The sequence below is a fragment of the Nocardia sp. NPDC055050 genome, from assembly GCF_053608345.1.
Genome location: NZ_JBSGVG010000002.1, coordinates 172,440 through 227,766, shown reverse-complemented (window position 1 = coordinate 227,766; position 55,327 = coordinate 172,440). Strand labels below are relative to the sequence as shown.

General features: G+C 66.7%; 59 protein-coding genes (2 of these 59 only partly in view). 39 read left to right on the top strand and 20 right to left on the bottom strand.

Annotated elements, in window-relative coordinates; all coding sequences use genetic code 11:
- The 4 genes in view from ACWGCN_RS03615 to ACWGCN_RS03600 are tightly spaced (each overlapping or abutting the next) and all read left to right on the top strand, a layout consistent with a single transcriptional unit that may run on beyond the window.
- Positions 1-165 carry the 3' portion of an ABC transporter permease gene (locus tag ACWGCN_RS03615; RefSeq protein ID WP_387446601.1) on the top strand. It extends 789 nt beyond the left edge of the window, so only the last 165 of its 954 coding nucleotides appear in the window; its start codon lies beyond the left edge, outside the window; its stop codon occupies positions 163-165.
- Entirely contained in the window at positions 162-1,148 is a 987-nt protein-coding gene (locus tag ACWGCN_RS03610; RefSeq protein ID WP_452457398.1) for an ABC transporter permease, read from the top strand. Before ACWGCN_RS03615 ends, ACWGCN_RS03610 begins: the two co-directional genes overlap by 4 nt.
- Positions 1,145-1,774 carry an OsmC family protein gene (locus ACWGCN_RS03605; protein WP_452457397.1) on the top strand — a complete coding sequence of 210 codons (630 nt, stop codon included), beginning with the start codon at positions 1,145-1,147 and terminating at the stop codon, positions 1,772-1,774. The genes ACWGCN_RS03610 and ACWGCN_RS03605 overlap by 4 nt, the downstream gene beginning before the upstream one ends.
- Complete coding sequence (locus tag ACWGCN_RS03600; protein ID WP_379311987.1) at positions 1,771-2,316, top strand: nuclear transport factor 2 family protein; 546 nt, start codon at positions 1,771-1,773, stop codon at positions 2,314-2,316. The genes ACWGCN_RS03605 and ACWGCN_RS03600 overlap by 4 nt, the downstream gene beginning before the upstream one ends.
- Here the strand turns inward: ACWGCN_RS03600 and ACWGCN_RS03595 are convergent.
- The gene (locus ACWGCN_RS03595) at positions 2,277-2,930 is read right to left on the bottom strand and encodes a TetR/AcrR family transcriptional regulator (protein ID WP_378992779.1); all 654 of its coding nucleotides are present in this window, start codon (positions 2,928-2,930) and stop codon (positions 2,277-2,279) included. The two genes, ACWGCN_RS03600 and ACWGCN_RS03595, sit on opposite strands and share 40 nt — an antisense overlap.
- Before the next feature lie 204 nt (positions 2,931-3,134).
- Here ACWGCN_RS03595 and ACWGCN_RS03590 point away from each other — a divergent pair, with 204 nt between their 5' ends.
- The 4 genes from ACWGCN_RS03590 (at position 3,135) to ACWGCN_RS03575 (ending at position 5,449) form a co-directional block, all read left to right on the top strand.
- Positions 3,135-3,599, top strand: a complete 465-nt coding sequence (locus ACWGCN_RS03590) for a hypothetical protein (protein WP_452457396.1) — start codon at positions 3,135-3,137, stop codon at positions 3,597-3,599.
- Entirely contained in the window at positions 3,596-3,904 is a 309-nt protein-coding gene (locus ACWGCN_RS03585; RefSeq protein ID WP_378992783.1) for a transcriptional regulator, read from the top strand. The genes ACWGCN_RS03590 and ACWGCN_RS03585 overlap by 4 nt, the downstream gene beginning before the upstream one ends.
- Before the next feature lie 273 nt (positions 3,905-4,177).
- On the top strand, positions 4,178-4,813 hold the full coding sequence (locus ACWGCN_RS03580) for a TetR/AcrR family transcriptional regulator (protein WP_378992787.1): 636 nt from the start codon (positions 4,178-4,180) through the stop codon (positions 4,811-4,813).
- Positions 4,814-5,005: 192 nt separating this feature from the next.
- Complete coding sequence (locus tag ACWGCN_RS03575; protein WP_452457395.1) at positions 5,006-5,449, top strand: hypothetical protein; 444 nt, start codon at positions 5,006-5,008, stop codon at positions 5,447-5,449.
- 110 nt (positions 5,450-5,559) lie between these two features.
- On the opposite strand, the gene ACWGCN_RS03570 is transcribed toward ACWGCN_RS03575, so the two are convergent.
- Positions 5,560-6,351, bottom strand: a complete 792-nt coding sequence (locus tag ACWGCN_RS03570; protein WP_379311989.1) for a hypothetical protein — start codon at positions 6,349-6,351, stop codon at positions 5,560-5,562.
- Between the two features lie 173 nt (positions 6,352-6,524).
- On the opposite strand from ACWGCN_RS03570, the gene ACWGCN_RS03565 reads away from it, so the two are divergent.
- Positions 6,525-7,403: a hypothetical protein gene (locus ACWGCN_RS03565; RefSeq protein WP_452458065.1), complete on the top strand. Its 879-nt coding sequence runs from the start codon at positions 6,525-6,527 to the stop codon at positions 7,401-7,403.
- A gap of 76 nt (positions 7,404-7,479) precedes the next feature.
- A complete protein-coding gene (locus tag ACWGCN_RS03560) occupies positions 7,480-8,106 on the top strand; it encodes a TetR/AcrR family transcriptional regulator (RefSeq protein WP_378992807.1) in 627 nt (208 codons plus the stop codon).
- Positions 8,107-8,183: 77 nt separating this feature from the next.
- On the opposite strand, the gene ACWGCN_RS03555 is transcribed toward ACWGCN_RS03560, so the two are convergent.
- Both ACWGCN_RS03555 and ACWGCN_RS03550 read right to left on the bottom strand, forming a co-directional pair.
- Positions 8,184-8,837 (bottom strand): CoA transferase subunit B, encoded by a 654-nt coding sequence (locus ACWGCN_RS03555; RefSeq protein WP_452458064.1) that lies wholly within the window; start codon positions 8,835-8,837, stop codon positions 8,184-8,186.
- Entirely contained in the window at positions 8,834-9,580 is a 747-nt protein-coding gene (locus tag ACWGCN_RS03550; protein ID WP_378992811.1) for a CoA transferase subunit A, read from the bottom strand. Before ACWGCN_RS03550 ends, ACWGCN_RS03555 begins: the two co-directional genes overlap by 4 nt.
- Before the next feature lie 254 nt (positions 9,581-9,834).
- Between ACWGCN_RS03550 and ACWGCN_RS03545 the strand changes: the two genes are divergently transcribed.
- Both ACWGCN_RS03545 and ACWGCN_RS03540 read left to right on the top strand, forming a co-directional pair.
- Positions 9,835-10,614 carry an IclR family transcriptional regulator gene (locus ACWGCN_RS03545; protein WP_378992813.1) on the top strand — a complete coding sequence of 260 codons (780 nt, stop codon included), beginning with the start codon at positions 9,835-9,837 and terminating at the stop codon, positions 10,612-10,614.
- Positions 10,615-10,632: 18 nt separating this feature from the next.
- Positions 10,633-11,841, top strand: a complete 1,209-nt coding sequence (locus ACWGCN_RS03540) for an acetyl-CoA C-acetyltransferase (RefSeq protein WP_452458063.1) — start codon at positions 10,633-10,635, stop codon at positions 11,839-11,841.
- Between the two features lie 22 nt (positions 11,842-11,863).
- On the opposite strand, the gene ACWGCN_RS03535 is transcribed toward ACWGCN_RS03540, so the two are convergent.
- Positions 11,864-12,610, bottom strand: a complete 747-nt coding sequence (locus ACWGCN_RS03535; protein WP_452458062.1) for a helix-turn-helix domain-containing protein — start codon at positions 12,608-12,610, stop codon at positions 11,864-11,866.
- A gap of 403 nt (positions 12,611-13,013) precedes the next feature.
- Between ACWGCN_RS03535 and ACWGCN_RS03530 the strand changes: the two genes are divergently transcribed.
- From ACWGCN_RS03530 to ACWGCN_RS03480, 11 genes are all read left to right on the top strand, one after another.
- Positions 13,014-13,904, top strand: coding sequence for an NAD(P)-dependent oxidoreductase (locus ACWGCN_RS03530; RefSeq protein ID WP_378992819.1), 891 nt, complete (start codon positions 13,014-13,016; stop codon positions 13,902-13,904).
- Entirely contained in the window at positions 13,901-14,299 is a 399-nt protein-coding gene (locus ACWGCN_RS03525; protein WP_452458061.1) for a nuclear transport factor 2 family protein, read from the top strand. The genes ACWGCN_RS03530 and ACWGCN_RS03525 overlap by 4 nt, the downstream gene beginning before the upstream one ends.
- Positions 14,299-15,375, top strand: a complete 1,077-nt coding sequence (locus ACWGCN_RS03520; RefSeq protein ID WP_452458060.1) for a maleylacetate reductase — start codon at positions 14,299-14,301, stop codon at positions 15,373-15,375. The genes ACWGCN_RS03525 and ACWGCN_RS03520 overlap by 1 nt, the downstream gene beginning before the upstream one ends.
- Positions 15,372-16,256: an intradiol ring-cleavage dioxygenase gene (locus ACWGCN_RS03515; protein WP_452458066.1), complete on the top strand. Its 885-nt coding sequence runs from the start codon at positions 15,372-15,374 to the stop codon at positions 16,254-16,256. Before ACWGCN_RS03520 ends, ACWGCN_RS03515 begins: the two co-directional genes overlap by 4 nt.
- A gap of 194 nt (positions 16,257-16,450) precedes the next feature.
- A complete protein-coding gene (locus tag ACWGCN_RS03510) occupies positions 16,451-17,683 on the top strand; it encodes an MFS transporter (RefSeq protein ID WP_452458059.1) in 1,233 nt (410 codons plus the stop codon).
- A gap of 21 nt (positions 17,684-17,704) precedes the next feature.
- The gene (locus ACWGCN_RS03505) at positions 17,705-18,835 is read left to right on the top strand and encodes a zinc-dependent alcohol dehydrogenase (protein ID WP_452458058.1); all 1,131 of its coding nucleotides are present in this window, start codon (positions 17,705-17,707) and stop codon (positions 18,833-18,835) included.
- A 201-nt stretch (positions 18,836-19,036) separates the two neighbouring features.
- Positions 19,037-19,792, top strand: a complete 756-nt coding sequence (locus ACWGCN_RS03500) for a helix-turn-helix transcriptional regulator (RefSeq protein WP_452458057.1) — start codon at positions 19,037-19,039, stop codon at positions 19,790-19,792.
- 66 nt (positions 19,793-19,858) lie between these two features.
- Positions 19,859-20,773 carry an alpha/beta hydrolase gene (locus ACWGCN_RS03495; protein WP_452458056.1) on the top strand — a complete coding sequence of 305 codons (915 nt, stop codon included), beginning with the start codon at positions 19,859-19,861 and terminating at the stop codon, positions 20,771-20,773.
- Positions 20,770-21,639, top strand: coding sequence for a CPBP family intramembrane glutamic endopeptidase (locus ACWGCN_RS03490; protein ID WP_452458055.1), 870 nt, complete (start codon positions 20,770-20,772; stop codon positions 21,637-21,639). Before ACWGCN_RS03495 ends, ACWGCN_RS03490 begins: the two co-directional genes overlap by 4 nt.
- A 128-nt stretch (positions 21,640-21,767) precedes the next feature.
- Entirely contained in the window at positions 21,768-22,205 is a 438-nt protein-coding gene (locus tag ACWGCN_RS03485; protein WP_452448696.1) for a VOC family protein, read from the top strand.
- A gap of 170 nt (positions 22,206-22,375) precedes the next feature.
- On the top strand, positions 22,376-23,110 hold the full coding sequence (locus tag ACWGCN_RS03480) for a flavodoxin family protein (protein WP_449971299.1): 735 nt from the start codon (positions 22,376-22,378) through the stop codon (positions 23,108-23,110).
- Between the two features lie 45 nt (positions 23,111-23,155).
- Here ACWGCN_RS03480 and ACWGCN_RS03475 read toward each other — a convergent pair whose 3' ends face one another.
- The 5 genes from ACWGCN_RS03475 to mbp1 form a co-directional block, all read right to left on the bottom strand.
- On the bottom strand, positions 23,156-23,599 hold the full coding sequence (locus ACWGCN_RS03475) for an SRPBCC family protein (protein ID WP_452458054.1): 444 nt from the start codon (positions 23,597-23,599) through the stop codon (positions 23,156-23,158).
- 255 nt (positions 23,600-23,854) lie between these two features.
- Positions 23,855-24,556, bottom strand: coding sequence for a histidine phosphatase family protein (locus ACWGCN_RS03470; protein WP_452458053.1), 702 nt, complete (start codon positions 24,554-24,556; stop codon positions 23,855-23,857).
- Between the two features lie 241 nt (positions 24,557-24,797).
- Complete coding sequence (locus ACWGCN_RS03465) at positions 24,798-26,507, bottom strand: alkaline phosphatase D family protein (protein WP_452458052.1); 1,710 nt, start codon at positions 26,505-26,507, stop codon at positions 24,798-24,800.
- Positions 26,508-26,642: 135 nt separating this feature from the next.
- The gene (locus tag ACWGCN_RS03460) at positions 26,643-27,083 is read right to left on the bottom strand and encodes a hypothetical protein (RefSeq protein WP_452458051.1); all 441 of its coding nucleotides are present in this window, start codon (positions 27,081-27,083) and stop codon (positions 26,643-26,645) included.
- A 110-nt stretch (positions 27,084-27,193) separates the two neighbouring features.
- Positions 27,194-27,436, bottom strand: coding sequence for a microaggregate-binding protein 1 (gene mbp1 / locus ACWGCN_RS03455; protein WP_452458050.1), 243 nt, complete (start codon positions 27,434-27,436; stop codon positions 27,194-27,196).
- A 266-nt stretch (positions 27,437-27,702) separates the two neighbouring features.
- On the opposite strand from mbp1, the gene ACWGCN_RS03450 reads away from it, so the two are divergent.
- Entirely contained in the window at positions 27,703-28,419 is a 717-nt protein-coding gene (locus ACWGCN_RS03450) for a TetR/AcrR family transcriptional regulator (protein ID WP_387447011.1), read from the top strand.
- 43 nt (positions 28,420-28,462) lie between these two features.
- On the opposite strand, the gene ACWGCN_RS03445 is transcribed toward ACWGCN_RS03450, so the two are convergent.
- Positions 28,463-29,800, bottom strand: a complete 1,338-nt coding sequence (locus ACWGCN_RS03445; protein ID WP_452458049.1) for a M20/M25/M40 family metallo-hydrolase — start codon at positions 29,798-29,800, stop codon at positions 28,463-28,465.
- A 178-nt stretch (positions 29,801-29,978) separates the two neighbouring features.
- Here ACWGCN_RS03445 and ACWGCN_RS03440 point away from each other — a divergent pair, with 178 nt between their 5' ends.
- The 3 genes from ACWGCN_RS03440 (at position 29,979) to ACWGCN_RS03430 (ending at position 34,284) form a co-directional block, all read left to right on the top strand.
- The gene (locus tag ACWGCN_RS03440) at positions 29,979-31,634 is read left to right on the top strand and encodes an FAD-binding dehydrogenase (RefSeq protein WP_452458048.1); all 1,656 of its coding nucleotides are present in this window, start codon (positions 29,979-29,981) and stop codon (positions 31,632-31,634) included.
- Between the two features lie 586 nt (positions 31,635-32,220).
- Complete coding sequence (locus ACWGCN_RS03435) at positions 32,221-33,501, top strand: lipase family protein (RefSeq protein ID WP_379315285.1); 1,281 nt, start codon at positions 32,221-32,223, stop codon at positions 33,499-33,501.
- A 342-nt stretch (positions 33,502-33,843) separates the two neighbouring features.
- On the top strand, positions 33,844-34,284 hold the full coding sequence (locus tag ACWGCN_RS03430; protein WP_452458047.1) for a hypothetical protein: 441 nt from the start codon (positions 33,844-33,846) through the stop codon (positions 34,282-34,284).
- Positions 34,285-34,296: 12 nt separating this feature from the next.
- Here ACWGCN_RS03430 and ACWGCN_RS03425 read toward each other — a convergent pair whose 3' ends face one another.
- The 4 genes from ACWGCN_RS03425 to ACWGCN_RS03410 all read right to left on the bottom strand — a co-directional run bounded on the left by ACWGCN_RS03425 (position 34,297) and on the right by ACWGCN_RS03410 (position 37,367).
- Positions 34,297-35,184 carry a class I SAM-dependent methyltransferase gene (locus ACWGCN_RS03425; RefSeq protein ID WP_452458046.1) on the bottom strand — a complete coding sequence of 296 codons (888 nt, stop codon included), beginning with the start codon at positions 35,182-35,184 and terminating at the stop codon, positions 34,297-34,299.
- Positions 35,185-35,508: 324 nt separating this feature from the next.
- Entirely contained in the window at positions 35,509-36,507 is a 999-nt protein-coding gene (locus ACWGCN_RS03420; RefSeq protein ID WP_452458045.1) for an alpha/beta hydrolase, read from the bottom strand.
- Positions 36,508-36,546: 39 nt separating this feature from the next.
- The gene (locus tag ACWGCN_RS03415; protein ID WP_387446647.1) at positions 36,547-36,675 is read right to left on the bottom strand and encodes a hypothetical protein; all 129 of its coding nucleotides are present in this window, start codon (positions 36,673-36,675) and stop codon (positions 36,547-36,549) included.
- Positions 36,672-37,367: a TetR/AcrR family transcriptional regulator gene (locus ACWGCN_RS03410; protein ID WP_452458044.1), complete on the bottom strand. Its 696-nt coding sequence runs from the start codon at positions 37,365-37,367 to the stop codon at positions 36,672-36,674. Before ACWGCN_RS03410 ends, ACWGCN_RS03415 begins: the two co-directional genes overlap by 4 nt.
- 95 nt (positions 37,368-37,462) lie before the next feature.
- Between ACWGCN_RS03410 and ACWGCN_RS03405 the strand changes: the two genes are divergently transcribed.
- From ACWGCN_RS03405 to ACWGCN_RS03385, 5 genes are read left to right on the top strand one after another with little or no spacing between them, the layout of a single operon-like run.
- On the top strand, positions 37,463-38,563 hold the full coding sequence (locus tag ACWGCN_RS03405; RefSeq protein WP_452458043.1) for a hypothetical protein: 1,101 nt from the start codon (positions 37,463-37,465) through the stop codon (positions 38,561-38,563).
- Between the two features lie 49 nt (positions 38,564-38,612).
- On the top strand, positions 38,613-40,205 hold the full coding sequence (locus ACWGCN_RS03400) for a zinc-binding dehydrogenase (protein ID WP_378992858.1): 1,593 nt from the start codon (positions 38,613-38,615) through the stop codon (positions 40,203-40,205).
- Positions 40,202-40,996 carry an MBL fold metallo-hydrolase gene (locus ACWGCN_RS03395; RefSeq protein WP_452458042.1) on the top strand — a complete coding sequence of 265 codons (795 nt, stop codon included), beginning with the start codon at positions 40,202-40,204 and terminating at the stop codon, positions 40,994-40,996. The genes ACWGCN_RS03400 and ACWGCN_RS03395 overlap by 4 nt, the downstream gene beginning before the upstream one ends.
- A 57-nt stretch (positions 40,997-41,053) precedes the next feature.
- Positions 41,054-41,590 carry a VOC family protein gene (locus ACWGCN_RS03390; protein ID WP_452458041.1) on the top strand — a complete coding sequence of 179 codons (537 nt, stop codon included), beginning with the start codon at positions 41,054-41,056 and terminating at the stop codon, positions 41,588-41,590.
- A complete protein-coding gene (locus ACWGCN_RS03385) occupies positions 41,587-42,117 on the top strand; it encodes a carboxymuconolactone decarboxylase family protein (protein WP_452458040.1) in 531 nt (176 codons plus the stop codon). Before ACWGCN_RS03390 ends, ACWGCN_RS03385 begins: the two co-directional genes overlap by 4 nt.
- 46 nt (positions 42,118-42,163) lie before the next feature.
- Here the strand turns inward: ACWGCN_RS03385 and ACWGCN_RS03380 are convergent, their stop codons facing one another.
- The 4 genes from ACWGCN_RS03380 to xylA are packed head-to-tail and all read right to left on the bottom strand — an operon-like array spanning position 42,164 to position 48,232.
- Entirely contained in the window at positions 42,164-43,378 is a 1,215-nt protein-coding gene (locus ACWGCN_RS03380; RefSeq protein WP_452458039.1) for an ROK family protein, read from the bottom strand.
- Entirely contained in the window at positions 43,375-44,832 is a 1,458-nt protein-coding gene (xylB, locus tag ACWGCN_RS03375) for a xylulokinase (protein WP_452458038.1), read from the bottom strand. Before xylB ends, ACWGCN_RS03380 begins: the two co-directional genes overlap by 4 nt.
- An 8-nt stretch (positions 44,833-44,840) precedes the next feature.
- The gene (locus ACWGCN_RS03370) at positions 44,841-47,021 is read right to left on the bottom strand and encodes a glycoside hydrolase family 3 C-terminal domain-containing protein (RefSeq protein ID WP_452458037.1); all 2,181 of its coding nucleotides are present in this window, start codon (positions 47,019-47,021) and stop codon (positions 44,841-44,843) included.
- 17 nt (positions 47,022-47,038) lie between these two features.
- On the bottom strand, positions 47,039-48,232 hold the full coding sequence (xylA, locus tag ACWGCN_RS03365) for a xylose isomerase (RefSeq protein WP_452458036.1): 1,194 nt from the start codon (positions 48,230-48,232) through the stop codon (positions 47,039-47,041).
- Between the two features lie 443 nt (positions 48,233-48,675).
- Here xylA and ACWGCN_RS03360 point away from each other — a divergent pair, with 443 nt between their 5' ends.
- Positions 48,676-49,758, top strand: a complete 1,083-nt coding sequence (locus tag ACWGCN_RS03360; protein WP_378992862.1) for an oxygenase MpaB family protein — start codon at positions 48,676-48,678, stop codon at positions 49,756-49,758.
- A 13-nt stretch (positions 49,759-49,771) separates the two neighbouring features.
- Positions 49,772-49,987, top strand: a complete 216-nt coding sequence (locus ACWGCN_RS03355; protein ID WP_378992864.1) for a hypothetical protein — start codon at positions 49,772-49,774, stop codon at positions 49,985-49,987.
- Positions 49,988-49,993: 6 nt separating this feature from the next.
- Here the strand turns inward: ACWGCN_RS03355 and ACWGCN_RS03350 are convergent, their stop codons facing one another.
- Entirely contained in the window at positions 49,994-50,746 is a 753-nt protein-coding gene (locus ACWGCN_RS03350) for a TetR/AcrR family transcriptional regulator (protein ID WP_379312772.1), read from the bottom strand.
- Between the two features lie 200 nt (positions 50,747-50,946).
- Between ACWGCN_RS03350 and ACWGCN_RS03345 the strand changes: the two genes are divergently transcribed.
- The 5 genes in view from ACWGCN_RS03345 to ACWGCN_RS03325 are tightly spaced (at most 9 nt apart) and all read left to right on the top strand, a layout consistent with a single transcriptional unit that may run on beyond the window.
- Entirely contained in the window at positions 50,947-51,840 is an 894-nt protein-coding gene (locus tag ACWGCN_RS03345; protein ID WP_452458035.1) for an MlaE family ABC transporter permease, read from the top strand.
- Between the two features lies 1 nt (position 51,841).
- Positions 51,842-52,705: an ABC transporter permease gene (locus ACWGCN_RS03340; RefSeq protein WP_378992868.1), complete on the top strand. Its 864-nt coding sequence runs from the start codon at positions 51,842-51,844 to the stop codon at positions 52,703-52,705.
- A gap of 9 nt (positions 52,706-52,714) precedes the next feature.
- Positions 52,715-54,064, top strand: a complete 1,350-nt coding sequence (locus ACWGCN_RS03335) for an MlaD family protein (protein ID WP_452458034.1) — start codon at positions 52,715-52,717, stop codon at positions 54,062-54,064.
- Between the two features lies 1 nt (position 54,065).
- Positions 54,066-55,091, top strand: coding sequence for an MCE family protein (locus tag ACWGCN_RS03330; RefSeq protein WP_379312775.1), 1,026 nt, complete (start codon positions 54,066-54,068; stop codon positions 55,089-55,091).
- Positions 55,091-55,327, top strand: the beginning of a protein-coding gene (locus ACWGCN_RS03325; protein ID WP_387446656.1) for an MCE family protein. Its footprint extends 828 nt past the window's final position; only the first 237 of its 1,065 coding nucleotides appear in the window; its start codon is at positions 55,091-55,093; the stop codon falls past the right edge of the window. The genes ACWGCN_RS03330 and ACWGCN_RS03325 overlap by 1 nt, the downstream gene beginning before the upstream one ends.

The window sequence follows — 55,327 nt, the reverse complement described above, 5'->3', positions numbered from 1 at the left end:
GGCCGGATCGTCGTCGACGCGGTCACCTTGCAGGACGTTCCGGTGGTGCAGGGTGTCGTCGTCTTCAGCGCAGTGGTCTTCGTCTCGGTGAACCTGCTCGTCGACCTGATCTATCCGCTGCTCGATCCGCGGATCGTCCCGAGCAGAGAGAGGAGTGCGGCGTGACAGCCTCGACGATCATCGCAGTGGTCCCTGCCCCTTCGACTACCGGGCCGCCCACCGAAAAACCCTCCGCTCCGAGCCGATTCGACCTCGCCGGGACCGCGCGGTTCCTGCTCCGCCGGCCGGGCCTGATTCTGTCGATCCTGGTGGTGGGGTCCGTTGTGCTCGCAGCCTTCGTCCCGGAACTGTTCGCCTCTCGCGATCCGCTGCGCGCGACGCCCGCGCAGCGGTTCGCGCCACCGAGCACCCAACACTGGTTCGGCACCGACGAACTGGGCCGCGACCACTACACGCGCGTGATCCACGGCACCGCGCTGTCGTTGCAGGCGACGCTCATCGCGGTGGGGGTGGCCCTGGTCGTCGGCGCGGCGATCGGGTTGCTCGCCGGATTCGTGCGCGGGTGGGTGGAGAGCGTCTCGATGCGGCTCGTCGACGTGGTGCTGTCGATTCCGGCGCTGTTCCTGTCGCTGGCCCTGGTGACCGCGCTCGGGCGCGGGACCGTCGAGATCGCCGTCGCCGTCGGCGTCGCGGGGGTGGCCGGTTTCGCGAGGGTGATGCGGGCCGAGGTGCTGCGGGTCAGCGAGGCCGACTATGTCGATGCCGCGCGCGCGTCCGGAACACGCTGGTATGTGGTGATGGTGCGGCACGTGCTGCCGAACGCGCGCGGCCCGGTACTCGTGCTCGCGACGCTCGAACTGGGCACCGCGGTACTCGCGGTCGCGTCGCTGAGCTTTCTCGGTTTCGGCGCCGCGCCCCCGGCGCCGGAGTGGGGCACCTTGATCGCCGGCGGCCGTAACTACCTGGCCAACGCGTGGTGGCTGTCGACCCTGCCGGGTCTGGTCGTCGTCGCGACCGTGCTGTCGGTCAACCGGATCGCCCACGCGCTCGACGGCGAATGGAGCCGTCGCTCGACACCACACGTACCCGCCGGCGACCGCGCCCCCGCGGCTGTTTCCACCACCGAGACCGAGGAGAAGCACCAGTGACGACGACGAACAGCCAGCAGAATCCGGCAGTCGCGACCGGGAACGGGGATTCGCCCGGGTTCGCGGCGCTCACCGAACCTCTGCCGGGCCTGCGCGAGTTCCTCATCCACAAGCGTGCGGCGCTGCTGGCGCTGGAGGCGAAAGCCGAACAGACACCGCCGGTCGAGCCGATCGTGATCCGTGCCCACACCGTCGCGGAGGGGCGCAGTGGCGTGCGCCGCATCAGGATTCGCGATCACCAGATCATCAGCGACTCACCGCCCGAGTTCGCCGGGTACGACCTGGGTCCGGGATCGCCCGAGATCCAGCTGGGGGTGCTGTCGAGCTGCCTGACCCATATCTTCGAGATCACCGCCGCGCGCCACGAGATCGTGCTCGACGAACTGCGGGTCGAGGTGACGGCCGAGATCGAACCACGCCGAGGCACACCGGGTTTCGAGAACGCGCCGGTCGAGCCGCACAACATCGGCTACCAGGTGTTCGTCACCTCCCCTGAGCCCGCCGACCGGATCGACGAACTGTTCCGGATCGTGGAGTCGCAGTGCCCCATCCTGGCGTTGCTGACCAATCCGCAGACGATCACCGGTTCGCTGACACTCACCCCGACGCCATCGGATGCGCGATGACCTCGACTGCGCAGCGCCTCGAGCGGCTGGAAGCGGAGGGGGAGATCAACCGCACCTTTTTCCGGTTCTTCGAACTCGTCGACAGCCGCAGCTACGAACTCATCGCACCCGAATGCCTGGCGCCCGACGCGCAGATCGAATATCGGCTCCCGGCGCCACACAGCTTCAGCGGCCGCGACGAGTTCACCCGGTACATGGTCGACAGGGTCGCGCCGCGCTCGCAGCGAGTGGCGCACGTCCTCGGCCAGACCGTCGTGGAATGGCGCGGTGATACCCCGCGGCTCAAAGCCCGTGCGACGGTGTGGCACTGGTATCAGCAGTATGCCGACCGTGGTGATCTGCGCCCGGCCGACTGGACCACGATCGGTCAGGTCGAGGACGATTTCGCGTTCGTCGACGGGAGATGGCTCATCGCACGACGGCTCGTCACGCCGGTCGCGGGATTGGTGGCCGCCGGATCACCACCGCCGAGCCTGCCCGAACCCGTCGCCGTGCGGTCAGCTCACGCGCCCACGCTGCCAGGATCGGCCGGGGGAGCGTAGGCGCGAAGGAAGGTATCGACGGCGCCCTCGGCGACGAAGCGAATGTCGGCCGCGGGCACGTCGCGCGTTCCCATGCGGGAGCGTGCCTCGGCGGGGGCGCTGAGCATGGCCAGCAGCTGTTCGGCCGCTTGATCGGGGTCGCACGGACGCAGCTGACCCGACAGCACCAGCCGTGCCAGCCGGTCGGCCAGGGCGGGGCCGAGTCGATCGGAGGTTCGGTTCTGCACGACCTCGATCAGATGCGGAAAGCGAGCGACCTGGGCGTAGGTCAGCCATCGCAGGGCGCGCGAACGATGCTCGCAGTTCACCTCGAGGATCTCGCGCGTCACTTCGTGCAGGCTCGCCCGGAGATCGGCCACCGGCGTGCGTAAGCGCTCTATCGCGGCGAGGTTGTCGGCCAGGACGGATTCGGCCGTCGCCGCCATCGCCTCGTCGAACACGCGCTGCTTGTCCTCGAAGTGGTTGTACACCGTCTGCTTCGAGACCCCGGCCTCGTCCGCGATGTCCTGCACGCTCGACTGGTCGTACCCCTGGCAGGAGAACACCGAGAACGCCGCCTCCAGAATCGCACGCCGTTTGTCGATACGTCCACGTGCCGCCGGCAGATCCACCACGCCTCTAGTTTACCGATAGGTGCCTCATACCAGACCGGTGAGTCCAGTTCGGCGTACCAGGTGTGGCCCGTGCTTCGACTCGGTGGCAACCGATGTCGACTACCGCTGTGCGTCGAGTGTCGATATCGGAGGAAGCGCCGGCCTCTTGACTTTCCTGGTGGGAAAGTAGATCCTTGACTTTCCAGCTAGGAAAGTGAGACCACCATGGAGAACATCGCTCCGGACCAGGCACGAGCCGCGCTGGCGGCGGTCGACAACGCGCGCCGTCGAGTGGCCGAGGAGGTCGGGCTGCCACGCGGGTACTGGTGGGCAATGGCCGCCGGGTGGGTCGTGCTCGGTGTGATCGGTGACCTCGGGCCATCATGGCTGATCATCGCCGCGACGCTGATCTTCGGTGCTGGGCACTCGTTCGTCGCCTCGCGGTTGCTCGGCGGGCGTCGGCGGACCGACCAGGTGTACGTGAGCGCGGCCGTGGCCGGACGCCGCACCCCGATCGTGATTGTGGGCATGCTGTTCGCGCTCGTCGGCCTCACCATCGGCGTGGCGATGGCCCTGAACGCGGACGGTGACCGTAACCCCGGAATCTGGGCCGGAGTGCTGGTTGCCGCGATCATCGGCTTCGGTGGTCCGGAAATCCTTCGCGTCCTGCGGCATTGGTTCCGCGCGTGACGCAGGCCCGCTTTGACGAACTCATCCATCCCAGCACCAGGCTCTCGCTGGTCGCGACGCTCGCAGCCGCCGACTGGGCGGAGTTCGCCTTCCTCAAAGATCGCCTGGGGCTGTCGGATTCGGCCCTGTCCAAGCAGCTCGCGACCCTCGAGTCGGCCGGTTATGTCACCACCGAACGCCGCCTGGACGGCAGCCGCCGCAAAGTCCGCGCGCACCTGACCGAGCGTGGACGGGACGCCTTCGCCGGCCATATCGCCGCCCTGCAGGAAATCGTCGCCGCCGCGACACCGGCCACACCGTCCTGATTCGACGGACCTGACCTCGCCGACTTCAGGTCCTCGTGTTCTGGCACTGCCTCGTCGAGGCCAGTCTTCACGCTGCTGTTCGCGCTGGTTCCGGTATCGAGCCCTCCATCGAAACGGCCTTTGGCTTCGCAGGTCGCGGCCCGATGCGACCCGCCGCGACGAGCACTTCCCACGCACATTCGTTGTGGTCACCGATCATCAGGCCGGTGAGCGCAAACGACCTTTTGCACACCTTTGCGCAGGTGTGGGATGGTGGTGGGTGAAAGGACGGATGTGACTGCGACGACGCACTCGACCACCGTCGGCCTCGGGCCGCGCGCACTGGCCAACCGGCGACGCATCGTCGCTGTGGCCGGGGACGAGTTGCTGCGAAATCCCCTGGCGAGTATGGAAGACATCGCCGTTGCCGCGGGGATGGTCCGTCGCACCCTCTACGGTCATTTTCCCACCAGGGAAGCGCTGATCGACGGCATGCTCGACGAGGCCTTCGAACAGGTCGGTCGCGCACTCGACGGTATCGACACCGCGCAACCGCCCGCCCGGGCGACCGCGGATATGACGGTCGCGCTGTGGGCGGTCGGCGACGAGTTCCAGTTGCTGCTGCGCTTGGACGAAGCCGGGTCGAGGGCCCGGATGGCCGACCGGCTCGCGCCCGTCCGCGCCCGGCTGATCACGTTGATAGCGGCTGGTCAAGCTGACGGAACCTTCGCTGGTCATCTTCCGCCCGCGGCGCTGGCCAGGGTGCTCACGGCGCTGGTGCTCGAACTGCTGAACGCGCACAGCGATGGTGAATGGGTCGGTGCCGAAGCCGCGCGTGACGCTGCCGTGGCTTGCCTGATCGCGGTCGGCGTCGACCGTTCCGGTGCCGCGGAGATCGCCCGGTCCGCCGCTGAGGCCGCGCAGCACTGATCGCAGGTGTGCTCGTCGGCCGATCGCTCGTCGAAACATCCTGTCCCCGAACGGATCCAAGGTGTGCTCTCCGGCACGAAACCGGGTGGGTGTGAGTCCCTTCACGAGTTCTTGCACATCGGTGTGCAACGGACGTAGTTTCACAGGTACGTGCAATTGCACGAAGGTGTGAAAATGTCGAAGGAGCGGGATATGACCAGCCAGGTGGCAACTGTGCGCATGGCGTACGCGACCAAGACCTCCACCGGGGGCGCCCCCGTCGATGTGTCCTCGTGGACGCTGCGCGGTGTGGGCGCGATCCGCGTCCTGTACGGCCTCGTCGCGTTCGCCACGCTGATCCTGGGGACCGATGTCGGCACCGGAATGGCCGTCCCCGTCTTCGTCGTGGTCGGCCTCGTGTCCGTCCTGCTCGGCCTGGCCGCCGTTGCTCTGACTCCCCGGCTACTGGACCGCGACGACGCTGTCCTGGCCGCCGTTGGCGTCGACGCGATCCTCGTAGTCCTCGGCGTGGCCGCGCTCATGGTGGGCTGGGATCAGTTCACGGTCGCCGCCGCCGTCGTCGTCCTCGGCGCGGTGGTGATCGGGGCGTTGTCCGCGGCGGTCGTCGCCATCGTCACGGCGGTGCGCGAAGCCTGATCCGCTGACGCGGTGCGAAGTGCCCGAGCGGCGCCCCCGGAATTCCGGAGGCGCCGTTCGTGCCCACCGCTATCGGTGGGCCGGTGCATCGGCCTGTGCGGTCCTCGGTGTCAGGTGGTCGCCGCGACCGGGGCCGCGGCGATCATCCAGTTGCTGAACTCGTCGGCCAGGTGCCACTGGTGCTGGTGGATGAGCCGGTCGGGCAGATTGCCCGGGAACTGCACCGTCAGTAGGGCTTCGAGAGTGCCGTCGCGGTCGCGGAACTGGTGGCGGACGCCGCCGATGACCAGGCCGTCGTCGAGCAGGGCCTGGCCCGCCACCTGGATGGGGTAGTCGGGAGCGACGGGGATGGTCAGCGCTTCGGTTCTGGTGTAGTCGACGAGGAACCGCGAGGCCGTGGGCGAGCCGCCGGTTGTTTCGACGACTTCCTGACGGCCGTCGGGCAGGCCGCGCAACAGGTAGTGGTCCGGGGTGGCGGCCACCATGTCGACCTCGGCGTCGGTGATGGTCAGGTCGTTGAACCAGTCGGCGAATCGCTGCGCGGAGTAGTGGGGGACTTCGAGGCGGGTGACCGAGTACTTGGCTCGGCCCCGGCTGGTGGCGACCCCGATTCGTGCCATCCGGTCCGAGATCGCCAGATCGCGCTTGAGCATGGCGTAGATCCCCGCGTGACCCAGCTCGGTCTTCATGGCAGTGAGGGCCTCGCGCTGGACGTCGAGGGGCGCGTCCAGCGCCCTGCCGATCGTGAAATCGGGCAGGAGTTCGGCTACTCCGCGGTGCCCCAGGCGCGCGGCGAACCTCTTGAGCACCGCTTCGGCGCGCCGCGCTTCCCAGGCGCGAACCTGCTGGCGTGTGACGGTCTCCGCGCCGAGGAATGTTCGGATTTCGATGGGATCGTCCATGTCGACTACCTCTCATTAAAGCTATTGGAACTTGCGTTAAGACTGCCTTCCTGCGCCTGGAAACGCAAGTTCGTGTGGCGTTAATTATGCGCAGACCGTTGACAACGTGACGGTGGTAACGGAAGCTGTGTTATCGCAAGTTGAGCTAGCTTTAAATCGAAGGGAATTGGTCAATGCTGACCAGAAGAAGCCTCATCGTCCGTGCCGCCGGGGTGACGGCCGCCACCGCGGCGGCCGCTTATGCCGGTGCGGGAACCACTTTCGCCGACCCTGGTCCGTCGGCAGCCGGACTGCGGACATACATCGACGGACGCTTGGTCGAGCAGGGCCGGGTCGTCGAGTGGGAACGACGGCGGCTCTCGGTCGCCGCGGCGCGGCTGCGCAAGGACTACGTCGGCCTGCTGACCGGTGAACTCGACTCACTGCTCGCCCGCTTCGCGATCGACGTCGACGACATCCCCGCCGCCCGAGCGGTGCTGGCACAGACTCGCGTGCTGATCGGCTCCAGCGGACTGCGTGAGCTGCTCGCCGGTGAGCTCGTCGCCTCCGAGGCCGCCACCCGTGCCACGCTAGCGGCCTCGGGTGGACGCTGGGCCGTGTCGACTGTCGAGATCGCCAGTGATCGTGGCACCGCGCAGGGCTTCATCGACACGTTCGACCGGGCACGGGTGAGCAACGATCAGGCGTTCTGGACCGACGCCTGCCCGGACCACTACATCATCGCCACCATGCCCGACGGGCGGCAGGAGGTCGTCGAGGTGACCGGTGGAGCCATGCTCGCCAGCCGGTTCCTCGTCGAGTACACCGACCCGGCGAAGGTGGTGGTCGCCGCGGATCCGGCCTACCCGTTCGCGGTCGCCGGCGCGGCCAGGCTCGCCGACGGTGAACTCATCGGCGGGGTCTGCCATCAGTTCCGTGACGAACCCGGCGGCGGGTTCCGCAGTCAGCTGAAAGTCGCGTTTCCCGCGGCGGTGCCCGGTTTGTACATCAGCGAGCACCAGTGGCATCTCGCGACCGAATTCGGCAACTGGATCGAGGCATACCTGCGCTGACCCGGATGGGGCCGGACGCACCGGGCCCATCGATCGGCATTGGGCATACGGCACGGCCGTCGAGTAGAACTGGACCATGGATCAGAGTGGACTCGATGCCGACGAACAGTCGGTGACACCCCCGGCTCCGCGTAAGCGGACCGGGGGACGCTCGGCGCGGGTGCGCGACGCTGTTCTGACCGCGACCCTGGAGCAGGTGACCGAGCACGGCATCGAGGGTTTGACCATCGGTGACGTCGCGGCTCGCGCCGGTGTCGCCGAGACGACGATCTATCGCCGCTGGGGCACCCGGACGGCGTTGATCGCCGAGGCGGTCACCGAGCTCGCCGCCGTCGGGAATCCCGCGCCGGACACCGGCAACTTGCGATCGGATCTGGCGGTGCTGGCCGGACAGGTTTCCGACCTGATCTCGCGTCCGGGGATGGCGCGGCTGGTGGGCACCACCGTGGCTCTGTCGTCCGATCCGGAGGTCGACGCCGCGCGCCGCAAATTCTGGAACGATCGCTTCGAGCGCAGCTCCCAGGTGATCACGAACGCGGTGGCGCGCGGTGAACTCCCGGCATCGGTGAATCCGCGCGCTGTTCTCGAAACCCTTTCCGCACCACTGTATTTCAGGCTCTTGGTCGGAGAACAGGCGATCGACGACGTGTTCATCGCACGCTGCATCGACGACACCCTCGCTCTCCATGGCGAACGGACCTGAGGACAGTCACGCCTCGCGAACGGATCAAGTCGGTGTGAAGCCCGCACCCCCCTTCCGTGTGGGCTTCACACCGAATCTCATCGGGCAGGGGCGGTGGCGAGCGCGACCGTGAGATCTGCTCCGGTGGCGGCTCGAACGTCGGATTCGCTGACTCCCGGCGCCATTTCGACAAGTGTCAGCCCGTCGGGGCCGATGTCGAGCACGGCCATCTCGGTGATGATCCGGTGCACGCAACCCAACCCGGTCAGTGGCAGGGTGCACTGCTCGACGATCTTGGGTTCGCCACTGCGGGAACGGTGTTCCATCATCACGATCACCCGTTTCGCGCCGTGGACCAGGTCCATCGCGCCACCCATGCCTTTGACCATCTTGCCCGGAATCATCCAGTTCGCCAGGTCACCGTGGGCGCTGACCTGCATCGCGCCCAGCACGGCGACGTCGACGCAGCCGCCGCGGATCATCCCGAAGGACTGCGACGAGTCGAAGTAGGAGGCACCGGGCAGGACGGTGATCGTCTCCTTGCCCGCGTTGATCAGCTCGGGATCGACTTCGTCCTCGGTCGGGTAGGGCCCGACGCCCAGGACGCCGTTCTCCGAATGCAGTACGACCGTGACATCCTCGGACAGGTAGTTCGGCACCAACGTCGGCATCCCGATACCGAGGTTGACGTACTGGCCGTCACTGAGCTCGGCAGCCACCCGGGCCGCCAACTCCTGGCGTGTCCACGTCATGCGCGCACCGTCCTGTTCTCGATTCCGACCTCGACTGCGCCCACGTGCACCACGCGCTGCACATGGATGCCGGGGGTGTGTACTTCGTCCGGATCCAGTTCGCCCGGCTCCACCAACTGCTCGACCTGGGCGATGGTGATCCGGCCCGCCGTGGCAGCGGGCGGATTGAAGTTGCGCGCGCTGCGCCGGTAGACGAGGTTGCCGTGACGGTCGCCCTTCCAGGCGTGGACCAGCGCGAAATCGGTGACGATCGCGTGTTCGAGCACATAGTGCACCCCGCCGAACACCCGCGTCTCCTTCGGGGGACTGGCCAGCGCGATCCCGCCGTCGCCGTCGTAGCGCAGCGGCAGTCCGCCGTCGGCGACCTGTGTACCGACACCCGCAGGGGTATAGAACGCCGGAATGCCCGCACCGCCCGCCCGCATCCGCTCGGCCAGGGTGCCCTGCGGCGTCAGTTCCACTTCGAGCTCGCCGGCGAGGAACTGACGTGCGAACTCCGCGTTCGATCCGACGTAGGAGCTGGTCGTGCGGCGGATCCGGCGCGCTTCGAGGAGCACGCCCAATCCGACGCCAGCGGTGCCGCAGTTGTTGCTGACGACCTCGAGATCGGTGGCGCCGTGGGCGAGTACGGCGTCGATGAGTACCTGCGGCACGCCGACCAGGCCGAATCCGCCGACCGCGAACGACGCGCCGTCCTGAATATCGGCGACGGCCTCGGCGGCCGTCGCAATGACTTTGTCCATCACACCAGCGATGCTAGCCGAGATGTTCGCAATGCGCACTGATGTTCGTATAGCGAACACTTGCGTAGGCTGGAGTTGTGGACGTAGCGTGTTCGCAATACGGACTTGTGTTCGCATCATGAACAAGTGTTCTTCGTGCATGCCGAGCCTCGTGCCGGGCCGTCGCGACGTAGCCTCGGGCCCGGCTCGGTGCACCGACGTTCGCCGCGGGGTGGACGCCATCGGGCCCAGTGGGAGAAGGAGTTACGGCAGCCATGACAGAACCGTCGCCGGATTACGTGCAGTCCCTCGCGCGCGGCCTCGCCGTCATTCGGGCCTTCGATGCGGAGCATCCACGGCGCACCCTCAGCGAGGTCGCCCAGGCCACCGATCTGACCCGGGCCACCGCCCGGCGTTTCCTGCTCACCCTGGTCGAGCTCGGCTATGTGCGCTCGGACGGAAACCAGTTCTGGCTCACGCCGCGCGTGCTCGAGCTCGGGTACAGCTTCTTGTCCAGCCTGAGCCTGCCCGATCTGGCGGGCCCGCACCTCGAGGCGCTGGCCGAGAAGGTTCGTGAGTCGACCTCGGTGTCGATTTTGGACGGCACCGACATCGTCTACGTGGCCCGTGTCCCCGTCAGCCGGATCATGACCGTGTCGATCAACATCGGGACCCGTTTCCCCGCCTACGCCACCTCGATGGGCCGGGTCCTGCTCGCCGACCTCGACACCGACGCGCTGGAGAACTACCTGGCGAAGGTCGACTTGACGCCCCTCACCGACATGACGGTCACCACGAAACGACAACTGCGCGCCGAGCTGGCCCAAGTCCGCGCAGATGGCTACTGCGTCGTCGACCAGGAACTCGAGCACGGTCTGCGGTCGATGGCGGCGCCCGTGCGCGACCAGCACGGTGTGGTCGTCGCCGCGGTGAACATCTCCACCCAGGCCGCCCGATACACGCTCGGCGAGGTGCGCGACTCCCTGGTTCCTGCCCTGCTCGAGACCGGTGCCGCGATCGAGCGCGACCTCACCCGGATCCGATCCACCACCTGACACCTACGAGGAAGAGCTATGCCCGAAGCTGTTATCTGCGAACCACTGCGAACCCCGGTCGGACGATTCGGCGGGGTGTTCAAAGACATCGCCCCGCAAGACCTCGCCGCGGCCGTGATCACCGAACTGATCGCCCGCACCGGACTCGACGCCGCGACCGTCGACGACGTCATCCTCGGGCAGTCCTCGCCCAACGGCGAGGCGCCCGCGATCGGCCGCATCGCCGCGCTGGACGCGGGCCTGGGGATCGGCGTACCCGGCATCCAGGTGGACCGGCGCTGCGGGTCGGGTCTGCAGGCAGTGCTGCAAGCCTGCATGCAGGTGCAATCGGGCGGCAGCGATCTCGTCCTGGCGGGCGGCGTGGAATCCATGAGCCGCACCGAGTTCTACGCCACCGACATCCGCTGGGGCATCCGTGGCGACGGGCCGGTGTTGCACGACCGCCTCGCGCGTGCGCGAATCACCGCTGGCGGCAGGAACTTTCCGGTCGCCGGCGGCATGATCGAAACTGCGGAGAACCTGCGCGCGCAGTTCGCCATCAGCCGCGCGGACCAGGACGCGCTCGCCGTGCAGTCGCACCAGCGCGCCGTCGCCGCGCAACGTGATGGTCGCTTCGAGGCGGAGCTGGTGAGTATCGCTGTGCCGCAACGTAAGCGGGAGCCACTGCTGGTGCGCACCGATGAGCATCCACGAGCCGATACCGACCTCGATACGCTGGGCAAGTTGCGCCCGATCCGTCTCGGCATCGATCCCGAATCCACGGTGACTGCCGGAAATTCCAGCGGTCAGAACGACGGCGCGGCCGTCTGTATCGTGACGACACCGCAGCGTGCGCAGGCGCTCGGGCTGCGCCCCCTCGCTCGACTGGCGTCGTGGGCGGTCGCGGGCGTACCGCCGTCCACCATGGGCATCGGACCGGTACCCGCGACCGAAAAAGCGCTCGCACGAATAGATCTCACACTCGACGACCTGGACGTGATCGAACTCAACGAGGCCTTCGCCGCACAGACACTGGCCGTCCTGCGGACCTGGAAGATCGAACCCGACGACCCGCGCGTCAACCCCAACGGCTCGGGAATCTCCCTCGGTCACCCGGTCGGCGCTACCGGCGCCAGAATCCTGGCCACCCTGCTGCACGAACTGGCCCGCCGCGAAGGCCGCTACGGCCTCGAAACGATGTGCATCGGCGGCGGACAGGGGCTGGCGGCCGTATTCGAACGCCTCTGATCCATTCGGGACCCGGTCGCGACTAGCTCTCGCGGCCGGATTTTACCGCGGGTGGTCGCACGATGTTGGCACCGAGTAGATCCAGTGCGTCGACCGCATTCGTCACGCGCAGGGGCGATTCGGTGTCGGTCTCACCGAGCTGTGCGGCGACCCATGCCCGGGTGGGGCCGGATTCGTGGCGGCCCGCGACGAACCACACGCCGCGCGCGGGTTCGCTCGACTGGTTGACGTACATGTGCGGCCGGGTGGAATCGAAGCACAGCGAGTCGCCCGCGCCGACGGTGTACCTGTCGAAATCGAGCAGCAGCGTCAGCTCCCCGGTGAACAGGTAGGCGTACTCGGTTCCGGAGTGGCGCATCGGCATTCGGTCCACCGAGCTCGCGGCACCCGGCTCGTAGGTGACCAGCAGGGCGTCGACGCCCGCGTCCGGGTCGAGCGCGAGCTTTTCCCACCGGACCCCGTTGGCCATCTCGAGCACCGGGTTGTCCGCGGCGCGTTGAACCACTCCGGTGGATCGGCTCGTGCCCGAGTGTCCGGCCGGTTCGGCGGTGGGCTCGGCGCGGCCGTACCGCAGGCCCAGGAGATCATCGAGGGAGACCTCGAGATGGTTGACGAGGGCGTAGAGGGTGCTCACCGACGGCTGGGACTTGTTGTTCTCGATCTGGGAGAGCTGGCTGGCGGAGATGCCCGCCGCGGCCGCCAACCCGCGCAGGCTCGAACCCCGATCCAGACGCGCCTGCTTCAATGCCGGCCCGATCCTGTCCTGCATCAGCGCACCTCTGTCCACTCGCCGAAACGAAATCAACTATCAGTGAACACTACGGGTTCACTATGGATGAACACTACCTGCGGCGCGTGGTGGATTCGGATAGTCCCGTCTCGACGTGCTGTTTCGCGGGAAACTTGCCTCCCGAGGTGCATGTTCTCGGTGGTTAGAACATCGGCGGCGAGTCTCCTCGATGTGGCGACCGTTGTTCCGTGGTTGACATCACTCTCTATATGTTTAATGATACTGAACACATTCACGGTGGCTTCAGCCCCGTTCCCCGTCATCGACGACGAAGGAGACTCGTGTCTTTCCCGATTGCGCGACTTCGGTCGACCTGCTTTTCTCCGCCTCTCACCACCGCTCACCGATTCGCGGCGACCGTCTGCGTAGCGGGGGAGGGGACGTGCTGATCGGATTCGCGGGCCTGGGCCGAATGGGCAGGCCGATGGCCGCCCACCTGGCCGCGGCAGGGCACACCGTTCTCGCCTATGACCCCCATGTCGAGCAAGCGCCCGAGGGGGTCGGTCTCGCCGACTTCCCCGACGCGCTGGCCGCCGCCGCGTTGACGATCAGCATGCTGCCCGATGGTGAATCCACGCGGGGCCTGGTGATCGAGGGTCTGCGCACTGTCGCGCCCGGCCACCTGCACATCGTGATGGGTACCGTCGGCCCTGAGGTCGTGCGCGAACTCGCCGACCTGCCGCACCTAGCGGTGATCGATGCGCCGGTGTCGGGCAGTGTGTCGATGGCCGAAACCGCCGCCATCACCACGATGGTCGGCGCCACGCCCGAACAGTTCGAGCGGGCACGACCGGTCCTGGCCGCGATGACCACCGCCCAGTTCCACGCCGGACCGGTCGGCTCGGGGTCCACGGCCAAACTCGCGGTCAACGCGGTCCTGGCCGGGCTGAGTCAGGCTGTCGCAGAAGGACTTCTGCTCGCCGAAGCCGGTGCCCTCGACCCTGCCACGTTCTACGACATCCTGCGCAACAGCGCGGCGGGCGCCCCGTATGTCGGCTACAAGCAGCAGGCCTACCTCGCGCCGGAGTCGACCCCGGTCGCGGCGCCGGTATCGCTGATCCGCAAGGACCTCGGCCTGGCTCTCGCGCTGGCCCACAGTCACCGGCTGATTCTGCCCGGGTCCGAAGCCGCGTTCGCCGTACTCGACGATGCCGTGGCCACCGGGCTGGGTCAGGCCGACATGGCCGAGGTCCTCACCGTCCTGCGCCGCCGCAACGGCGTGATGTTGCGTGAAACCCTGTCCACCGCACCACAGACCGGAGCCCTCTCATGACCGATACTCTCGCCACGGCTGAGATCGAATCGACCATCCGCTCGCTCGAACACGCTCGCTACGCCGCGGTGGTGGCAGGCGACATCGAAGGCTTCGCCGCCTTCGCGCACCCCGAGTTGCTCTACACGCACTCCAACGCCGTGGTCGACACCCTCGACAGCTACCTGGAGAAACTGCGCACCGGCTTCTACGTCTACCACCGGATCGAGCACCCGGTACACAAGATCGTCGTCGTCGGCGACACCGTACTGGTCTCCGGTGAGATGCGCGCCGACATCACCGCCGGTGGGGTGCGCAAACAACTCGCCAACAGCGCGCTCGCGGTCTGGGTGCGCGACGGCGATCGGTGGCTGCTGCTGGGCTACGGACCCACGGTCATCCCGGGAGCGATCTGATGACCCAGTTCACCTATGACGGTCTGCCGGGCCGGGTCGTCTTCGGCGCCGGTGCCGCGCGCACCAAGTTGCTCACCGAGCTCGACCTGCTCGGCGCGGGCCGCGTGCTGCTCATCGCCACCGATGCCGAGAACGGCACCGCGACACAGCTGTGCGCACCGTTCGCCGATCGGGTGGTCGCGACCTTCTCCGAGGTCCGTCCCCATGTGCCCGCCGAGGTCGCCGAGCTCGCCCGCAAGGTCGCACTCGACGCCGACGCCGACGTGGTGCTGTCGGTGGGCGGCGGCTCGACGACGGGAACGGCCAAGATCGTCGCCCTGACCACCGGTCTGCCGGTGCTCGCTGTGCCGACGACTTATGCCGGCTCCGAAGTCACCCCGGTGTGGGGTCTGACCGAGCGGGGGCGCAAGACCACCGGGACCGATCGGCGGGTGATGCCCAAGACCGTCGTCTACGACCCGGAGCTGACTCTTTCTCTGCCGGTGGAACTTTCGGTCGCCAGTGGACTCAACGCGGTGGCGCACTGTGTCGAGGCCTTCTGGGCGCCACGGCGAAGCCCGGTGTCCAGCGCGGTCGCCGAAGACGGCATCCGTCACTTGGTGAACGGGCTGACCACCATCGCGTCCACCCCGACCGGCCTGGCCAGTCGCGGTGAACTACTGCTCGGCGCTTATTTGGCCGGATCGGCGTTCGCCGTCGCCGGATCCGGGCTGCACCACAAGATCTGCCACGTCCTCGGCGGGGCGTTCGACCTGCCCCACGCCCACACCCACGCCATCGTGCTGCCCTACGTACTGGCTTACAACGCTCCCAACGCGAGCGAGGCCACCGACCGTATCGGTCGTGCGCTCGGGCGAGTCGACATCGTCGCCGGACTGCGTGAACTGGGTGGTGAGGTCGGTGTACCGGCGGGGCTACGTGAGCTCGGCATGGACGAGTCCGGCATCGACGACGTGATCGACGACATCCTGGCGATCGCTCCCGCCGACAACCCCACACCCGTCACTCCGGACGGACTCCGTGCGATCCTGCACGGCGCGTGGGCGGGATCCGAACCCGCCGGGCCGACGGCATGAGCGGCGACCCGGCTACCGCCGTCGACAAGGAACAAGCCGTCACCGAGGAGGTGCTGGCCAGCTTCGACGCCACCCCCGATCCTCGGCTGCGCGAAGTGATGCACAGTCTCGTGCGCCACCTGCACGCCTTCGCCCGCGACGTTCGGCTCACCGAACACGAGTGGGAGTCGGCTATCGAATTCCTCACTCGCGCAGGACATATCACCGACAGTCGGCGTCAGGAATTCATTCTGCTCTCCGATGTGCTCGGCCTGTCGATGCTCACGGTCGCCATCAACGAACCCGCCGAGCCCGGCGCTACCGAGTCGACGGTGTTCGGTCCGTTCTTCGTCGATTCCGCACCGGAGATTCCGCTCGGAGGCGATATCGCCCGCGGCGCGAAGGGCCTACCCTGCTACGTCTCGGGCCAGGTGCGCACCACCGGTGGCGAACCGATCGAGGGGGCGCGCATCGAAGTGTGGGAAGCCGACTCCGACGGCTTCTACGACGTCCAGTACACCGACGACCGCTCGGCCGGTCGCGGCTGGCTGCGCTCGGGTGCGAACGGCGAGTACCGATTCTGGTCGGTACTGCCCGCGCCGTATCCGATTCCCCACGACGGCCCGGTCGGCGACCTGCTGACCGCCACCGCCCGCGGCCCGATGCGCCCCGCGCATCTGCACTACATGGTCACCGCACCGGATTTCCGGCCCCTGATCACCCATATCTTCGTCGCGGGCGACCCCTACCTCGACTGCGACGCGGTGTTCGGAGTGAAGGAGAACCTCGTCGTCGAGGCCGTCCACCACGCCGACACCACCGCTCCTGACGGGACGCATCCGCCGGACGGCTGGACGAGCATCACGTTCGACCTGGTGCTGGCCACCCACGACGGCAGCTAGCGCCCCGTCACACACACGACCGGACCCGTCGAGGTCCGGATCGAACGGCACCGCCATGCCTTACGCCGGATTACACACCGGCAGGCGATGACTCGGTGCCGGTTCCACCCGTGCAGCGAACACCCGTTCCCTGCAATTCGAAGATCACTGCTGCCCGGGCACGACCCCCAGCAGCTCACACTGGAGGTACAACGATGCGACGTACACGTTGGATCGTGCTCGGCGGGTGTTTCCTCGCCTACCTGTTCGACGCTTTGGAAATCGTCCTACTTTCCATGGCGCTACTGTCCATCCGTAAGGATCTGGGCATCACGATCACCCAGGGCGGCCTGCTGGCGACCGCCACCCTGGTCGGCATCGGTGTCAGCAGCGTCCTCGGCGGCTATGTGGCCGACAACTTCGGGCGCAAGAAGGCACTGCTCGCCGCGCTGAGCATCTTCGGCATCTTCACCGCGGCGATCTACGTGGTTCCGAGCTATGAGATCTTCCTGCTGCTGCGGTTCCTCGCCGGTATCGGGCTCGGCGCTGTCTGGAGCGTGGTCTCGGCCTACGTGGTCGAGACGTGGCCCGAAAAGCACCGTGGTCGAGCAGCCGCATTCGTGATCAGCGCCTTCCCCGCCGGTGGTGCGATGGCAGCCACGATCTCGGGCTGGTTCCTGCCGGATTGGCGACTGATGTTCCTGGTGTCGGGCTGTGCGGTCGTACTGCCGATCGCGATCGTCGCGATCTTCTTCTCCGAATCCGCCACCTGGGCAGCTCAAAAGGCCGACAACGCCAACGATGTCGTCTCTGTGCGCGATGTCCTGGGTTCCTCCCTGCGCCGCAGGACACTGCTCGGCACCCTCATGGCGGCTCTCGCGCTGTTCGGCTACTGGGGCTCGATGACCTGGCTGCCCACCTACCTCACCACTGAGCGTGGTCTGGCTACGACCTCGGTCGCGCTGTTCATCACGATGCTGAATCTGGGAATGTTCGTCGGCTACAACGGGTTCGGCTACCTCGCCGATCACATCGGCCGTCACCGGACGATCATCATCACCTTGCTCGGTGTCACGCTGACCCTGCCGATCTACGCACTCACCACCCAGGAAACCGCCCTGCTGTGGATGGGACCGCTGTTCGGCGCGTTCACCGCCTTCTTCGGCCTGTTCGGCTCCTACCTCGGGGAACTGTTCCCGACCAGGGCCCGCGCGACCGGTGCCGGCTTCTGCTTCAACGTCGGCCGTGGTGTGTCGGCGCTGGCGCCGTTCGCTCTGGCCGGACTGGCGGCGAGCATCGGATTCCAGGGTGGTCTCATCGTGTGCGCGGGCTTCTTCGGCCTCGCCGCGGTGGTGGCGTTGTTCCTGCCCCGCGGCAGCACTGTCACCGATGACGTTGTCGCCCAAACGGTTACCGACCCACGTGACGGAGAACCCGTCAAGGTGTGACACCAATGGTCTGGGTCGCCCATGGCGACCCAGACCATCTGTCGTCATCCGAACCCTGTCCACCATCTCGACGAGGAAGACACTGCTGTGCCATCGACGATGCAAGCCGCCGTCTACTACGGCCCCCGCGATATCCGACTCGAAGAAGTCGACATCCCCGCTCCGGGCACCGGGGAAACACTCCTGCGGGTGCTGCGCTCGGGAATCTGCGGGACCGACGCCTCCGAGTGGACCGCCGGACCGAAAACCTTTCCCGTGCAACGCCGCCACCCCCACAGCGGGCACCTCGGCCCGATCATCCCCGGCCACGAATTCGTCGGCGAGATCGTCGAAGCCGACCCGGGTTCCGGCCTCACCGAGGGCAGCCTGGTCGCCAGTGGCGCCGGTGTCTGGTGCGGCAAGTGCCGACGATGTGGCGAAGGCCGAACCAACCAGTGCACGCGGTACCGAACCCTCGGGCTGAACGTCCACGGCGGGATGGCCGAATTCGTCGCCGTCCCGACGAAGACACTGCGTCCGTTGCCCACCGGGTTGTCCCTGGACCACGCCGGACTCGCCCAACCCCTGTCTGTCGGCATCCATGCGGCTCGTCGGTCCGGTGCGCGCGAGGGCGACAACGTCGTCATCATCGGTGCCGGCGCGATCGGCTCGTTCGTCCTCGCCGGTCTGCGACACCTCGGCGAGTTCGACATCACCGTCATCGATTTCCCCGGCAGCCGCCTCGACCGCGCGCAACGTCTGGGCGCCGATCGCACCCTCGCTCCGTCGGAGTCCGTCGCCGCCGATGTCACCGACGCACTCGACGGCCGCAAACCCGACGTCGTGATCGAGGCAAGCGGGGCGCCCGGCCAGCTGGCGGCGGCACTCGAGATGGTCATCGACGGCGGCCGTGTCCAAGCCGTCGGCATCCCCAAGGACAAGCCCGCCCTCGACATGCACTCGATGATCTTCCGCGAGATCACCCTCGACACGACGCTGGCCCACGTCTGCGACACCGACCTCCCCGCCGCATTGCACATCCTCGCGGCAGACCCGCTGCTCGGCACCGAATTCGCCGAAACCCCGGTAGGACTCGCGCATCTGGGCGCATCACTGGATCGGCTCGCCGCCGGGCAGGTGGAAGGCAAGATCCTTATCGATCCTGGCGCGTGACCGGTTCCGCACAAGCTTTGCGCCGGGGTCAAGGCCCCGGCGTGGCGGCGGACCCGCAGGGATGGCAGGCAGATCGACTCGATCGCTGGCGGCCAGAATCAGTCCGCCTCGCACCCGTCAGATGGCCATCCATGGTGACGATTCAGGGCCGCCGTTTCGCGGCCGTGTCGGAGCGCTCCCGTGCCACGTATATTTCAGCCGATGCACGCGTCCGACGAGCGACAGCCGTTGATCTCACGGTGGTCCGGCACAGGGCGCTTGCGTCCCGGTGTACTCGAGATCGAGGGTCCGCTGGGAAGTTTGCCGGGACATTCTCACCACTCCGTGCAGGTGGCCGTCGCCCACGAGGGAACGTTCGTCATCGAGGATCTCCAGGGCCGTCAGCGACGTACGAACGCGGCGATCGTTCCCGCCGATCAGTCGCACGCGTTCAGCGCCGCCGGCGCCTGGGGCGTCGTGGCGCACGTCGAGCCCGAGTCATCTCTGGGTGCCGAGCTGATCGAGCTGGTCGACGATCCGTCCCACGCTCGTGCCTGGGATCACGCGGGACAGACCCTGGTCAAGGGGCACAGCGCGTACGTCGAGGGGCGCCTGCGCTCTCCCGGAAACACCTCGCACCCGCTTCATCCGGGAGTCGCTGCCGCGCGCAGCCACCTTCAGACCGAGCTGGACTCACGACCCATCCGGCTTCGCGACCTCGCCGCGACCGTTCATCTGTCGGAGAGCCGGCTGTCCCATCTCTTCGCCCAGGACCTCGGAATCACCTTCCGGGCCTACGTGAGATGGCTCCGGCTGCTCCGGGCGACCGCAGCGGTCGCGCAGGGCCGGACGCTCACCGATGCGGCTCACCTGGCGGGGTTCACCGACAGCTCCCATCTCACGAGGACGTGTCGCCGAACCTTCGGCGGCCCTCCCACCGCGTTCAGCACGATCCGCTGGGAGATCCTGCCGACCTAGCAGGTTGGTCCAATCCTGGACCGAGGCGAAGCGGCGAGGCTCGAGCAGACCCGAAAGGAACTGCTCGTGAACACATCACCCATCTTCGACTCCTTCACACCGGACGACGGCGGCCCCCGACTCACCTCACTCCACTGGGTCCCGAGCGGGCCCGCGCGGGCCAGTGTCGTCATCATGCACGGTCTCGGCGAGCACGCCGCCCGCTACGACAGCACGGCTCGGTTGTTCACCGCGGCCGGCTTCTCCGTGCTTGCCATGGACTACGAAGGATTCGGGCGATCCGAAGGACGCCGCGGCGACGTCCGATACCAGTCGACGGCGCGGGCCGTGGACCTTCTCATCGCACACGAGCGTGCGCGAACGGGCGGCGCGCCGGTCGTGCTGTACGGCCACAGCCTGGGCGGGCTCTACGCGTTCCTCTACGCAGCGGACCGGCCGGGGACGGACGTGGCAGCGGTGGTGGTGACCGGACCCGCTTTCGACTCGGAGCTGCGGAATCGGCGGCTGAAGGTGGCCGTGGTCAGGAGCCTCGGCGGCGCCTTCGCCACCCTGACGTTGCCGAACGGGCTGCGGTTCGAGCGTGTCAATCGCGACCCCGGCGTCGTCGCCGAACGGTACGCCGATCCCTTGGTCCATGGGCGAGCGACCGCACGCTTCGCGATCGATGTCTTGGCACAGATGGATCGCGTGGCATCGGCTGCCACCCGAGTCGCCGTACCACTACTCGTGGTTCATGGCGACGCCGATCTGATCAATCCGCTCTCCGCCAGCCGCCGGGTGGTCGACCTCGTGTCGTCGGCGACGCTGAGGACCTGTCCGGGCGTCTACCACGGGTTGGAGGAGGAAGCCGAGGGGCCGGCCATCCTGGCCGACGTCATCGCATGGATCGACCGGACGCTGGCGGCCTTCGCCGGCCAGGCGCCGGTGGTACCGGTCCAGCCCATCGACCCGCGCACCGAGCGCGAGGAGGAGCAGTCATGACGACAGTCCGTGCGCGCGGTAGTGCTACCGGATCGAATTTCCTCGAAGTCGCGTGGTTCTTCGCGATCGCCATCGTGCTGTGCTACACGCTGTCCGTTCCGATGGTCTTTCGGCTGGTCTCCACGGACTTCGACAACCTGATCGTTCCGATCCTGCAAATGACCCCGCTGCTCGCGGCGATCATCATGTGGCTCGCCCGACGACCCGGAACGTTCGGCGAAACTTTCGCCACCGGGTGGCGCGGCACACCCAAGTGGTCAGGCATCGGCATCGGCCTCATCACCGCGATCGCCGCCATCCAGGCCTGCATCGCACTGTCATCGGGGATCTGGCCGCTCAACCCGCTCGACCAGATCTTGGCGGCGACAGTATGGGTCGTTCCGGTCTTCCTCCTGCAGTCGGTCTTCGCTGTCGGAGAGGAGTTCGGCTGGCGCGGCTGGCTGGCGACCCGCGCCGCGTCATGGGGATTCTGGCCGCTGGCCCTTGTCAGTGGTGTGGTCTGGATCGTCTGGCACCTGCCGGTGCTCGCCGTCATCGGAGACCGCCCACCGTGGGACATCGTCATCTATTTCGCGGGCATGCTGCCGTGGGCGCCGCTGCTTCTAGCACTTCGCCGGCGGTCGGGGAGTGTCTGGCCGGCAGTCATGACGCACGGAGCGATCAACAGCGTCCGGGTGTACCTGCTGCAATCCGTTCCCGATGCGACAGATCATCTGCTCATCGAAGTGATCGGCTGGGTGCTGACGCTCGCCGCTGCGCTGTGGCTGATGCGCACGAGCCCGGCGCTGGTCGTCCAGGGAGCCGTTGAAGCTCGCCCACTTCCACAGCGCGGCGGCGGCGAAGAGCGGGTATCCCAGCGGCCCTGACCAAGCCTGCGGCGTGCGCGTCGTTCCCAGGCGGGGCCGGGCAGTCGCTGGTCGCACCGCGGCGCAGCGAGTGTGTCAACAGATCGGTAGTGGGAACGCGCACGGTAACTCGAACCGAAGGAGCCCTCGTGACCAGTCGCCCAGACCTCCCCGCACCCGAACAGGGTCTGATCCTCACCCATTTCCTGACCGTGCGCGATGTGGTCCGCTCGCGCGATTTCTACGCCGACATCCTCGGCGGCCAGGTCGTTCTCGCGGAAAATCCGGCTATCGTCAAGGTCGCCAACAGCTGGATCATCATGAATCCCGGCGGTGGACCAACCCCGGACAAGCCCGACATCACGCTGGCACCGCCGACGGCCGGCGAGGTGGTCTCGTCGTTTCTCAACGTGCGGGTCGCCGACATCGCCGCTTTCTATGCCGACGTCACCGCCAAAGGCGCACAGTTCTTGACCGAGCCGCTGGACCGCAAGGCCGAACTACGGTGCTACCTGCGCGACCCCGATGGCTACCTGATCGAGGTCGGTCAGGCCACCGGGATGCTGAAAGGCATCTTCGCCGACTGACCGACACGCTGCCGTCGCTCGTTCGCGACGAAATCCGCCGCGCTCCAGCGACTCGGGTGATCGAACAGTCACACCAAAGAGATGGGAGCACCAGTGCCGCACCACAACCCCCGCGACCACCACCGCCCACTGCTCTGCCGGGTGCTCGGCCTTCGAGTCGGGCCGAGGCGATGACCGGGCCCGAGGCGGTGACCGAACCGGGCCCGCGCTTCGACGATCTGCGCGCGCTGTTCATCAATTGCACGCTCAAACGTTCGCCCGAGCCCAGCAATACCGACGGGCTGGTGCGGTTGAGTGCGCAGATCATGCGTCGGCGCGGTGTCGAAGTCGAGGAGCTGCGCGCGGTCGACCACGATATCGCGACCGGAGTGTGGCCTGACATGACCGAGCACGGAGCCCCGACCGATGAATGGCCGCAGATCTTCTCGCGCGTGCTCGACGCCGACATCCTGGTTCTGTGCGGCCCGATCTGGCTGGGCGACAACAGTTCGGTGATGAAACGGGTGATCGAACGCCTCTACGGATGCTCGTCGCTGCTCAACGATGCCGGTCAATACGCTTACTACGGGCGGGCAGCGGGGTGTCTGATCACCGGTAACGAAGACGGTATCAAGCACTGCGCGATGAATATCCTCTACAGCCTGCAGCACCTCGGGTACACCATTCCGCCGCAGGCTGATGCCGGATGGATCGGGTCGGTCGGTCCGGGTCCGTCCTATCTCGATCCGGATTCGGGCGGACCGGACAACGATTTCACCAACCGCAATACGTCGTTCATGACCTTCAACCTCATGCACGTGGCGGCCATGCTGCGGCGCAACGGCGGAATCCCGGCCTTCGGAAACCAGCGCAGCGAGTGGGACGCCGGATGCAGGCCCGACTTCGACAATCCGGAGCACCGATGAATCACGCCGAGGAACTGGGATCCGGATCCGCGACGCTGGTGACAGTCAGGACCCGATGCGGTTGTCGAGACATTTCAAGACCCAGCTGAACCCGGCCGAGGCGATGAGTTTGCCGGCGGGACCGAACACGAATCCGATACCTCGCACGGGTGAATCGAACTCCGACGTCCAAGTGACAAGGGTCGTGCCTGGCGAGGTCGACTCGAACTCGACACGGCCGAGTTTGTGCTGCAACGGTGGCCGCGCCTTGCGGATCCTGTACTCCATCAGGACGGGCCGGTCGAAGGCGGTGATCTCCTCCCGGAACCAGGCGATGCCGGCGTTCACCTCGCGGATCGCGCCGAGCCCGTTCGGTTCGGTGTCGCCGGGCCGGACCACAGTGGCCGACACGATGCCGGGCACCAGCGCCAGCGCCGCATGGTCGGTGTAGGCGTCGAACACCGCTCCGATCGGGGCGTCGATGCTGCGTTGCACTTTCACGACGGTCATGGACAGAAATCCCTTCGGTTCACCACGGTCCGGCCTGGACCGGGACGGGTATCGCTGGCGCGGGTGGTTGCGCTTCGGCGGTGACCGTCGCGCGAGCATCAGCGCTGTCGACCGTGCGCTCGGCCGGCGCTTCCCTGACTATGCCAGTGCCCCGCCGCGGTGGACGACTGCGCCACGGGCGCTCATGTGCTGAGAGATGACCGTGCCCCGGTGCCATCGATTGTGTCGGTGGCATCCGGGGCACGGAAGGGTGAATCAGCCCAGGTCCGGGTGGCCGACCCACTCGACAATCTTCCAGCCCTTCTGCGGGCTGCCCTCGAGGACGACGCGGCCGCCGTTGCGCATCGGATCGGTGCCGAGTTTGCTCTTGTCGGCGTTGGCGGCGTTCATCATCGACCAGAACATGATGGTGCCGCCGTGCGAGAAGATCACCGGGTTGGCGCAGCCGCGGCGCTGCACATCGAGCAGTGCCTGATCGACGCGGCCGTCGAACTCGTTGCCGTCGATGGAGCCTGGAATCCGTGCGCTCAGGTCGCCGGAGAGCCACTTGATCGGCGCCTGTAGGTAACCGGACATCGCCTCGGCCTCCGGGGTGCCCTCGTACTGGCCTGCCTCGATCTCCCGGAAACCGGGCTGAATGTCGAGACTCAGGTCCTGCTTGGCGACGGTCGGTGCCGCGGTCTGCTCGGTACGCACCATGGTGGACGCGAAGGCGCAGTCGTAGTTCTTGTCGCCCAGCTGGATGGCCAGATTGTCTGCCTGTGACCGGCCGCGTGAGGTCAGGTCGGGTCCGGGCACCTTGGTGTCGATCAGGCCGGAGGTGTTACCGAGGGACTCGGCATGGCGCACCAGGGTGATGACCATGTCGCCGCTGCTGCCGGAACTGCTGCCGGAACTGCCGAAGTCGATATCGGCGGACGCGACGCCGGTGGTAGCGGTTGTGGCCGCGACCGCCATCACAGCAAGGGACAATCGAAGAGGTCGGATTCGCATGGGTGGGAATGCCTTTCATTGTGGCGAACGCCAATTCCGGTATGTCGAAGAACCGGAATTCGGAGTGTCGCGTCTCACAGAAGCAGCTATTTGCCCGAATCAAAGACGGGGTCTCCCGTTCATCGGGAGCTTTCGCGTACTGGACCGCGCAGGCGAAACCACCGGTAGCGGAGGTGCGAGCGGCATGTCGACTCACGCGACCTGCTCACCCGGTCGTTTCGATGCCGCCGATCCGGTGTGCACGGCGATTTCCACAACCCGACAGCACCACGTCCGCGACCGTCGTCAAATGTGGACGGCCGCCGTCGGTGCTCACCTGCTCCAGCACGAGGCGGCTGGTCCGGCCGCGCAGATGCAGCGTCGCTATCTGGTTGCCGAAGAAGGGGCCGGTGACCCGACTCCACTCGACCGACACCGGGGGAACGGTGGACACCCGGTCCAGGAGGAAACGCGTCACCCGTTCGGCGGCCCGACTCCACGAGACCCGGAAGATCGCCTTCATGGCGGTCGGAACGTAGTTGTGCATCGGCGAACAGGTCAGCTGGTAGACCCGGGACCTCACGGCGTCGGGGAACTGCGCTTGCGCGGCATAGGCGTGGTGAACGTCGCCGGACAGCACGCAGATCGTGGCGGGCGCCCGTCCTTCCGGGCCGCTGCACTGTCCGCGCCCGACGCGGGCGACGAGTTGGGCGAGCCGGTCGAATGACTCTCGGAACGCGGCCCAATGTTCCAGATCGGCTGAGCGCCGCAATCTTTCGGACCATCCGGCCACACGTCGGCCGCGGACCCCTGAGGCCATGCGCTCATTCCACGACTCCAGGTCGTGGAGGGCACGCGGCAGCAGCCACGGGAGCGAGCTCCCCACCAGCAGGTGGTCGTAGTCGCCCTCGGTCTGTCGTTCGATCCACGAGAACTCGGGCTCGGAGACCATCGACCGCGTGCCGCCGCCGAGTATGCGTCCGCACCGGGAATCGATGACGAGCAGCCGGGTGGTGCCGAGATCGCGGCGATACGACCATTGCGCTCCCTTGGCGCCGTCGGCTTCTTCGTCCGCTGCGGATGCGAAATCGCGGAGCAACTCCGCGCAGTCGCCGCCCTCGGATCGGATCCGCTGGTAGAGCTCGTCGTCGGCCAGGGCTGCGGGCGAGAGGTTGCCCAGGTGCTGGTAGATCCAGTACGACGACAACGCGCCCACGATGCGTTCCTCCCACCAATCGGTGGCCTCGATCTCGTCACGCCACGATGTCGAGGTGTTCCAGTCGTCGATGACGTCGTGGTCGTCGAAGATCATCGACGACGGCACCGTGGACAGCAGCCAGCGCACCTGCGGGTCGGACCATGACTCGGAATAGAGCCACGTGTACTCCTCGAAGTTGCGGATCTGGGCGCCCGGCGGTTGGTCGAGGTCGTGCACCTCGTCGATGCGACGGAGGATCTCCGGGGACAGCTCATCGGCGTAAACCTGGTCGCCGACCAGCAACAATGCGTCCGGCAGATCTTCGGGCGGGCGTTGCATGGCTCGCCGCGCATAGGCGTCGAGAGCGTCGGCGTCGAAGTGGTCGTTGTCCTGCGTCGCGGTCGGTGTGGCGAATCGGCACGAGCCGAAGGCGAGGATCAGATCGGCGTCGCCTCTGAGCGTGCGAATGACGGACGGGTACGGGGCGTCGGGCAGCGGCCAGACGCGCTTGCCGTTGAGGCTGACCTCGTACCGCGTGACGGAACCCGCCGCCAGTCCCGTGATCAGGACGAGAGCGTAGTGATGTCCGGCGATGGTCCAGGTGTTCTCGTAATGGCCGAGGACCTCGACGGTGCATGGTGCGGAGGTCTCGACCCAGACGGTGGCGTCGCCTTCGCCGACGTGACGCAGCAACGGACCCAGAACCAGCTCGCTCCTGAATTCCGGCAGCCGTGCCATCAGTCCAGCCTATGTCGTGGACCCGCTGTCGAGCAGGGGCATTCTGCCCTTACGGAACTGAATCCGGTTCGACAGGTGGTCGCAGGTCAAAATCCTGTCAGCACGTGGCGAACTGATGCGCGCGGCAGCTGACGTCTACCCGGTGGGCTGCGAGGGAGGAGTGAGATCGCGCGGCGGCGGCATCGGTCGATCGGGCGGGCGAATGATGACGCCTGGCCAGGAAACGCCGCGAACTCCATCGGGGCCGCGCGCGACGCGGATTCCTTCGGCGGTGATCCGAGGGCGGTAGATGGTTGCGCGGTGACCGAATGCCGGGTCGCGATCGATGGAGTTGAACAGCCCCATCCTCGTCAACCACAGCGACGCACGAACTACCTCGTCCTCGGTCAGCGATTCTCCCGGCCAACAGACCGACGCCCCGACGACGAAGGCGCCGAGGACCGGCACCGGGTTGTCGAGGACATCTTCGTTGTGCGCCCATTTCAGCACCGCCTCACGCACCGCCCATTGCCGGTCGGAGTAGCCCGGTGTCGTTCGCGCGGCACTGTCCATCCGCAGCATCGCAGGCTTTTCCATCACGTCACTCCCTATTTCCGAACCGAACGGCCCGTGTCATCACGGCCCGCCCATATCGCTGAGCCGACCGGCCCGGCCGGTCCACCGGCCGGGCCCGAATACGCGAGCTGTCAGTCCTGCTCGGCGGCGCGCTGACGTGCTTCGTTGGCCGATGCCTTCAGCCGTGCCTTCTCGGCTTCGGCTTCCTTCTCCGCGACCTCGCGCTGCGACTCGGCCTTGTCCTGCTGTGCACGGCCTTCGCGCAGCAAGGAGTCGTCGCCCACCACGGCACCCGTGACTTCCTTGGCTTTGCCCTTCACACCCTCGACGACGCCTTTGACTCCGGCCTCTACTCCACTGTCGTTCTCAGACACGACTGTCCCTTCGATCGGCCCAACGTGTCCCCGTGTGACGCGAGCGCAACGCGGGGTGCGGCAGCTCACGACTGCCGTTTACAAGATAAACATATATCCGTTTACCTTGTAAACCACTGTGTCGAAATCTGCAGGGCGGGGTGCGTTGAAATCGGCCGGAACATCCCGGTACCCTGGGGTTATGGCGGCGTGGTGGAGTACCAGAGCCGGAAGATTTTGACAGGAGCTCTGCCCTGAGCGAGGACACGATCGACTCGGGCGCCGAGCTGCGCGACAACGGTTCACGGGACGGGGACGCTCGACGCGCCCCGCGCCTGGACCGGGTCCTGATCCTGGAATCAGCGATTGCGCTGATCGACCAGGAAGGCCTGGGGCATCTCACGATGCGCCGTCTGGGCTCGTGGCTGGGCGTCGAAGCCATGGCCCTGTATCGATACGTTTCCGGGCGTGACGACCTGCTGGCCGGTGTGGTCGATCATCTCGTCGACCAGCTCTACGAGCAGAACCTGATGGAGCCCGACGAAGAGGGCGGCAGCTGGCAGGGGTATCTGCAGCGCCTCGCGCACGGCGTGCGCCGCGTCGCGATCGAGCACCCCGAGGTCTTCCCGTTGATGGCCTCTAGCCCACCGCAGGCGCCCTGGCTGTGCCCGCCGCTGCGGAGTCTGAACTGGATGGAATCCTTCCTCGAAACCATGCTCCACTATGGCTTCGACGATCGTCAGGCAGTCCAAATCTATCGGTCTTTCGCGACGTTCCTGCTCGGCCACCTCCTTCTCGAGGTAGCAACCAGGGGGGTCGAGCTGAGCCCGATCACCACCGCCGAGCCCGGACAGCACGAATCATCGGAGCTGGCCGACTACCCCCACGTCTATCGCCTGCAGAGCCACCTGGCAGCCAACCGCTCGGCCGATGAATTCGAAGAATCTCTCGAGGCATTGCTCGATCGGCTCGAAGGGATGCGCCGCGCTCGACAACGCCCGTGAGTGGTGGTTCGACATGCCGTAGCCGCGGTCGGATCGGTATGAATCAGTGGCTCCGGCGCAGGACAGCCTCGTAGAAGCGGATCCCCTGTTCGAGCGCGTCGACGGTGAGACGCTCGTCGGTGGCGTGGATGAGGCCCCGTGCTTCGGCGTCGAGCTCGAAAGGGTAGAAGCGGTAGACATAGTCGCTGATCTTGGCGAGGTGGCGCGCGTCGCTGGCGCCGACAACGAGAAACGGTGATGTCACCGTGCCGGGAAATGTTTCGGCTACAGCCAGTTCGACCCGTTCGAACGCGGGACCTTCGGTGGGAGAGATCGGGGTCGGTTCGGAGGAATTGAGAATATCGAGGCGGACTTCGGGGTCGTTGATCAGCTTGCGGACGCGTTCGACGGTTCCGGCGACGGTTTCCCCGGTGAGGATGCGGATATTCAGTACCGCGCGCGCTGATTCGGCCATGACATTGGTGCCCTTGCTGCCTTCGAGCACTGTGGGCACCGCGGTGGTGCGGATCATCGCGTTCATCAGCGCACCGGAACGGGTCATGAAGGTGGTGGTCAGCCACTGCAGCCTGTCGGCTCGTGCGAGCACCGCGCCGAGTGGGCCACCGGAGTGTGCGCCGATGATGGCGAGCATCTCCCTGATCGGCGGCGTGAGCTGGGGTGGAAAGGTGAAGTTGTCCAGCTTTACCAGGGCACGTGCGATGCGGGTGGTCGCCGGATGCTTACCGGGCATGGAGGCGTGGCCGCCGGGGTCTACCGCGGACAGTTGGAGGTCGAGCATGCCTTTTTCGGCAGTGCCGACCGCGGCGATCTTCTCCTTGATCGGGAACAGGTCCCCCGCCACGCCGCCGCCCTCGTCGATGACCAGGCCGGGCACGATGTGCTGTCGGCGGAAGTACTCCACCACGGTGGGGACGCCGTCGCCGGCGACTTCCTCGTTGTGCCCGAACAGCAGATAGACGTCGCGATCGGGTGTGAACGCCTGGGCGAGAAGGTCTTCGACGGCTTCGCAGATGCAGACAAGCGGGCCTTTGTCGTCGATGGCGCCGCGGCCCCAGATCGCGCCGTTCGCGACGGTGCCCGCGAACGGCGGGTGCGTCCAACCGTCCGGATCGCCGGGGGAGACGACGTCTTGGTGCGCCATGAGCACGATCGGGTCCGCGGTGGACCCGGTGTCCCAGTGGTAGACCAGCGTGTGGTCGGCGAAGATCTGCTTGCGCAATTTTGTGGCAATCAGTGGGTACAGGGTGTCGAGTGTCTCGCGGAATGTCACGAATTGGGCCCAGTCGGTGTCCTTCTCGTCCTGGGTGGTGACCGTCGGGATCTGTAGCAAGGTGGCGAACCGCATTACCGCGCGGTCGATGTCGATGGTGCCTTCCGGCATACCGATGTCCTCTCCCGAGAATATGCACCCTCTGTGTGTCTATCCCGGCTCCGAGCCTATACCTCGACATTGTGCACAACCGCTGTTCCGCGGCTACCGACGGCGATATCGCCGGGTTCTGGCGGTGCGTGGGGTGGACCTCTTCCCTTGGTTCGGGAGGCGGAGCTACCGTAAATAGATGACCGAATCTGCTGACGTCATCGTCGTCGGAGCCGGACTCGCCGGATTGGTCGCCACGGCTGAGTTGGTCGACGCCGGCAAACGGGTGCTCGTCGTCGAGCAGGAGAACATCAACAATGTGGGCGGCCAAGCATTCTGGTCATTCGGCGGACTGTTCCTGGTGAACAGTCCGGAGCAGCGCAGGGTCGGCATCAAAGACTCATACGACCTCGCGATCCAGGACTGGATAGGCAATGCCGGATTCGACCGCGTGCGCGAGGACAAATGGCCACGCGCATGGGCGCAAGCCTTTGTCGAATTCGCCGCCGGTGAAATGCGCGGTTGGTTGGCCGAGCGCGGCTGGAAAGCGTTTCCGGTCGTTGCCTGGGCGGAACGGGGCGGCTACGGCGCGTACGGGCCGGGCAACTCGGTGCCCCGTTTCCACATCACCTGGGGAACCGGGCCACGGATCGTCGAGATCATCGAGTCTCGCGTTCGGGCCGGTGTCGACCAGGGCTTGGTGGATTACCGGTTTCGCCACCAGGTCGACGAACTCGTCGTCACCGGCGGCACGGTCAGCGGTGTGCGTGGCACCGTCCTCGAGCCCTCGGACGCAGCGCGAGGCGTCGAGTCGTCGCGGAAAGCGGTGGGCGAGTTCGAGTTCAGCGCGCAGGCGGTGATCGTCACCTCCGGCGGTATCGGGCACAACCGCGAGCTGATCCGGCAGAACTGGCCCACGCGCATGGGCCGCGCGCCCGAGCACATGCTGGCCGGCGTTCCCGCCCATGTGGACGGTCGGATGCTGGCGATCTCGGAGTCCGCGGGCGCGAGCGTGATCAACCGGGACCGGATGTGGCACTACACCGAGGGCATCATCAACTACGACCCGGTGTGGCCCAACCATGGCATCCGCATCGGTCCGGGACCGTCATCGCTGTGGCTGGACGCGACCGGAAAGCGGCTCCCCCCACCGCTGTTCCCCGGCTTCGACACGCTCGGCACGATGCAGCACATCAACCGGACCGGATTCGACTACACCTGGCTGGTCCTGGACCAGAAGATCATCGAGAAGGAGTTCGCGCTGTCCGGCCAGGAACAGAACCCTGACCTGACCGGCCGCAACATCAGGTTGTTGCTGGAAAGGGTGAAGAAGGGGGCGCCGGGTCCGGTCGAGGCGTTCAAACGCAGAGGTGCCGATTTCGTGGTCGAGGACACCCTGGACGACCTGGTGCGTCGGATGAATGAGCTGGCAGGCGACAACGTGCTCGATGTCGCGAGTGTGAAACGTGAGGTGACCTCGCGGGATCGCGAGTTCGGCAACGCATTCAACAAGGACCTCCAGATCGCGGCGATCCGTGCCGCGCGTGCCTACCTGCCCGACAGAATCACGCGAGTGGCCGCACCACACAAGCTGCTCGATCCCAAGGCAGGCCCGCTGATCGCCGTCCGGTTGCATCTGCTCACCCGAAAGACGCTGGGCGGCTTGGAGACAGACCTCTCGTCGCGAGTGCTGGGGCCGGACGCAGCGGTGGTGGAGGGCCTGTACGCCGCTGGTGAGGTCGCGGGGTTCGGCGGTGGGGGAGTGCACGGGTATCGCGCGTTGGAGGGCACTTTCCTGGGCGGATGCATCTTCTCCGGGCGTGCCGCAGGCCGGGCGGTCGCTGGTCGGCTGTGAGGCCACCTGGCGCGGCAAGAACTCGTCTCGGCCCTCCGCCGAGGCGAGTTGGAGCTGTCGGCAATTGCAGGGCTTCTCACCGGGTCCGCTGACCGTCACGATTCGCCCAGCTCAGCAGGGCGAATCAACTCGGACCGGTAGGCGGTTGAGGTACGCCGCAGCCGAAAAGTCTGCCCGTCGCGGCAGACAGAGGAGACCCGAAACTGCTGGCCGCCGACCGACAGTGGACAGAACCTTGAATTGAGGTGGCTGGCAGCGCAGTGTGCGAAACGGTTGTTCCGCAGGGGGTTCACACCGGACCGGGAACGCGCGGAAGCCGCTTGATCACGAAGTCGTCACGCCGAAGCAGGAGTCTGTGCACCGGTGTCGGCCTCATGACATAAGCTGTGGCCCCGGCACCGTGATGTCCGTGCCGTGTTCTGTGCTCGACGGAGATGCCCGCAGTTTCGATTTAGATCTGTCGGGTCGAACATCACGCTCTTCTGCTCACGATCCGCTGACAAGCGGTGTTGCGCTCCATCCGTGGCGATTGTGCTGTTCGGTTCGATAGCTGCCCTGGACGGATCACCTCGCACGAAGGATCGGTATGAAGAGCGGAAAACGCGCGTGGATTGCAGCACTCACGGGAACCCTGGTGGTCGTTGCCGCCGGGGTCGTGGCCACACCGACGGTAGGGGCCCAGCCGCCGCAGTTGAAGGTGGCGGGGGGTGACATCGTCCGTGCCGATGGTTCGGCGACGGCCGTTACGATTCCCGGCCCGGGCGGGCCGATACCGGCACGATCCACCCGCCTCGTCTACACCAGCAACGACACCCACGGCGCGCCGAAGACGGTGGTCGGCACCTATCTGGAGCCGACTCAGGCCTGGACCGGCCCCGGCCCGCGACCACTGGTGGCCTACGCGGGCGGCGCACAGGGGCAGAGTGCCGACTGCTCGCCGTCGGCGATGCTGGGGCAGGTGATCCGGTACCAGCCGCCTGCCGACGTGGTGTTCGAATACGACATCATCGCGATCTATCAAATCCTGGCGAGCGGGATGCCGGTGGTGATGACCGACTATCACGACTTCGCGGTACCGGGAGTGCACGACTTCCTCAACCGTAGGACGCAGGCGCACGCGGTGCTGGATTCCGCGCGCGCCACGCTGCGGCTGCCCGGTTCGGGGCTCGGCCCGGATTCACCGGTCATCATCTACGGCTACTCCCAGGGCGGGATGGCCTCCGCTGCCGCCGGCGAACTGCAGGCCGAGTACGCACCCGAACTCAACGTGCGCGGGGTGCACGTGGGCGGGCCGGTGGTGGGGCCGCAGGATTTCATCGTGCGCAGCGACGGCAACCCCGGCGTCGCACCTGCGATCGCGTGGGTGCTCAACGGAATTGCCGCCGACTACCCCGACACACGCCCGGTACTCGACGCCGAGCTCAACGACACCGGTAAGGCGATCCTGCACGACTCCGTCGGCACGTGTGGGGGCGGTCTCTCCGAGACTTTCGTCCAGCCCCAGGACACGTCGCGGTGGACGACCAGCGGACGGCCGCTCACGGCCGTGATCGACGGTTCCCCCGAGTTGAAGAAGGCGTTCGACGAGCAGCGGCTCGGCGGGTCCGCTCCCGCGGCGCCAGTGCGCGTCTACTCGGCCAGGTACGACGACAAGGCCGCCTACCCCGCCGCGCGTGATCTGGTCGCGCGATGGTGTGGTGGTGGTGCGGCGGTACTGCTGGATGCGGACGACACGGTGCCCGCGATGTCGGGCGTCTTGGGCACCCACGATCTGGGCTTCTTCCCGTCGCTGACGAGCTCGCAGCCCTGGATGGTCGATCGCCTCGCCGGCGTGCCCGCTCCGGTGAACTGCGCGGCGCTGCCCTAGCAGCGCCGACCTCCATCGACCTCGAGCCCACGCCGGTCGGCCGCATCGCCCCACTAGCAACTCCGGTGGCTGCGATGCGGTCAGGTGAGGATGCGGGGAATGAATCTGACTGTTTCGGACGGGGCGGTCTCAGCGGGTCGCTGACAGGCCGCGATCGCTGCGCCCTGCCCCAGCGTCCCATCTCGGCCGGCAGCGTCATCCAGGCGCTGCCGCGCACACCGCGACGGGACTCGGTCGGATCCGCTTGTGGCGGGTAAGAGTGTCGATTTGCACGGCTCCCGTTCGACCTAGGTAGGAGATGGCCTGGTGAGGGCCGGACAAACTACTCGAGCGAGGAACCACATGACGATCAACGATCTCGATGTTCTGCTCGGCTCCTGGGAACTGACCGGGCGCACCCACACGTCGGACCACGACGACATCGCCGGGGTTGTCACCGCGACCCGCATCCTCGATGGCGGGCTCCTGCAGCTCGACGGCACCATGCTGATCGGTGACACGCAGATCCACAGCCTGGAATTGATCTGGGCGGACGGAACCACCTCGGACTTCGCCGCGCATGTCTATTCCGGTTCCGCTGCTCCGCTGAGCTACCGGTGGAGCCGTCGAGGAGACACCCTCGTCCATGCCGGTCTGGGTATGACCTACACCGGCACCATCAGCTCCGACGGTGCCACGATCACCGGCACCTGGTTGCCCGACCCGGACCGTCCGGACATGGCCGGAGCGGCCTACGACGTCACCATGCGCCGGGTGGATCGCGCGGTGCTGTCAGGAGAATGACCAGCGGTGCGGCTACCAGTTCCCGGCGGGCGAGCCTGAGCGGCTCGCGCGCAGCATGCGGATGGCGCGCAGGGCGTGGGGCGGTTCGCTTCCGAATCTTGCGGATCCGCCGAGGTAGTGAGTGACCAGGTCGGGGGCGGAGTGGTCTTCGAGGCTGGTGAAGCCGAGGGCTCGCAGCTGTGCGGCAATATCGTCGGGTGTGAAGTAGCTGTACACGGGTTCGCCGACGTCGGCCAGTCGATCAGCACGTGCCTGCTGGTGCGCACTGTCTTCGTCGGTGTTCGCGGGCTGTAGGTAGTCGAAGACCACCTCGACCGGCTGGCTCTGACCGGCGATGTATTCGAGAGTGGTGTGGGCGGCGTCGGGAGTCAGATAGAAGACGACGCCGAGCCACACGAAGACGGCCGGTTCCGTCCGTGTGAATCCGGTGGATGCCAATCCTGCTGCCAGCGTTTGTGTTTCGAAATCGACCGGCACAAAGGCCAATGTCTCAGGGCGGTCGATTCCGGCGGCGGTCAGACGTTCGCGTTTCCACGCTTGGGTGGCGGGGTGGTCGACCTCGAAGACACGCAAGTCCGGAAACGGATTGCGATAGGCGAACGTGTCCAGGCCTGCGCCGAGGACAACGACCTGCCGCACACCCGCGGCGAAGGCCGCGGCCACGACGTCCTCGGCGAAGCGCGCGCGTGCGGCGAAGAACAGCCGACGGGACCGATCGCTGGCCCCGTCACCGAGGTGATCGGTTGTGGGCGTGCCCAATTCGGCCAGTTCCTCGGCGGTGACGCCGAGCAGACGTGCCGCCAGAGGATCGGTGAAGATCAGCGGTCGGTCAACGATCTGGTGATAGGCGCGGGCGTAGGCGGTGATGAGCGCTGTCCGGCTGGGTCCGTCGTTGTCCATATTCAAGAACCTACTTGCGAATGCGGCACACGCTCTATGAACTCACTCACGCCATCCGTGACAGTTCTACTGATCCGCTGCGTGCACTGGATCCAGCTGCCGGACAAAGACGCAGCGGCCGACCTCCACACCGAGGCCGACCGCCGTGAAGTTCAGTCCGAGATTCGTTTCTCGAGACCATCCAGACGCAGATCAGGCAGACGCAGTTCGGACCGACTGCCAACGAAGCGGATGCTCAACACCCCTTCCGTGACAACGACTTCCGGCTCACCACCCGATCCAGCCCGGCAGCGCTTGTCGGCTCGGTCGGGTGGTCCCAGGTGGTTACAGACCTAATCCGGTGCGCAGGGTCGGCCAGGAACTGTGGAGTGCGTCTTGCCAGTACGGCCATGCGTGGGTGCCGAACAAGGTGTAGCGCACGGTCGGTGTGAGGCCGGCGGTGCGCATGGTCTTTTCGACGGTGCGGGTGCAGTTGAGTGCGCCTTCCTCGAGGCTGATCGCGCCGAACAGGTCGATGGGGTAGGAGAAGCTCGGGTCGAAGTCGACGTCGGCGGGGCCTGGGGTGCCGCTGCCGACCGACATGTAGACGGTGGTATCGCGGAGCGCGTCGAGGTGTTCGGTCGGGTCGTGGGCTGCCCATCCCGGGTCCAGCGATCCGCCCCACATGTTGTCGGGGTTGCCACCTCGGTTGTGGACGGTGGCGCGCACCATCGGTTGTCCGACGCCTGAGGTGAGCAGGCAGCCACTGTAGACGCCGACGGCTCGGTAGAGTCCGGGGTTGCGGAAGGCCAGGGTGGCTGCCGCGTGGCCGCCCATCGACAGTCCCGCGACCGCGTTCTTGCCGTTGCCTTTCAGTTCTCGGTCGATCAGCGGTGGTAGTTCGCGGGTGAGGAAGGTTTCCCAGCGGTTGTGTCCGAGGACGGTGTCGTCGTCGAGCCAATCGGTGTAGAAGGTGCCGCCGCCGCCGATGGGCATGACCACGTTGACGTTCTTGTCGGCGAAGAAGCGGGTGGCGTCGGTGCGCAGGGTCCAGGTGCTCTGAGTTTGGCTGTTGTCGGCGCCGGTGCCGTCGAGTAGGTACAGCGTCGGGCGTTGGGCGGTGCCGGTGGGGTGCAGGATGTCGAGCCCGACGACGCGGCCCATGGCGGGGGAGAAGACGTAGAGCTGCTCCCAGCGTTCGCTGCGGGTGATGCGATGATCCACTGTCGCGGTGGCCGCGGAGGCGACACCGGGTGCGGTGAGTGCGGCGACGATGCCGAGTGTGGTGACCGAGCCGAGTAGTCGGCGGTGCAGGGTGCGGAGTCGAGTTGGTGACGCTGTCATCAGGTCCTCCCGGCCACGGTCGGTTGCCGGGCCACAAGGCTAACCGGTGAAAACTCGAATCTTGTTACGGTAGAACAGGTTCCGGTGCTTCGTCGTGTTCTCGGCGACGTCGAATGGGATGCGCATCGTCACGTCTTCCGGCCGATCGGCGGTGTCGGTGCGGCTCATGGGCTTGCCGGTGATATCGGGGTGGTGGCGAGGCGGACGATCAGGTCGACTGTGAAGTCGAACTCGCGATCGCGGTCGAATCGGGCGAGAAACGGTGCGGCGAGTCCGATCTGCGGCAGTCCCGATCCTTCGAGCGTGGACTGACGCTCGGCGATCTGGGTGGGGTCTTCCGACCCGAACGTCGGTCCGGCTGCGGCCTCGCGCAGCAATGTTCCGATGAGCGTTGCCAGCAGCGTGCGCATGAGATGGACCGCCTCCTCGGGGCTGCGGCCCGTGCGTCGTAGCACGGCAAGGATTCCTTCGACGGGGGCCAGGCCGACTGTCGAGGAGAGTTGGCGGGTCAGCACCAGCGTCGCGGCCTGGGGGTGGGCGAGGGTGATTCGGCGGAATTCGTTGGCCCACGCGCGAATATCGCGCTCGATCGAGTCGGTCGATTCCGGCGGGCGTAGTTGTTCGAGTACATGCTCGGCGACAGCGTCGAGCAGATCGCCTTTGTCCTCGACGTAGTGGTAGAGGCTTTTGGCGTCGACCCCCAGGACCCGGCTGACCGACCGCATGCTGACGGCGTCTGTGCCCTCGGCGTCGATGACCGAGAGCGCGGCCTCGCGGATCGCGGTGCGTGAAAGCTGGGCCTGAGTCTTCGGCGGACGGCCTCGTCGGGGCTGTCGCAGGCCTGTTGTCGCATCGGTCATGGCGTTCATTAAACCCACTCTTGCATATTTCCACGGTGTGGGTTTAATCTGTCATTAATCCCACACCGTGGAATTAATGACGTGAGGTGAAATCGATGCGGATGCCCTGGCATCAAGGCGATGTGCTGGATCTGGCGAGTGTTGGTGTGCGGGTCGACAGCCTGACCGACCTCTCGGCGATCTCTGGTGGCCCGGGTGCCCGGCTCACCGCGATCCGGGCCCAAGCGGTGGCGTTCAGGCAAGAGTTCCTCGGAACCGGCACTCCCGACAGCGTCACGACCTGTGACCTGGTCACCCTGCCGTATCCGACACGGTTCGGCTTGTTCCGCGCGTCCCGCGCGATAGCGCCGTTCCTCGCGATCACCAACCGGATGTTGGTCATCAGGTGGCGTGAGAGCGACGGGACGCCACGGGTGCTGCTCTTCGAGCCCAGCGATGTCGAACTCGGCCGCTACACGCCGTACTTCGACAAGCTCGTCGAACGGACCCCCGCCATGGTGTCGAAACGGATGGTGACCGAACACGGCACTGTGGTCGAGCACCTGTCCCGCCTCGGAATCGATCCGGCCGAGGTCGATTACCTGATGTTCGACCACCTGCATACCCAGGACCTGCGCCGCTGGATCGGCACCACCACTCACCAGGCCGACCTCGGCGAGCAACCGAAACCCGTTTTCCCGCGCGCGAAGGTCATCGTGCAGCGTGACGAACTGGCCGCGATGGCGGATCTGCACCCGATGCAGCGCCCGTGGTATCAGCCCGGGGCCTACCGCGATGTGTCGCCGGAGTCGTTCTTGCCCATCGACGGGTCGGTGGTACTCGGTCCCGGCGTCGCGGTGGTGAAAACCCCCGGCCACGTCTTCGGTAACCAGAGCTTGGTGCTCCAGACCTCCACCGGGGTCTGGGTCAGCAGTGAGAACGTCATCGCTGCGGAATGCCTCACTCCGGAGTTCTCCCAGATGCCCGGGATCGCGCGTTGGGCGCGGGAGTGGGGACAGGAGATCGTGCTCAATGCCAACACCATCGAAACCACTGTCGATCAATACAACTCGATCATCTTGGAGAAGACGCTGGCCGATCGAAGCCAACGCGATTCTCGCTTCGTGCAGTTCTTCCCGTCGAGCGAGCTGACAGCGGCGTGGACCAATCCTGGTACCTCGCCGACATTCACCCACGGTGCGATCACGCACCGGTGACCTCAGGGCCAACCAGCCATTCCACAATGCTGTGAAAGGAATCCCGCACATGCGTGCACTCATCGGCGGCGCCGGACCCCACTGGCAGCTGCGCGATATCGATACTCCGCACCAACTCGGTGCGGTCCGCATTCAGGTGATGGCCGCCGGGCTGAACCGCGCCGACCTCTACGCCCTGGAAGGTAACTACTCTGCCAACTCCCAGCAGCCGGGTGAATTCACCGCGGGCATGGAAGTAGCGGGCATTGTGGAGACGTCGAGTCCGCTCGCGCCACATCTGTGCGCGGGGACTCGGGTCATGGGGATCACGATCGGCGGCTTCGCCGACTACGCGCTGTGTGATCCACGGTTACTCGTGCCCATCCCCGAGGGGCTGAGCTTCGAGGAGGCCGCGTCCCTGCCGATCGGGCTGATCACCGAACACGACGCGCTGGTCAGTCAGGCGGGTTTCGTCGCGGGCAACAGCGTGCTGATCGTCGGTGGGACCAGCTCGATCGGGCTGGTCGGCATTCAACTCGCCAAAGCACTCGGCGCGAGCACCGTCATCGCGACAACCACCAGCGCGGACAAGCGAGACGCACTCACCGCCGCGGGCGCGGACCTGGCTGTCGATACCACCGGTGAGGATCTCGCGGCAGCGGTGGCGTCCGCGACGAACGGCAACGGCGTCGATATCACCCTCGACCATGTCGGCGGTGAACTCTTCGCGCAGCTGCCCGCTGCCACCGCGATCGGCGGCGCCATCGTCAGTATCGGCCGACTTGCCGGCGCCACGACCACCCTCGATCTGGACACGATCGCTTTCCGTCGCCAGCGGCTGCTCGGCACCACCTTCAGCATCCGCACCCGTGCCGAGCTGGCCGAGGTAGTCGCCGCGCTGACCTCGCAGGTCCTTCCCGCGGTCGCCGCGGGAACGATCAGCCCACGCGTGGACGCCGTTTTCGCCCCCGAACAAGCCGAGCACGCGGCCGAGCGGCTCCGGCGGAACTCGGCGGTCGGCAAGGTCATCTTGTCCTTCGCCGACGCGCATACCGGGCCCGCTCCGGCACCGTCACCGCGGGCCAACATGTTCGGCACCATTCGCCAGATCGGTTATGTCGTCCGTGATCTCGAGTCGTCGCTGCGCGGATTCATCGACAGCGGAATCGGGCCCTGGTTTCATCTGCGCGGCCTGCGGCCGGGGAACTTCACCTATCGCGGTGAGCCGTCGGGCATGGTGATGGATGTCGCGGTCGCCAACAGCGGCGACATCCAGCTCGAGCTCATTCAGCCCGTGAACGCGGAACCGTCGATGTACAAGGACTTTCTCGACGCCGGCCACGAAGGCGTGCAGCACATCGCCTACTGGGCGGAGAACTATCAGGAACTCTACGACCGAGCGCTGGCCGCCGGGTTCACTGTCGGACAGGAAGGCGAAATCGGCGGTCCGACAGGTCGATTCGCCTACCTGGAGACCGAACATCATCCCGGCACCGTCGTCGAGATCTCGGATCTGAGCGGATCGAAGAAGTTCGTCTTCGACCTGATCAAGGTCGCGGCGGCGAACTGGGACGGCACCCACCCGATCCAGGTCATCGATCCGGCCTTGCTCAGCGGCGATCCCGCGGCGATGGACGAGATGAAGGCAGCACTGGGCGGATGAAGGTCCATCACCTCAACTGCGGAACCATGCACCCACCCGCGACTCCCGGCGGGCTGGTCTGTCACGTGCTGCTGGTGGAAACACCGCGAGGGCTCGTGCTCGTGGATGCGGGCCTGGGGTTACAGGACTCCCGTTCTCCGGGGCCGAGGTTCGGTGCGGGCCGCTGGTACGTCCGACCCGTCTTCGACCCGGCCGAGGCCGCGATCACGCAGATCCAGAGGCTCGGCTTCGATCCCCACGATGTGCGCCACATCGTGCTCACCCACTTCGACGCCGACCATGCCGGCGGTTTAGCCGACTTCCCCTGGGCCCGGGTGCACCTCACCGCGGCAGAGGCCTTCGCTTCCCGGCATCCGCGCACGCTGATCGAACGCGGCCGCTACCTCCCCGCACAGCGCTCCCACCACCCGGTCCTCGTCGAGTACACACCGGCCGCGGGGGAGTCATGGCGCGGGTTCGCCGGTGCGGAAGAGCTCACCGGCATCTCACCCGGGATCGTGCTGATCAATCTCCCCGGCCACAGCCGGGGTCACGCGGCGGTGGCGGTCGACGCCGGTGATAGCTGGATTCTGCATGTCGGCGATTCCTTCTATCACCACGGCCAGCTCGATGGGTCCCGTTCCGCGCCAAGGGCTCTCACCGCGATGGAACGTGTCATCGCCGCCGACTGGACCAGGGTCAAGGCCAACCACGAACGTCTCGCCGAGCTGTGGACCGCCGCCGACCCCGACCTGCTCCTGATCAATGCCCACGATCCGTACCTACTCGATCGGGCACTGGGACGCCGCTGAATCCAGCTCGCCGGGCGCACGCCTCGGCGAACCCTTCGAACAGAAAGCGAGATCGCTATGAGCCGGATCTTCGGCAGTGTCACCCAAATGGGCTATGTCGTACGCGACATCAACGCAGAGATGCACCGATGGATCGCACAGGGCGTAGGCCCCTGGTTCTATGTCCACGACGTAGAGACCGACTACTTCACCTATCGCGGCAGCGATTCGCCGATGAAAATGAGCGTGGCGCTGGCCAATTCGGGTGACGTGCAGATCGAGCTGATCCAGCCACGCAACGACGCGCCGTCGCTCTACCGGGAATTCCTCGACTCCGGGCGCGAAGGCTTGCAGCACATCGCCTACTGGACCGACAACTACCAAGCGCTCTACGACAAGGCGCTGGCGCTGGGCTACGAGGTAGGCCACGAAGGGTCGATCGGCGGTGACCTCGGCCGCTTCGCCTACTTCGACACCGAGAAGACCTTCGGCCACATCATCGAAATCTCCGACATCAGCGGCCCCAAAGGCCAATTCTTCCGCTACATCCGGGAAGTCGCGCAGACCTGGGACGGCAGCGAGCCCATCCGCGGCGAAGTCGACAAGCTCGCATGACCACAGAAGAGAACACCATGACGACCATCAACTTCCCCGACCCCGCGACGCTGCCCGACGCGCTCCGAAAGGCGCTGTCCACCCACACGGCCAACATCTATCGTATGGTCGCTCACTCACACGGCATGGGCCTGAGCTTTCTGACCATGGCAGACGCCATGCTGCAAACCAACTCTGTCCCTTTCCCGCTGCGCGAGCTGGCGATCTTGCGCGTCGGCCACGTCTACGCAGCGCCCTACGAACTGCACCACCACGAGAAGTTCGCGCGCGCGGTCGGGCTCAGCGAGGACGCGATCGCCGCTGCCGCCACCGGCGGCGGCGAAGGGCTCCGATCCGAGGAAGCTGCCGTGCTCCGCTGGACGGATACGATCCTCGACCAGCACACGCTCGGCGCGGTGGCTCGGACCGAAGCGCTGGAACTGTTCAGCGTCACCGAACTAGCCGATTTCGTCCTCACCGTCGGGTTCTACCAACTCGTCTGCAACTTCCTCAACACCTTCGAGGTCACCACCGAGGGCGAAGCGTAGGCGCGGCGAGGGCCGAATGACGTGTCGAGGTGCCGTCACTGCTTGGCTACGGCATCGTTTCGGGTGAAGGCTGTTCTGCGTCGAAAGTGCCGGGGGCGGCGAGAATTCGTTGGATTCCGGTCAAAGCCGCGCCGAGTACGGGACCCCCACGTCCGAGTGCGGACGCGGTGATGGCTTCGGTGTCGAAGGGACGCACGGTGAGCCGGGACCGTAGCTGGTTGCGGATGTGTGGCAGCAGCCACGGCGCCAATTCGGCGTAGGCCCCGCCGAGGACGACCGCCGCGGGATCGACGAGGCTGATCGCGGTGACCAGCGCGATGCCGAGGGCGTCACCGGCGCGTCGGATCGCCTGCAAGGTCGCGATGTCGCCTGCGGCGGCGCGTTCGGTGAGAAGGGTGATCGGATCGGTATCGCGCGCTCGTTCGGTCAACTCGGCCGCGCGCAGGACGGCGTCCTGGCTGGCGTATTGCTCGAGGCAGCCGCGGGCACCGCAGGTACACGGCGGCCCTTCGGGGTGGATGGGAACGTGGCCGAGTTCGCCCGCGTAACCGCGGGATCCGGTGTGCAGGTGTCCGTCGACGACCAGTGCCGCACCGATACCCACCTCGGCCGAGACGTGCAGGAAGTCTGTTGCGGCGTGTCCGGTCCAGAGTTCGGCCATGGCACCGAGATTGGCTTCGTTGTCCACCCGGGCCAGCGCGGTTCCGGGCCACAATCGCGTCGTGGGCACGTTGTGCCAGCCGAGGTTGGGGGCGTGGACCACCGTGCCCGATCGGTCGGCGAGAAGTCCGGGTACCGCCAGGACAGGTGGAAGGGGCCGCAGATCGAGGGTGGCGGCCTCGGTACAGGCCTCGTCGGTCAGTCGAGCGAGCGCGGTGAGAGTGATGGCGGGCTCGCACCGTGCGTTGTCGACCTCGACTCTGCGCCGGACGCGAATATCTCCGCGCAGGTCGACCACACAGACGGCGAGGTGGCCGACACCGACTTCGATGCCGAGTCCGGCCGGTCCACGGTCGTTCATGGCCAGTATTCGGCCGGGGCGTCCGGCGCGGCCGCTGGTGGTGGCCGGGCCTTCTCGCACGAGGCCGGTCGTGATCAGTTCGTCGACGAGGCTCGAGACCGCGGCCCTGGTCAGCCCGCTACGTGCGGCGACGGTGGCACGCGAGATCGGTGTGTGCGCGGCGACCAGGCGCAGGACCAGTGCCAGGTTCTGTCGTCGCATCCCGAGCTGCGAGGCCGGTACGGGTGTTGTGTCGCTCATTCGGACATCTTCCCGGTGGCGGAGTGCACCTGGTATCGGTCGGGGGCCAGCAGGGCCCCGGACGCGCGCAGGGTCGCGGCCAGCCGTTCGACGGTCGCCGTGTCACGGGGCAGCGGGTCGAGGGTCGTGCCGTGGCGGGTGTGCCACCGGCGGGCGACCGCGTCTGCGCGTTCGCCGGTCAGCAGGCTCGCTGCCTGGGCGGCCGCGCCCATGGCGACTACCTCCGCGGTGGCGGGCAGTATCAGCGGCCGACCGGACAGGCGTCGCACCGTGTTCTGCCATGCGGTGCCTTGCGCGCCGCCGCCGATCACCAGCAGCGGCAGGCTCGTAGTTACGGTGGCGCCGTCGCAGGCCAGCACCCGGTCGAGTGCGGTCAGCAGGGAGAAGACCGCGCCGTCGTAGGTGGCTTGGAGTAGTTGGCCCGCGGTGGTGTCGTGGCGCAGCCCGTGGACCGAGCCCGTGGCGGTCGGAAGGTCGGGGGTGCGTTCCCCGTCGAAGTACGGCAGCACGGTGACCGAACCGCCGGATTCGACATCCTCGCGGCTGCGGCCGAGGAGCCCGGCTACGTGGTCGACGGCGCGGGTGCAGTTGAGGGTGCAGGCCAGCGGCAACCATCTGTCGGTGGCATCGGCGAATCCGGCGACGACGCCGGTCGGGTCGTTCGGGCGGGTTCGGGCCACGGTGTAGGCGGTGCCCGAAGTGCCCAGGCTCAGGACGGGTACGCCGGGTTCGAGCCCGAGTCCGAGCGCTGCGGCCATATTGTCTCCGGTTCCGGCGGCGACCGGGATACCCGCAGGTGTGGGACCGCCGGATCTGGTGACACCGGCGTGGGCATGGGGCCGCAGGACGGTGGGCAGTGCGGCCGGATCCAGTGCGATGTGATCGAGTATCTCGCGGTCGTAGCCGTCAGCGTTCCACCAGCCGGTCCCCGACGCGTCGCCGCGGTCGGTGACCGCCGCGCCGGTGATCCGCTCGGTCAGATAGTCGTGGGGCAGACGCACGGCCACCGTGCGATCGGCGTTGCGGGGTTCGTTGGCCCGCAACCATGCCCACTTGGTGGCCGTGAACGACGCGGTCGGTACCGAACCGATCCGGGCGGCCAGCCACTCCGCACCGAACCTGCCGATCATCGCCCGGGCTTGTGGTGCGGAACGGACGTCGTTCCAGAGCAGGGCCGGACGCACCGATTTGCCTGCAGAGTCCAGGGTGACCAGCCCGTGCTGTTGGGCCGCGACGGCCACCGCGTGGGCTCGGTCGGCGTGGCCGGTGGCCACGACCGCCTCGCAGTAGGCGTCCCACCAGTGGTCCGGGTCGGATTCGCGGGCGGCACCGGTGCTGACGGTGTGTGCGGCTCGGCCTGTGCCGAGAATCCTTCCGGTATCGATATCGACGGCCAATACCTTGGTGGCTTGCGTCGAACTGTCTACGCCGATCACGATGCGGGGATGAGCCATGTCGTCGTTCACTCCTGACCGATCGGGTGGCCGGTGAGCGGCAAGGTCGCCGTCGAGGCATGTGGATCCCCGCAATAGGCCGCGGCCTCGATGGCGAACTCCGCTGCCGGCGTCACCATGTCTTTTCCGTCCCATCGCTGCAATGGTCTGGTCGTGCAATCGATCTCGATGGTGAGGATCCGGCTCGGGTCCAGCTCAACGGCTCGGAATCCGACCAGTTCCCGGACCGCGAGGGGGTCGGTGGTGCGGACCGCGTAGATCTGGACGACATGACGGCCCGGTCGGTCACCGGTATTGGCCACGGTGACGCGGGCGCCGAAGCGATCGCCGTTCACCGGTCCGATCTCGAGGTCGTCGAACGCGAATGTCGTATAACCGAGACCGAAACCGAGCGGGTAGGCGGGCTCGATCCCGTCGCGATCGAGTGTGCGCTGACCCCACCACCGACCGTATTCGATGGTGCGTGCCGCCCAGTCCGAGGCGGGAAGATCTGTTTGCCGACGGGGAATGACGACGGGCAACCTACCGCCCGGTTCGCTGTCGCCGAGCAGTATGTCGGTGATGGCGTGACCGCCTTCCATGCCCGGATACCACGCGAGGAGTACCGCCGCGACGTCGTTATCCCAAGGGTCCAGGACGACAGTGCCGCCGCCGACGACCACCACGATCGTGCGGTCGTTGACCGCGCGCACATCCTCGATGAGCCGGATATCGTCCGGATGCAGTCGCAGATCACGTCGGTCACCGCCCCTTTTCGCTCGTCCGAGCAGCGTGGTCGCCAGCTTGCTGAGTACACCGGCCACCGGTCGCCAGCGAGTGATGCCGCCGAACAACCGGACGGCATCGGCGTCCATGGCCACCAGCGCCTCGCCCTCGTCCTCGGCGCCGAGACCGACGACCACGACGGCGGCGCTCGCCGACTGTGCCGCCGCGACCGCGGCGGTGTGCTCATCGGCATGCACGACCCGGTCGCCCAGTCGCGCTCGCATCCCCTCGAGGACGCTGGTCGTCACCGGGGGATGGACCTTGGAGGAACCGTTGTCACCGAGATTGGCTGTCGCGGCGCGTCTGCCGAGTACCGCGACCCGGTCCACCGCGTCACCGGTCAACGGCAGCGCGGGCTCACCCGCGACGTGTTCGTTGCGGAGCAGGACCGATCCGCAGCGTGCGGCCTCTCGCGCGAGGGCGCGATGCTCGGCACAGGCGACCACAGCGAGGGCGGGCGTCGGTTCGGCCCGCAGAGCCAGCGCGACCTGTGCCGCGATCAATCGGATACCGGCCTGCTCGACATCGGCCATCCGGAGTCGGCCCTCGCGCAACGCTCGCGGCAGCGCGGCGGCCCGCTGTTGACGGAACGGCATCTCGAGGTCCTGCCCGGCGGCTACCGATCCGATCGGATCTCGTAGGCCCCAGACGAAGTCGGTCATCACGAAACCGGTGAAACCCCAGTCCTCGCGCAGGATTTCGGTGAGCAGATGCCGGTTCTGGCCGGCCCACTCGCCGTTGGCCGAGTTGTAGGCGCTCATCACGGCGTCCGCGCCCGCCTCGATCACGGTGCGGAAGTGGGGGAGGTAGACCTCTCTCAGGACATCTTCGGGGACCTGGACGTCGACCTGGAAGCGGGCCTCCTCCATGGAGTTGAGCGCGAAATGCTTGACGCAGGTCAATACCCACGGCCGCGCCCCTCGAACCAGCGCCGCGCCCATGGCACCCAGCAGGACCGGGTCCTCGCCGTAGGATTCCTGGGATCGTCCCCATCCCGGCGCGGGCGCGAGGTTGACGCAGACACCGGCGAAGAGGTTGGCGCCCTGGGCGCGTGCCTCGACGCCGATCGCCGCGCCGATCCTGCGTTCCAGATCCACATCCCAGGACGCGGCTCGGGAGATGGCGGCCGGGAACGCGGTTGAGGACCCCATCACGACCCCGCGGGGGCCGTCACTGAACCGGATACCGGGAATACCGAGCCGATCGATCCGCCCCGCCTCGTACGGAATCCTGTTGTACCCCTTGGCCGCCGAAAGAAATCCCCGCGACATCGACAGATCCCCGTCGAGCAGGAACAACTTCTCGGCCTCGGACAGGCGGGCGAGCAGGGCAGCGGCGGCCTCGCGCGCGTCGAATTCGCCGGCGGCCACTGTGTCGACGGCGTCGGCGAAGGCGGTGCCGGGTTCGTATACGGCGTCTGTCATCGGTTTCTCCTCGGCCATCAGCGGGTGCCGAGCAGATGCTCGAGGGCCAATTGGTCGAGCCGTTCGAAGGCCATGCCCCGCTCACCCGCGGCTTCGACATCGAAATCCTCGAAACTCGAACGATCCGCGAGCAACGCGGCCAAACCGTCATCCGCGGTCGGTTTCGCGAGCTCGTCGAGCCGGGAGTCGCGCAGCGCTTGTCGCACCTGCTCGTCGGCGCGGAACGCGCGAGCCCGTTCGGCGAGGATCAGGTAGTTACGCATGCAGGCCGTTGCCGCCTCCCACACGCCCGCCGCGTTCTCGGTGCGCGCGGGCTTGAAGTCGAAGTGGCGCGGTCCCTGATAGCCGCCGTGTTCGAGTATGTCCACGAGCCAGAACGCCTGGCGCAGGTCCCCACCGCCGAAGCGCAGGTCCTGGTCGAATCGCGGCCCGTTCTGACCATTGAGATCGATGTGGAACAGTTTGTCGTGCCACAGCGCCTGGGCGATCCCGTGCGCGAAGTTGAGCCCGGCCATCTGTTCGTGACCGACCTCGGGATTCACCCCGACCAGGTCGGGATACTCGAGCTCGCCGATGAAGGCGAGCGCGTGCCCGATCGTCGGCAGCAGGATGTCTCCGCGCGGCTCGTTCGGTTTCGGTTCGATCGCGAAGCGGATCGGGTACCGCTGCTCGGTCACGTACTGTCCGAGTAGGTCGAAAGCCTCCGCGAGGCGATCCAATGCCACGCGAACATCCTTGGCGGCACCGGACTCCGCGCCTTCGCGGCCACCCCAGGCCACATACACCGACGCGCCGAGTTCCACCGCCAGATCGATATTGCGGATGGTCTTGCGCAGCGCGTATCGGCGCACATCCCGGTCGTTGGCGGTGAAAGCGCCGTCCTTGAACACCGGATGGGTGAACAGATTCGTCGTTGCCATCGGCACCGCGAGGGAATGGGCATCCAACGCCGCGCGGAAGCGACTGATCATCGCCGCTCGCTCGGCCTCCGAAGCCCCGAACGGGATCAGGTCATCGTCGTGGAAGGTCACCCCGTAGGCGCCGAGTTCGGCTAGCCGCCCCACGACCTCGACCGGATCGAGCGGCGGACGCGTGGCATCTCCGAACGGGTCGCGCCCCTGCCATCCGACCGTCCAGAGGCCGAAGCTGAACTTGTCGGCGGGGGTTGGCGTCAATCGACTCACAGGTTCGCTCCGGACTGTCGAGATCATTTGTTAAGGCGAGAAACAAATATAGGATTGAGCGGACCGAAAGACAAGGGAGTGACCGAAGATGTTCGGTCACAACACATCTGGCGACGTTTCCGCTCGGGCAGTGCGGGCGATCGCGGTCATCGCTCCCACTTCCTGCGTGTCCGTGTCAGCTGGGATCTCCGCCATGCCGGGGAAGGATTCAACTGTCTCAGTCAGTTGACGGCAGTCTGGGCTCGATCGGATCTGCAGACGGGGTGTAGCCGTGGATTCGAGGGGCCTTGTGTGCGGATTGTGCCTGGAACTACCCATATTGGTGGTATGCCCAGTGTCGTAGCTGTCTGGGTCAATGAGCGGCGATTCCCGCTGAATCGTTGACTCGGGACTCGCAAGCGGTCTAGTATTCCTACTCACACGTAGTAATACTTCTACGTAGTCGTAGAAAATGGATTGGAAACCCTGCAATGGCAACAATTGCTTCCTTGCGTGAGTGGCTGTCGCTTCCCCCACTGACGCCCGCGGAGGACTACGGTTTCTTCGGCCCGGAGTCGGTCGCGTGGCAAGTCTGGAGTTACCCGACCAGTTTGACGATCGGCTTCCAGCGTGCGGTGGTGATCGAGGAGCTGGATCCGGCGCTGGTGGCCTCGGTGGACGCCACCCATGCGATCTACGACCGTCCTCGTACCCGATACGACCGCACGCTGCGATATTTCGCTATGGTGCTGTTCGCCGACAGCCGGTCGACCGCGCACGCGGCCGACATTCTGGTGAAGATCCACTCCAAGGGTATCGGCGTCGACCCCGTCACCAAGCAGTCCTACGACGCGAACAATCCGCAGTCGCAGCTGTGGATCCACCTGACGGCATGGCATTCCATCCTCGTCGCCTACGAGAAGTACGGTCCCGGCCGGCTCAGCGAGGCCGACGAACTGCAGTACTGGGCGGAGTGTGCGCGAGCGGCGGAACTACAGACTTGTGACCCGGCGGACGTGCCGCGCACCAGGGCCGGGATCAGCGAGTACTTCGAGCAGATGCGCCCGCAGCTGATCGGGTCCGACATCGCCCGCAAGGCGATGCGCCACCTGCTGCAGGCGGAGGTGATGATGCCGGAGATCCCGCTCCTGGTCCGGCCGATGTTCAAGATCGTGTACGCCTTCCTGCGCCGGGGCACCCTGGCCACCATGCCGCGATGGATGCGGGAGATGGCCGGATTGCCGAAGGGCAGGCTGCTCGACGCGCTCGTCACGACGCCGATGAGCGTTGCCTTCACTCTGGTGAGTCTCAACGCGCGCCTGCAAATTCAGCTGCTGCGCTTGATCTCGCCGATGACGGTGGCGGTGGCGGGTCCAGTGCTGCTGAAGATTCCGCCCGCGAGCACGACCACGATGACCCCTCGGCAAGCGCAAGAGCTCTACGGCTACGACATTCCCGCGCTCGCCCATCAAGCGCTGCGGGACAAGCAGCGGGCCCGGGTCTTCGGCCGCGGGGAAGCGCCGGACGACCAGGGTCTGATCGAGTCCCAGGCCGTGCTCGGCGAGATCGCGTGAGGGGTCTGTTCTGATGATCAAAGAACTGCTGGGCTATCGGATCAGCCTTCGCCAGCTCATCTTCCTCGGCATCGCCTTCGGGGTGCCGTACTTCCTGATCGGGCTGTTCTGGCTGGGGGCCCACCATGAGCACCTCGACGATCTGCACGGCTTCGACAAGCTGTTCTCGGCGATCGGTGAGATCATCGCCTGGCCGCCGCTGGTGATCTCCGATATCCAGCTACGCTGACGCCGGTCAGTCGGGAAGTGTCTCCGTGTTGTCGGCCTGCCAGGCCGAGACCACCGATCCGCCGGACGGGATGATCCGAGTTCCCTTGTCGTCCTTGGGCAAGGTTCGAGTCAGTGCCCGCACCGCGGGCCGAAGTGCTTGGGGAGAAGCGAGTTCCGGATTCGACAAGACCAGCCGGCCGAGCGATTCGATGAACCCGAGCATGACGCGACTGGCGAGTTCGACGTCCACGTCCTTGGGGCCACCGCGCCGCGCGATGCCCGTCTCGAGCAGTTGGGCGCAGCGTGCGATGACCTTCTCCCTGGCATCGGCGAGCAGTCCGCGATAAGAGGCAGGGGCTCCGTCGGCGGGCATGAGGATCAACCGCCAGCGAACCGGATCGTCCTGGACCGCGGTGAGGAAGGCGATGACCGCTTCCTCGTACTCCACGTCCGGGTCGGAATCGTCGAAATCCGCTGGTAATGCCTCGAGGACCTGCGCGATTCCCCTGGTGTGTTCGCGCCGCAACAGCGCGTCGAGCAACTGGGGCGCGGTGGGGTAGATCGCATACAGCACAGGTTTGGCGACGCCGGCTTGTTTGGCCACCGCTTGCATCGTGAGCTCGGCCAATCCGTCACGGCCGGTGACCACGCGGGCCGCGTCCAGCAGCTGCTCGCGGCGTTCCTCCGGCGGTAGTCGCGGGCCGTTGCGACGCCGCGGCCGGGCAGGTTGCGGCGGGGCGATCCGCCAGACGCCGTCGGTGCCCTCTTCGATGCTCATCAGGAAATGATCCCCCAAAGCTCTGGTGCCGCGTGAGCGGCGCTGTTAGTGTCCACATATCTACTCTAGCGTAGTAATTCATGACTACGTAAACGTAGAAAACGTCCCGGGGGATCAGGCGTCGCACCGAGTTCGTGCCTCGGAGCCGCGCCGGCAGCAATTCGTTCCGACCCATCAGCAACCGCCGAGAGTGAACAATCGTGCAGCAGCCGTCGACCAGGATTTCTGGTGAATTCAGTACCGGGACAACAGCTCCGCCAGGAGGTGGTGATGCCCGTGATCAGGTCGTCACCTTCGGGCTGACCTACTGGCGCGAACACCCGCAACGCGCCGTCGAGACGGCCGGGCGCCAGGTACTGATGACCGGCCGGGCACTCGCCGAACTGGTCCGCGCCCTGTTCACCCGGCGGTTTCCCACCACGGAATTCGTCAAGCAATGCGCGTTCATGGCCAGTGTGTCGGCGACACCGACATTGCTGGTCGCGATTCCCATCGCGGTGGTGGTGTCGATCCAGGTCGGCTCGCTCGTCAGCCAGGTCGGGGCGACCACCTTCATCGGCGCGGTCAACGGACTGGGAATCATCCGTCAGGGCGCCCCGCTCGTGACCTCGCTGATGATCGCCGGCGCGGTGGGGTCGGCGATCTGCGCGGATCTCGGTTCGCGCACCATCCGGGAGGAGATCGACGCCATGGTCGTGATGGGCGTCGATCCGGTCCGTCGCCTGGTCGCCCCCCGCCTCGCGGCGGCCGTCGTGGTCAGCACCCTGCTGTGCGGGCTGGTCGTGTTCGTCGGCTTCGCGACCGGTTATGTGTTCAACGTCTATATCCAGGACGGGACGCCGGGCTCGTACATCGGTACCTTCGCCTCGTTCGCGGTGGCCGGCGATCTGGTCGTCGCCATGGTCAAGGCCACGGTCTTCGGCGCGCTGGCGGCGATCATCGCCTGCGACACCGGGCTGCACACCCGCGGCGGACCGGCGGGCGTGGCCAACGCGGTGAACTCGGCGGTCGTCAACTCCGCGATCGTCCTGTTCGCGGCCAACATCATCCTCACGCAGCTCTACAACGCTGTGTTCCCGTCGAAGGTGCTCTGAGATGGCCTCGGGTTACGTGCCACCTCTGCTGCGTCCGGTGCGCCGGCTGCGCGCCGCCGCCGCAGCGCCCGCGACCGTTCCGGTGCGCCTCGGTCACCAAGGACTGGTGTTCCTGCAAGCAATCGCCGCGATTCCGTTCGTGCTCAAGCACTATCGGAAGGAACTGCTGCGGCTGATCACCGATGTGAGTTTCGGCAACGGCTCCTTGATCGTCGGCGGCGGGGTGATCGGCGTCGTGGTGATCCTGTGCGGGTTCGGCGGAATCACCGTCGGCATGGAATCGCACACCGCGCTGAACCTGCTCACCATGAGCCCGCTCACCGGCGCGATCTCCGGATTCGCCACGACGCGGGAACTGGCACCGCTGCTGGCGACGCTGGCGTTCGGTGCCCAGGCCGGCTGCCGATTCACCGCGCAGCTGGGTTCGATGCGGATCTCCGAGGAGATCGACGCCCTGGAGTCGATCGCCATCCGGCCGCTGCCCTACCTGATCACCACGCGCATGCTGGCGGCCGTCGTCGCCATCGTGCCGCTCTACACGGCGGGCCTGGCCATCGCCTACATCGCGACGAGGTTCACCGTGGCCTTTCTCGGCGGGACGACGCTGGGCACCTACGACCACTACTTCCACCAATTCCTCGATCCGGTGGATGTGGCCTACTCGATCCTCAAGATCATCGTCTTCGCCGCCGTGGCGACCTTCATCCAGTGCTACTACGGCTACACCGCGGCGGGCGGACCCGAAGGTGTCGGAGTCGCGTCCGGCCGGGCGATCCGGATGACCATCGTCACGGTCGTGTTCATCAATCTCCTGTTCTCCCTGTCGATCTGGGGGATCGACCCGGGCATCAGGATCACGGGATAGGCCTCGATCATGATCATCGACCCCAGCGGGCGTGGCCCGAGCGCGCTGCGCCTCGGCCTGCTCGGCGTGCTCATCGGCGTGCTCATCGCCACCACCGTCTACCTGCTCGGACTGCGCTACAACGGCAAGTTCCTCGACACCGTCGAGGTGACCGCGGCCATGACCAGCACCGGCGACGGCGTCCCCGCGCGCGCCGACGTCACCTTCCGCGGCGTGCTGGTCGGCCAGGTCGCCCGCACCGACATCGCCGCCAGAGGTGAACGCCAGAACATGCTGTTGCGCATCGAACCGCCGATGGCCCAGCGCATTCCCGCCACGGTCACCGCCCGGGTGGTGCCGAACAATATCTTCGGCGTCACGGCGGTGGAACTCATCGACAACGGACCCTCGCCGGACCGGCTGCGCGACGGAGCGACCATCGCGCAGGACACCAGCGAGGTGGGCGCCCAGTTGCAGACGACCCTGACCACCCTGCGGACCGTCCTCGACGCCATCGACCCGATCCGGCTGGCCACCGTCCTGGGCACGCTCGCCGACGCGCTCGACCCCAGCTACCGGATGCCCGGCTCCACCATCGAACGACTCGACACCTGGACCACACAGGTCAGGGCGACGCCGGGGATCGGCGACCTGCTCGGCGACCTCGGCGCCGCGGCGTCGGCGGTCAACGAGTCGGCGCCGCAGCTGGTCGACACTCTCGTCGCGTCGGTGACCGCGGCGCGCACCCTCACCGAGAAGCGGGCGAACCTGATCGCGCTGCTGACCGCCGCCCGCGGCGCGGTCGGGGTCACCAACACCCTGTTCGAACGCAATCCGGAGGCGGGCCCGGAACTGGTCGGCGGGCTGCACGAGACCTTCGGCGCGCTGGCCGCCGACTCCGGCGCCATCGGCGCCGCGGTCGCCAACCTCAATACCGCGCTGAGCAGGCTGGCGACGGTCTTCAACTGGGGACCCAACCGGCAGATGCGCTGGGCCGTCGACGTGAGCTTCACGCCCTTCACCCAGTACACCGCCGCGGACTGCCCCCGTTACGGCAACCTCGCCGGGCCGCGATGCGGCGGCTCCTCGGTGCCGTATACCGCGCCGGAACAACATATTCCGACCCAGCTGCTGCCGCGGCGGCTGGAAGCGGCAGGCCCGCCGGCCGTCGTTCCCGCGCTCCCGGCGATTCCCGGCCTGCCCGCGATTCCCGGACTGACGGCCCCGGCCTCCGCGCCGGCGTCCCTGCAGGGCGTCGAGGCCATCGAGGCGCTCGTCGGGCGACCGCCGAACGCCGCGCAGCTGGTGCTGCTCACGCCGGTCCTGGCCGACGGGGCAGTGCAGCTCACCTACTCCAACCCAGCGCCAGGGGGGAACTGACATGATGAAAACCCGCACCGCCGTGCTGATCCTGACGCTGTTCGTCGGACTGGCACTGGTCGCGAGCTACACCATCTTCTCGACCTTGCAGCGCGGAGTCAGTGGCGACACCGTTCGCTACACCGCGACATTCGGCAATGTCCTCGGGCTGCGCGTGGGCGACGACGTCCGGATGGCCGGAATCCGGGTCGGCCGCGTAGATTCCATCGAACTCGACGCGGATCGGCGCGCGTCGGTGGTGCTGCGTGTGCAGTCGCGCCAGCAGCTCACCACCACGACCAAGGCGCTGATCCGCTATCAGAACCTGATCGGGCAGCGATATGTCGCGCTGGCCGCCGGAGACCGAGGCGGGGACCGGCTGCCACCGGACGGGGCGATTCCCTACGAGCGCACCGAATCGTCCTTCGACGTGTCCACGGTGCTGGCGGGATTCGAACCACTGTTCGCCACCCTGGAGCCCGACGACATCAACTCGTTGTCGCACACGCTGATTCAAGCGCTGCAAGGTGACGGAGTGTCGCTGAGCGCGCTGGTCACCCAGGCGGCGCAGCTCGCCAGTACCTTCCGCGACCGCGACGAGATCCTCGGCCAGGTGATCACCAATCTCGGTGGCGTGGTGGAGGGTCTGGCCCATCGCAGTGGCGAGCTGGAAACGCTGATCACCCAGACCCGCACGCTGACGGTCGACCTCTACGAGCAGGGCACGACGCTCGCGACCGCGGTCGACCAGGCGTCGGGGTCGACCAGGCAGCTGGCCGATCTCATCACCCGGATCAGACCCGGGCTCGCGCAGGCGCAACAGTCCGCGAACGAAGGCGTGCGCCTGCTGATCTCCAACGGCGCACGACTCGACATCACCGCCGCCGAGCTGCCCTTCGTCCTGGCGGGTCTCGCCCGGATCAGCGGCAACGGCACCTACATCAACTCCTACGTCTGCAGTCTGGATGTCTCGCTGTGGGGTGTGCTGCTTCCGCCCGGGATGTTCAACCAGATCGGTGGCAATTCCCATTCGGAGGTATGCCGGTAATGAACTCCCCCCGACCACCCGAGCTCCTGCGACCGCTGGTGTCCGTCGTGCAGCGAATGTGGCAGGCGATACCGAGCTATTCGGGCAATCGCCACTGGTGGCTCGGCCTCGGCGCGGGTGCGGCGGTGGTGGTCCTGCTGTTCGGTTCGAGCGCGCTCACCCAGTTCGACCTGGGCAATCGGACCGTGTACGCCGAGTTCGCCCAGACCGCCGGGCTCCGCCAGGGCGACAGTGTC

Excerpts from the sequence above, each read along its gene's own strand:
- ACWGCN_RS03415 (WP_387446647.1), bottom strand. The coding sequence starts at position 36,675 with ATGAGCCGCACCGACACCGCCGATCGGCCGGAAGACGTGACGATGCGC.
- ACWGCN_RS03570 (WP_379311989.1), bottom strand. The coding sequence starts at position 6,351 with ATGGACGATCCCATCGAAATCCGAACATTCCTCGGCGCGGAGACCGTC.
- xylA (WP_452458036.1), bottom strand. The coding sequence starts at position 48,232 with ATGATCTCGACAGTCCGGAGCGAACCTGTGAGTCGATTGACGCCAACC.
- ACWGCN_RS03400 (WP_378992858.1), top strand. The coding sequence starts at position 38,613 with ATGCGTGCACTCATCGGCGGCGCCGGACCCCACTGGCAGCTGCGCGAT.
- ACWGCN_RS03545 (WP_378992813.1), top strand. The coding sequence starts at position 9,835 with ATGACAGAACCGTCGCCGGATTACGTGCAGTCCCTCGCGCGCGGCCTC.
- ACWGCN_RS03490 (WP_452458055.1), top strand. The coding sequence starts at position 20,770 with ATGACGACAGTCCGTGCGCGCGGTAGTGCTACCGGATCGAATTTCCTC.
- ACWGCN_RS03560 (WP_378992807.1), top strand. The coding sequence starts at position 7,480 with ATGGATCAGAGTGGACTCGATGCCGACGAACAGTCGGTGACACCCCCG.
- ACWGCN_RS03470 (WP_452458053.1), bottom strand. The coding sequence starts at position 24,556 with ATGGCGGTCGCGGCCACAACCGCTACCACCGGCGTCGCGTCCGCCGAT.
- ACWGCN_RS03480 (WP_449971299.1), top strand. The coding sequence starts at position 22,376 with ATGACCGGGCCCGAGGCGGTGACCGAACCGGGCCCGCGCTTCGACGAT.
- ACWGCN_RS03420 (WP_452458045.1), bottom strand. The coding sequence starts at position 36,507 with ATGACAGCGTCACCAACTCGACTCCGCACCCTGCACCGCCGACTACTC.
- ACWGCN_RS03395 (WP_452458042.1), top strand. The coding sequence starts at position 40,202 with ATGAAGGTCCATCACCTCAACTGCGGAACCATGCACCCACCCGCGACT.
- ACWGCN_RS03330 (WP_379312775.1), top strand. The coding sequence starts at position 54,066 with ATGATGAAAACCCGCACCGCCGTGCTGATCCTGACGCTGTTCGTCGGA.
- ACWGCN_RS03440 (WP_452458048.1), top strand. The coding sequence starts at position 29,979 with ATGACCGAATCTGCTGACGTCATCGTCGTCGGAGCCGGACTCGCCGGA.
- ACWGCN_RS03430 (WP_452458047.1), top strand. The coding sequence starts at position 33,844 with ATGACGATCAACGATCTCGATGTTCTGCTCGGCTCCTGGGAACTGACC.
- ACWGCN_RS03335 (WP_452458034.1), top strand. The coding sequence starts at position 52,715 with ATGATCATCGACCCCAGCGGGCGTGGCCCGAGCGCGCTGCGCCTCGGC.
- ACWGCN_RS03540 (WP_452458063.1), top strand. The coding sequence starts at position 10,633 with ATGCCCGAAGCTGTTATCTGCGAACCACTGCGAACCCCGGTCGGACGA.
- ACWGCN_RS03460 (WP_452458051.1), bottom strand. The coding sequence starts at position 27,083 with ATGGAAAAGCCTGCGATGCTGCGGATGGACAGTGCCGCGCGAACGACA.
- ACWGCN_RS03380 (WP_452458039.1), bottom strand. The coding sequence starts at position 43,378 with ATGAGCGACACAACACCCGTACCGGCCTCGCAGCTCGGGATGCGACGA.
- ACWGCN_RS03390 (WP_452458041.1), top strand. The coding sequence starts at position 41,054 with ATGAGCCGGATCTTCGGCAGTGTCACCCAAATGGGCTATGTCGTACGC.
- ACWGCN_RS03505 (WP_452458058.1), top strand. The coding sequence starts at position 17,705 with ATGGCGACCCAGACCATCTGTCGTCATCCGAACCCTGTCCACCATCTC.
- ACWGCN_RS03525 (WP_452458061.1), top strand. The coding sequence starts at position 13,901 with ATGACCGATACTCTCGCCACGGCTGAGATCGAATCGACCATCCGCTCG.
- ACWGCN_RS03535 (WP_452458062.1), bottom strand. The coding sequence starts at position 12,610 with ATGCAGGACAGGATCGGGCCGGCATTGAAGCAGGCGCGTCTGGATCGG.
- ACWGCN_RS03355 (WP_378992864.1), top strand. The coding sequence starts at position 49,772 with ATGATCAAAGAACTGCTGGGCTATCGGATCAGCCTTCGCCAGCTCATC.
- ACWGCN_RS03465 (WP_452458052.1), bottom strand. The coding sequence starts at position 26,507 with ATGGCACGGCTGCCGGAATTCAGGAGCGAGCTGGTTCTGGGTCCGTTG.
- ACWGCN_RS03435 (WP_379315285.1), top strand. The coding sequence starts at position 32,221 with ATGAAGAGCGGAAAACGCGCGTGGATTGCAGCACTCACGGGAACCCTG.
- ACWGCN_RS03405 (WP_452458043.1), top strand. The coding sequence starts at position 37,463 with ATGCGGATGCCCTGGCATCAAGGCGATGTGCTGGATCTGGCGAGTGTT.
- ACWGCN_RS03590 (WP_452457396.1), top strand. The coding sequence starts at position 3,135 with ATGGAGAACATCGCTCCGGACCAGGCACGAGCCGCGCTGGCGGCGGTC.
- ACWGCN_RS03475 (WP_452458054.1), bottom strand. The coding sequence starts at position 23,599 with ATGACCGTCGTGAAAGTGCAACGCAGCATCGACGCCCCGATCGGAGCG.
- ACWGCN_RS03350 (WP_379312772.1), bottom strand. The coding sequence starts at position 50,746 with ATGAGCATCGAAGAGGGCACCGACGGCGTCTGGCGGATCGCCCCGCCG.
- ACWGCN_RS03565 (WP_452458065.1), top strand. The coding sequence starts at position 6,525 with ATGCTGACCAGAAGAAGCCTCATCGTCCGTGCCGCCGGGGTGACGGCC.
- ACWGCN_RS03600 (WP_379311987.1), top strand. The coding sequence starts at position 1,771 with ATGACCTCGACTGCGCAGCGCCTCGAGCGGCTGGAAGCGGAGGGGGAG.
- ACWGCN_RS03515 (WP_452458066.1), top strand. The coding sequence starts at position 15,372 with ATGAGCGGCGACCCGGCTACCGCCGTCGACAAGGAACAAGCCGTCACC.
- ACWGCN_RS03445 (WP_452458049.1), bottom strand. The coding sequence starts at position 29,800 with ATGCCGGAAGGCACCATCGACATCGACCGCGCGGTAATGCGGTTCGCC.
- ACWGCN_RS03550 (WP_378992811.1), bottom strand. The coding sequence starts at position 9,580 with ATGGACAAAGTCATTGCGACGGCCGCCGAGGCCGTCGCCGATATTCAG.
- ACWGCN_RS03510 (WP_452458059.1), top strand. The coding sequence starts at position 16,451 with ATGCGACGTACACGTTGGATCGTGCTCGGCGGGTGTTTCCTCGCCTAC.
- ACWGCN_RS03370 (WP_452458037.1), bottom strand. The coding sequence starts at position 47,021 with ATGACAGACGCCGTATACGAACCCGGCACCGCCTTCGCCGACGCCGTC.
- ACWGCN_RS03500 (WP_452458057.1), top strand. The coding sequence starts at position 19,037 with ATGCACGCGTCCGACGAGCGACAGCCGTTGATCTCACGGTGGTCCGGC.
- ACWGCN_RS03385 (WP_452458040.1), top strand. The coding sequence starts at position 41,587 with ATGACCACAGAAGAGAACACCATGACGACCATCAACTTCCCCGACCCC.
- ACWGCN_RS03360 (WP_378992862.1), top strand. The coding sequence starts at position 48,676 with ATGGCAACAATTGCTTCCTTGCGTGAGTGGCTGTCGCTTCCCCCACTG.
- ACWGCN_RS03410 (WP_452458044.1), bottom strand. The coding sequence starts at position 37,367 with ATGACCGATGCGACAACAGGCCTGCGACAGCCCCGACGAGGCCGTCCG.
- ACWGCN_RS03555 (WP_452458064.1), bottom strand. The coding sequence starts at position 8,837 with ATGACGTGGACACGCCAGGAGTTGGCGGCCCGGGTGGCTGCCGAGCTC.
- ACWGCN_RS03575 (WP_452457395.1), top strand. The coding sequence starts at position 5,006 with ATGACCAGCCAGGTGGCAACTGTGCGCATGGCGTACGCGACCAAGACC.
- ACWGCN_RS03425 (WP_452458046.1), bottom strand. The coding sequence starts at position 35,184 with ATGGACAACGACGGACCCAGCCGGACAGCGCTCATCACCGCCTACGCC.
- ACWGCN_RS03340 (WP_378992868.1), top strand. The coding sequence starts at position 51,842 with ATGGCCTCGGGTTACGTGCCACCTCTGCTGCGTCCGGTGCGCCGGCTG.
- ACWGCN_RS03520 (WP_452458060.1), top strand. The coding sequence starts at position 14,299 with ATGACCCAGTTCACCTATGACGGTCTGCCGGGCCGGGTCGTCTTCGGC.
- xylB (WP_452458038.1), bottom strand. The coding sequence starts at position 44,832 with ATGGCTCATCCCCGCATCGTGATCGGCGTAGACAGTTCGACGCAAGCC.